The 57,671-nt window shown below is 69.6% G+C and carries 45 protein-coding genes, 1 pseudogene and 1 riboswitch; of the genes and pseudogenes, 23 read left to right on the top strand and 23 right to left on the bottom strand.

Annotation, left to right across the window (positions count from 1 at the left end; translation table 11 throughout):
• Positions 1-76: 76 nt before the first annotated feature.
• The gene (locus ABH928_RS11885; protein WP_370065124.1) at positions 77-463 is read right to left on the bottom strand and encodes a hypothetical protein; all 387 of its coding nucleotides are present in this window, start codon (positions 461-463) and stop codon (positions 77-79) included.
• A gap of 330 nt (positions 464-793) precedes the next feature.
• Between ABH928_RS11885 and ABH928_RS11880 the strand changes: the two genes are divergently transcribed.
• Entirely contained in the window at positions 794-1,546 is a 753-nt protein-coding gene (locus ABH928_RS11880; RefSeq protein ID WP_370065123.1) for a hypothetical protein, read from the top strand.
• Between the two features lie 85 nt (positions 1,547-1,631).
• Here ABH928_RS11880 and ABH928_RS11875 read toward each other — a convergent pair whose 3' ends face one another.
• The 3 genes from ABH928_RS11875 to thiC form a co-directional block, all read right to left on the bottom strand.
• Complete coding sequence (locus tag ABH928_RS11875; protein ID WP_370065121.1) at positions 1,632-4,931, bottom strand: N-acetylmuramoyl-L-alanine amidase; 3,300 nt, start codon at positions 4,929-4,931, stop codon at positions 1,632-1,634.
• A 338-nt stretch (positions 4,932-5,269) separates the two neighbouring features.
• The gene (locus ABH928_RS11870) at positions 5,270-8,305 is read right to left on the bottom strand and encodes a protease pro-enzyme activation domain-containing protein (protein ID WP_370065119.1); all 3,036 of its coding nucleotides are present in this window, start codon (positions 8,303-8,305) and stop codon (positions 5,270-5,272) included.
• Between the two features lie 364 nt (positions 8,306-8,669).
• The gene (gene thiC, locus ABH928_RS11865) at positions 8,670-10,493 is read right to left on the bottom strand and encodes a phosphomethylpyrimidine synthase ThiC (protein ID WP_370065117.1); all 1,824 of its coding nucleotides are present in this window, start codon (positions 10,491-10,493) and stop codon (positions 8,670-8,672) included.
• Positions 10,489-10,626: riboswitch (TPP riboswitch) on the bottom strand. (Overlaps the previous gene by 5 nt.)
• 80 nt (positions 10,627-10,706) lie before the next feature.
• On the opposite strand from thiC, the gene ABH928_RS11860 reads away from it, so the two are divergent.
• From ABH928_RS11860 to ABH928_RS11845, 4 genes are all read left to right on the top strand, one after another.
• Positions 10,707-12,029 carry a YibE/F family protein gene (locus tag ABH928_RS11860; RefSeq protein ID WP_370065115.1) on the top strand — a complete coding sequence of 441 codons (1,323 nt, stop codon included), beginning with the start codon at positions 10,707-10,709 and terminating at the stop codon, positions 12,027-12,029.
• 280 nt (positions 12,030-12,309) lie between these two features.
• A complete protein-coding gene (locus tag ABH928_RS11855) occupies positions 12,310-13,860 on the top strand; it encodes a hypothetical protein (protein ID WP_370065113.1) in 1,551 nt (516 codons plus the stop codon).
• Positions 13,861-13,897: 37 nt separating this feature from the next.
• Positions 13,898-14,119: a hypothetical protein gene (locus tag ABH928_RS11850; protein WP_370065527.1), complete on the top strand. Its 222-nt coding sequence runs from the start codon at positions 13,898-13,900 to the stop codon at positions 14,117-14,119.
• Positions 14,120-14,310: 191 nt separating this feature from the next.
• On the top strand, positions 14,311-15,759 hold the full coding sequence (locus ABH928_RS11845) for a flotillin family protein (RefSeq protein ID WP_370065111.1): 1,449 nt from the start codon (positions 14,311-14,313) through the stop codon (positions 15,757-15,759).
• A 126-nt stretch (positions 15,760-15,885) separates the two neighbouring features.
• On the opposite strand, the gene ABH928_RS11840 is transcribed toward ABH928_RS11845, so the two are convergent.
• Positions 15,886-16,086, bottom strand: coding sequence for a DUF5326 family protein (locus ABH928_RS11840; RefSeq protein ID WP_196193289.1), 201 nt, complete (start codon positions 16,084-16,086; stop codon positions 15,886-15,888).
• A gap of 145 nt (positions 16,087-16,231) precedes the next feature.
• The gene (locus ABH928_RS11835) at positions 16,232-16,549 is read right to left on the bottom strand and encodes a cupin domain-containing protein (protein WP_370065109.1); all 318 of its coding nucleotides are present in this window, start codon (positions 16,547-16,549) and stop codon (positions 16,232-16,234) included.
• Between the two features lie 142 nt (positions 16,550-16,691).
• Here ABH928_RS11835 and ABH928_RS11830 point away from each other — a divergent pair, with 142 nt between their 5' ends.
• On the top strand, positions 16,692-17,069 hold the full coding sequence (locus tag ABH928_RS11830) for a phage holin family protein (RefSeq protein ID WP_370065107.1): 378 nt from the start codon (positions 16,692-16,694) through the stop codon (positions 17,067-17,069).
• Between the two features lie 92 nt (positions 17,070-17,161).
• Here the strand turns inward: ABH928_RS11830 and ABH928_RS11825 are convergent, their stop codons facing one another.
• Both ABH928_RS11825 and ABH928_RS11820 read right to left on the bottom strand, forming a co-directional pair.
• Positions 17,162-17,581, bottom strand: coding sequence for an SsgA family sporulation/cell division regulator (locus tag ABH928_RS11825; protein WP_370065526.1), 420 nt, complete (start codon positions 17,579-17,581; stop codon positions 17,162-17,164).
• 96 nt (positions 17,582-17,677) lie between these two features.
• Entirely contained in the window at positions 17,678-18,436 is a 759-nt protein-coding gene (locus ABH928_RS11820) for an IclR family transcriptional regulator (protein ID WP_370065105.1), read from the bottom strand.
• Between the two features lie 372 nt (positions 18,437-18,808).
• Between ABH928_RS11820 and ABH928_RS11815 the strand changes: the two genes are divergently transcribed.
• Positions 18,809-19,312 carry an NUDIX domain-containing protein gene (locus ABH928_RS11815; RefSeq protein WP_370065103.1) on the top strand — a complete coding sequence of 168 codons (504 nt, stop codon included), beginning with the start codon at positions 18,809-18,811 and terminating at the stop codon, positions 19,310-19,312.
• Positions 19,313-19,367: 55 nt separating this feature from the next.
• On the opposite strand, the gene ABH928_RS11810 is transcribed toward ABH928_RS11815, so the two are convergent.
• The 6 genes from ABH928_RS11810 to ABH928_RS11785 form a co-directional block, all read right to left on the bottom strand.
• On the bottom strand, positions 19,368-21,242 hold the full coding sequence (locus ABH928_RS11810; protein WP_370065101.1) for a globin domain-containing protein: 1,875 nt from the start codon (positions 21,240-21,242) through the stop codon (positions 19,368-19,370).
• Positions 21,243-21,414: 172 nt separating this feature from the next.
• Complete coding sequence (trxA, locus tag ABH928_RS11805) at positions 21,415-21,771, bottom strand: thioredoxin (RefSeq protein ID WP_370065100.1); 357 nt, start codon at positions 21,769-21,771, stop codon at positions 21,415-21,417.
• Between the two features lie 60 nt (positions 21,772-21,831).
• Complete coding sequence (locus ABH928_RS11800) at positions 21,832-22,233, bottom strand: MerR family transcriptional regulator (protein WP_370065098.1); 402 nt, start codon at positions 22,231-22,233, stop codon at positions 21,832-21,834.
• A gap of 112 nt (positions 22,234-22,345) precedes the next feature.
• A complete protein-coding gene (locus tag ABH928_RS11795) occupies positions 22,346-23,245 on the bottom strand; it encodes an MBL fold metallo-hydrolase (RefSeq protein WP_370065096.1) in 900 nt (299 codons plus the stop codon).
• Positions 23,246-23,365: 120 nt separating this feature from the next.
• Positions 23,366-24,823, bottom strand: coding sequence for a serine hydrolase domain-containing protein (locus ABH928_RS11790; RefSeq protein ID WP_370065094.1), 1,458 nt, complete (start codon positions 24,821-24,823; stop codon positions 23,366-23,368).
• A 131-nt stretch (positions 24,824-24,954) separates the two neighbouring features.
• On the bottom strand, positions 24,955-25,341 hold the full coding sequence (locus ABH928_RS11785; RefSeq protein WP_370065092.1) for a hypothetical protein: 387 nt from the start codon (positions 25,339-25,341) through the stop codon (positions 24,955-24,957).
• 362 nt (positions 25,342-25,703) lie between these two features.
• Here ABH928_RS11785 and ABH928_RS11780 point away from each other — a divergent pair, with 362 nt between their 5' ends.
• Complete coding sequence (locus ABH928_RS11780) at positions 25,704-26,270, top strand: dihydrofolate reductase family protein (protein WP_370065090.1); 567 nt, start codon at positions 25,704-25,706, stop codon at positions 26,268-26,270.
• A gap of 13 nt (positions 26,271-26,283) precedes the next feature.
• Here ABH928_RS11780 and dnaB read toward each other — a convergent pair whose 3' ends face one another.
• Positions 26,284-27,870 (bottom strand): replicative DNA helicase, encoded by a 1,587-nt coding sequence (gene dnaB, locus ABH928_RS11775; protein WP_370065088.1) that lies wholly within the window; start codon positions 27,868-27,870, stop codon positions 26,284-26,286.
• A gap of 420 nt (positions 27,871-28,290) precedes the next feature.
• On the opposite strand from dnaB, the gene ABH928_RS11770 reads away from it, so the two are divergent.
• Positions 28,291-29,598 carry an MATE family efflux transporter gene (locus tag ABH928_RS11770; RefSeq protein WP_370065086.1) on the top strand — a complete coding sequence of 436 codons (1,308 nt, stop codon included), beginning with the start codon at positions 28,291-28,293 and terminating at the stop codon, positions 29,596-29,598.
• Between the two features lie 94 nt (positions 29,599-29,692).
• Here the strand turns inward: ABH928_RS11770 and rplI are convergent, their stop codons facing one another.
• The 4 genes from rplI to rpsF form a co-directional block, all read right to left on the bottom strand.
• Complete coding sequence (gene rplI / locus ABH928_RS11765) at positions 29,693-30,139, bottom strand: 50S ribosomal protein L9 (protein ID WP_370065084.1); 447 nt, start codon at positions 30,137-30,139, stop codon at positions 29,693-29,695.
• 19 nt (positions 30,140-30,158) lie between these two features.
• Positions 30,159-30,395, bottom strand: a complete 237-nt coding sequence (rpsR, locus tag ABH928_RS11760) for a 30S ribosomal protein S18 (RefSeq protein WP_030254746.1) — start codon at positions 30,393-30,395, stop codon at positions 30,159-30,161.
• A 77-nt stretch (positions 30,396-30,472) separates the two neighbouring features.
• Complete coding sequence (locus tag ABH928_RS11755; protein ID WP_370065082.1) at positions 30,473-31,078, bottom strand: single-stranded DNA-binding protein; 606 nt, start codon at positions 31,076-31,078, stop codon at positions 30,473-30,475.
• A 99-nt stretch (positions 31,079-31,177) separates the two neighbouring features.
• Positions 31,178-31,468 carry a 30S ribosomal protein S6 gene (gene rpsF, locus ABH928_RS11750; protein WP_370065080.1) on the bottom strand — a complete coding sequence of 97 codons (291 nt, stop codon included), beginning with the start codon at positions 31,466-31,468 and terminating at the stop codon, positions 31,178-31,180.
• 307 nt (positions 31,469-31,775) lie between these two features.
• Between rpsF and ABH928_RS11745 the strand changes: the two genes are divergently transcribed.
• The 3 genes from ABH928_RS11745 to ABH928_RS11735 all read left to right on the top strand — a co-directional run bounded on the left by ABH928_RS11745 (position 31,776) and on the right by ABH928_RS11735 (position 34,464).
• On the top strand, positions 31,776-32,096 hold the full coding sequence (locus ABH928_RS11745; RefSeq protein ID WP_370065078.1) for a hypothetical protein: 321 nt from the start codon (positions 31,776-31,778) through the stop codon (positions 32,094-32,096).
• A gap of 163 nt (positions 32,097-32,259) precedes the next feature.
• Complete coding sequence (locus ABH928_RS11740; RefSeq protein ID WP_370065076.1) at positions 32,260-33,378, top strand: lipid II:glycine glycyltransferase FemX; 1,119 nt, start codon at positions 32,260-32,262, stop codon at positions 33,376-33,378.
• Between the two features lie 51 nt (positions 33,379-33,429).
• The gene (locus ABH928_RS11735; RefSeq protein WP_370065074.1) at positions 33,430-34,464 is read left to right on the top strand and encodes an alanine racemase; all 1,035 of its coding nucleotides are present in this window, start codon (positions 33,430-33,432) and stop codon (positions 34,462-34,464) included.
• 148 nt (positions 34,465-34,612) lie between these two features.
• On the opposite strand, the gene ABH928_RS11730 is transcribed toward ABH928_RS11735, so the two are convergent.
• Both ABH928_RS11730 and ABH928_RS11725 read right to left on the bottom strand, forming a co-directional pair.
• Complete coding sequence (locus ABH928_RS11730) at positions 34,613-36,274, bottom strand: glycosyltransferase family 87 protein (protein ID WP_370065072.1); 1,662 nt, start codon at positions 36,272-36,274, stop codon at positions 34,613-34,615.
• A 152-nt stretch (positions 36,275-36,426) separates the two neighbouring features.
• Positions 36,427-39,066 (bottom strand): transglycosylase domain-containing protein, encoded by a 2,640-nt coding sequence (locus ABH928_RS11725; protein ID WP_370065070.1) that lies wholly within the window; start codon positions 39,064-39,066, stop codon positions 36,427-36,429.
• 480 nt (positions 39,067-39,546) lie between these two features.
• On the opposite strand from ABH928_RS11725, the gene ABH928_RS11720 reads away from it, so the two are divergent.
• The 3 genes from ABH928_RS11720 to ABH928_RS11710 all read left to right on the top strand — a co-directional run bounded on the left by ABH928_RS11720 (position 39,547) and on the right by ABH928_RS11710 (position 43,022).
• Positions 39,547-40,215, top strand: a complete 669-nt coding sequence (locus ABH928_RS11720) for a helix-turn-helix transcriptional regulator (protein WP_370065068.1) — start codon at positions 39,547-39,549, stop codon at positions 40,213-40,215.
• 209 nt (positions 40,216-40,424) lie between these two features.
• Entirely contained in the window at positions 40,425-41,507 is a 1,083-nt protein-coding gene (locus ABH928_RS11715; protein ID WP_370065066.1) for an inositol-3-phosphate synthase, read from the top strand.
• 165 nt (positions 41,508-41,672) lie between these two features.
• Positions 41,673-43,022, top strand: coding sequence for an MFS transporter (locus ABH928_RS11710; protein WP_370065064.1), 1,350 nt, complete (start codon positions 41,673-41,675; stop codon positions 43,020-43,022).
• Here ABH928_RS11710 and ABH928_RS11705 read toward each other — a convergent pair.
• Positions 42,991-44,454, bottom strand: a complete 1,464-nt coding sequence (locus tag ABH928_RS11705; protein WP_370065524.1) for a CCA tRNA nucleotidyltransferase — start codon at positions 44,452-44,454, stop codon at positions 42,991-42,993. The two genes, ABH928_RS11710 and ABH928_RS11705, sit on opposite strands and share 32 nt — an antisense overlap.
• Before the next feature lie 284 nt (positions 44,455-44,738).
• Between ABH928_RS11705 and ABH928_RS11700 the strand changes: the two genes are divergently transcribed.
• The 8 genes and pseudogenes from ABH928_RS11700 (at position 44,739) to ABH928_RS11665 (ending at position 56,709) form a co-directional block, all read left to right on the top strand.
• On the top strand, positions 44,739-47,060 hold the full coding sequence (locus tag ABH928_RS11700) for a DUF6049 family protein (RefSeq protein ID WP_370065062.1): 2,322 nt from the start codon (positions 44,739-44,741) through the stop codon (positions 47,058-47,060).
• A gap of 88 nt (positions 47,061-47,148) precedes the next feature.
• Complete coding sequence (murJ, locus tag ABH928_RS11695; protein WP_370065060.1) at positions 47,149-49,614, top strand: murein biosynthesis integral membrane protein MurJ; 2,466 nt, start codon at positions 47,149-47,151, stop codon at positions 49,612-49,614.
• A 137-nt stretch (positions 49,615-49,751) separates the two neighbouring features.
• On the top strand, positions 49,752-51,929 hold the full coding sequence (locus tag ABH928_RS11690; protein WP_370065058.1) for a serine/threonine protein kinase: 2,178 nt from the start codon (positions 49,752-49,754) through the stop codon (positions 51,927-51,929).
• A 59-nt stretch (positions 51,930-51,988) separates the two neighbouring features.
• Positions 51,989-52,642: pseudogene (gene sigM, locus ABH928_RS11685) on the top strand (RNA polymerase sigma factor SigM); the annotation flags it as partial.
• A gap of 182 nt (positions 52,643-52,824) precedes the next feature.
• The gene (locus ABH928_RS11680; RefSeq protein ID WP_370065057.1) at positions 52,825-53,916 is read left to right on the top strand and encodes a zf-HC2 domain-containing protein; all 1,092 of its coding nucleotides are present in this window, start codon (positions 52,825-52,827) and stop codon (positions 53,914-53,916) included.
• 99 nt (positions 53,917-54,015) lie between these two features.
• Positions 54,016-54,981: a thioredoxin-disulfide reductase gene (trxB, locus tag ABH928_RS11675; RefSeq protein WP_370065055.1), complete on the top strand. Its 966-nt coding sequence runs from the start codon at positions 54,016-54,018 to the stop codon at positions 54,979-54,981.
• A gap of 105 nt (positions 54,982-55,086) precedes the next feature.
• Positions 55,087-55,416: a thioredoxin gene (trxA, locus tag ABH928_RS11670; protein ID WP_370065053.1), complete on the top strand. Its 330-nt coding sequence runs from the start codon at positions 55,087-55,089 to the stop codon at positions 55,414-55,416.
• Between the two features lie 114 nt (positions 55,417-55,530).
• Positions 55,531-56,709 carry an N-acetylmuramoyl-L-alanine amidase gene (locus tag ABH928_RS11665; protein WP_370065051.1) on the top strand — a complete coding sequence of 393 codons (1,179 nt, stop codon included), beginning with the start codon at positions 55,531-55,533 and terminating at the stop codon, positions 56,707-56,709.
• A 100-nt stretch (positions 56,710-56,809) separates the two neighbouring features.
• Here the strand turns inward: ABH928_RS11665 and ABH928_RS11660 are convergent, their stop codons facing one another.
• Entirely contained in the window at positions 56,810-57,427 is a 618-nt protein-coding gene (locus tag ABH928_RS11660; RefSeq protein ID WP_370065049.1) for a GNAT family N-acetyltransferase, read from the bottom strand.
• Between the last annotated feature and the right edge of the window lie 244 nt (positions 57,428-57,671).

Here is a 57,671-nt window from a genome sequence, read left to right as displayed (position 1 = left end):
TCTATGTCCGACAACACGCTCGACCATGCCCCTCTCGTGCGCAAGCAACACCGCTGAGCGAGGGGCTGGGCCGCTGCTACGCGTGCCCGCGCTTCAGGTGCAGCGCCAGCGTCAGCAGCAGAACCGGCAGCCCGACCGCGTGAAAGGTCACGTCCACGGCCGTCCCGGACCGCACGGTGAACGCCATCCCCACGACGAACCCCGCGACGGCGAACGCGAGCGCGCCGAGCATGAGTCCCCAACTCCGCTCGGGTGAGCGCCACATCCGGTAGCCGGCGGCCAGCAGCACCACCCCGATGACCGCCTCGGCGACCCCTGCCGACTCCGGGTCGTAGGGCGGCCCTCCGCCCGAGATCACATGCGTCAGGTGCAGCGCCGCCATGACCAACAACGACACCCCGGCTCCACCCGCCAGCGCCACCACCCGCGCACCCGGCGCGAGTTCGCTCCGATTCATCGCCATGCCCCCAGCCTCCGCCTCCCGCCCCACCCGGGCATCGCACCGGGGAAGGCAGTCCCGCTACCCCCGAGGGAGTACACGGACGCCGAGCAGACCATCGGACAAGTACGACAGAAGGCGTAACCGGGAGGCATACGAATCGTTGGCCAGGGTGCGCGTAGGCAAACCAGGGCGAGACGACTCGAAACTTCTGTGAATCTGTGAGCAGTCCGGGTAGGACCCGGCGGGATGAATCCGTGGCCGTATGCGACCTACGCCCCTAGCCGCTGGGTGGTGCGGTGCAGGACCTCTGTCCATTGCTCACATACGGATTCACGAAGGGACGGCACACCCATGCCACCCGAACTCGCTCTCGTCGAGTCGCGCACCCTGCGCGCGAGCCTCAACCACCGGGTCGAGGCGCTCGACAAGGTCAAGACCCTGATCATGCTGCCCGACGGCACCTACGTCACGACCCGCATGGTCGCCAGCTACTTCGAGGTCCCCGAGAGCACCATCAAGAACCTCACCCAGCGCCACCGAACCGAACTCGAGGCCAACGGCTTCCGCATCCTCAAGGGTGTGGATATGTCAGGCTTCGTAGGACGCAATATGAGTCCTACGCAGGTCAGCGGGCGCGGAGTCGCAATCTACGACCGCCGCGCCGTCCTCAACGTGGCCATGCTGCTGCGCGACAGCACGGTCGCACGGCGGGTGCGCAGCCACCTCCTCGACGTCGAGGAGCAGGTTGTCCACAAGGCCGCCGACGTTCCACAGCCCCGCGCGTACCGGCCGTCGCCGGGCGCCCGGCTCGGTCCCGGGCCGCACTGTGACGAGTACGAAAAGACCTCCAGTAACCCCGAGTTGGAGGCCTGGCGACGGGTCATCGACGGCGATGTCGTCGATGACCCGTCCGGCGGTGAGGACACCGAGGACGGTCTGCCACCGGACTGGCCCGAGAGCGTCGACCGTCGCCTTGACGCGATGGGCCGCGTGACCGGCGCCATGAGCCACAAGCTCGACGGCGTCGGCCAGGACGTCCGCCGGATGCGCAAGGACGTCAACGCCCTGCGCAGCGATATCCACAGGGCCAACCACCGCCGTTGAGCGGCCTGTGGACAACCCACTGAAGTGAAAGGCTCGGGCCCGGCGATCAGTTGACCGCCGGGCCCGAGTCGTTGTGCAGCCAGGATCAGGGTGTGTAGAAGCCGAGCACGTCCGCGAGGACCTGGACCGAGCCCGCGTGGTTGTAGAAGTCGATCTTCCCATCGACCACCGGGACGACGACCATGTTGCTGATCGACTGCCCGGTCGAGAAGTCGAGGCCGGTGGAGGCACCGGTCTTGGCGCTGTCCGGGTAGACGCTCACGTAGCTGTTGGCCGTCGGGCTGACCACCGTCACGTTCAGCACCACGCCCGTGGCGTTCGTCGGGACCGCGCCCACTCCCGTCACCGGGAGGGTGAGCGTCGCGCCCGCGCCGATCGCGCCGCTGGCGCCGAGGCCGTAGCGGGTGTCGAGCAGGTGCCGGGTGGTGATCGGCACGTAGCTCGCTCCGCTGGTGCTGGAGCTGTAGTAGCCCGTCACGTCGGCGGTGGCATCCAGCGAGCCGGAGTGGTTGTAGAACTTGACCGTGCCGGTCGAGTCCACCGGGACGATCATCGTGTTGGCGACGATCTGGCCGGGCGCGAAGCTCATGCTGGTCGAGGACGTGGCCGGCGAGCCGCCCGGGTAGAGGGCCAGGTAGCTGTTGGCCGTGCCGCTGATGGCGGTGACGTCCAGAGCCACGGCCGTGACCGTGCCGTCGCTCGGCACGCCGCTCGTGCCGCCGGTGACCTTGACCGTGTCGACCCCGCCGGGACCGAGCTTGCCGGCCGCGGTGAGGCCGGTGCCGTTGCGGGTGTCGAGCAGGTGCGCCGCGGCGATGCCGGTGAAGGTCCCGCCGCCGGTCAGCGAGGAGCTGTAGTAGCCGGTGATCACCACGGAGACGTCCACCGTCCCGGTGCGGTTGTAGAAGTCGACCACGCCGTTCACGACCGGGACCGTGACCAGGTTGGAGACGATCTGCTTGGGCCCGAACATCAACGTCACGGACCCTGGGGCGTCCTGGTCACCGTAGACGCTGACGTAGCCGGACGCCGTCGGGTTCACCGCAGTCACGTTGAGCACGACCGCGCTGACGCCGGTGGCCGGAATCGAGATGCCCCCGCTGCTGAGCCCGGCGACCTTGAGCGAGACCGCGCTGTTGGCGCCGATCGGCGCCTTGGCGACGCCGCCGGTGCCGTCACGGGTGTCCAGGACCCGGGTCGGCGTGACCGGGAAGAAGGTGCTCTTCGCCGGGGTGGCCGCGGAGGTGAGCTGCACGTCCGTGGTCCGGACGAAGACCAGCCGGTGGTTGAACGAGATCGGGTAGTACTGCAGCGAGCCGGTGTAGTACTTGCAACCGCCGCCCGTGACACAGCTGTTGTAGTCCGGGTAGTAGGTGTTCGAGTCGTAGTAGTCCCCCAGCGTCGCCGGGCCGGCGAGCGGATAGCTCTGTCCCGCCGGAAGCGTGTAGCTCAGCGGGACGAGCGGCTGCGCGACGCTCTCGTTCGAGGTGTAGGCCGAGGCGTCCGGATACGCCCGTCCCCAGATCTGCACCGCCGTGGACCCGGTGGGAGTGACCAGCTGCGCCGACGGGTCGGAGTCCGCGTACGCGTACGTGCCACCGGGGTTGTAGAACCACGCCTTCTGCCCGCCGTACCAGATCGCGGTCCAGTCGCCCTGGACGGCGGCCACGACGAAGGTCTCGCCGTAGGTGGCCCGGTCGGTCCAGTCCCAGGCCGTCTGGTTGCCGGTCGGCTGCTTGTTGGCCGTGAAGATCGGGTCGGTGATCAGCGCGGACGAGCTGCTCGGCTGCTGGTAGAGGTAGACGAAGTTGACCGGGTGCGCCGGGCAGGCGGTGGTGCTGTTGCCGCAGCCCAACACGGTCGGCTCGTAGGACGTCGCGTACGGCGGGGCGATGGTCACCGTGCCGCCGACGACGGCGTCGCCGTCACCGTGCAGCGGGGCGCCCAGCAGCGACATGTAGTAGTTCCAGTTCCAGTACGGCCCCGGGTCCCAGTGCTGGGTGAGGAGGTACGAGTCCTCGATACCGGGCACCTCGTCGTGGCCGATGATGTGCTGCCGGTCCAGCGGGATGTTGAACCGGGCGGCCAGGTACTTCACCAGCGTCGCGGACGACTGGTACTCGGACGGCGTGTACCAGGAACTGGTGGTGACCGCCCAGCCCTCGTGCTCGATGCCGACCGAGTGGGTGTTGAAGGTCTTGTTGTCGGAGTGCCAGGCCATGTCGGCCGTCGGCACCATCTGCGTGACCGAGCCGTCCTGGCCGATGACGTAGTGGGCGCTGACGAACGAGGTCGGGTCCTGGAACCCGTTGACCGCCGCCGCCTTCGTGCTCTCCGTGTCGTGGATGACGATGTAGCGGATGCTGCCGTCGGTGGTGCTGCGGTTGGCCAGGGCGTAGTTGCCGTAGTCGGTGTTGTCGGTGGTCGAGTCCAGCGAGTAGTCCGCCGGGACGAAGTCGCAGCTCAGGCCAGTCGGGCACTCGGGCGCAGGCGTGGCCGCGGTCGCGGTCGCCGCAGTCGTGGCCGTCGTGGTTGCAGCGTGCGTCGTCGTCGTGCTCGTCGTCGTGCTCGTCGACGGCGTGGCGGTCGAGCCGAGCGTGGCCGCCGCCTCGACCTTGGGGGCGATGCCCTTGGCGGCGAGGGTGCCGCTGGACATGCTGTCGGTGACCACCAACTGCGGGTCGGCGGTCAGCGTGACCACCTGGCCCTCGTCGGTCGTCGCCCGCAGGCCGGTCCGGACGCTCTGGAACACCCGGTCCGCGAACTGCTTCGCCGTCGCCGCGTCGTCCGCGTGCGCGTACTCGGCGACCGCCGGGTACCAGCCGCCCGGATCGCCGGGGAGCGAGCCGGTCAGCTTCTGCTCGTAGGAGGCGAGCAGCGCCGCCCCGCCACGGATGCTCTGCGCCGAGTCCGTCCTGAGCGCGCCCGTCGGCTGACCGATCAGCTTGGCCGCGGCGTCCAGCGTGTGCAGCGCGGGGGAGTTGGTGTTCACCGCGAGCGCGGCTGCTGCCACCCGTGGCGCGGCGGCGTGCGAGGCCGACCGCTTGTGGCCGTCACCCGCGCCGTTGCTCTCCGGGCTGGCGGAGTTGCCCGTGGGTGTCGCGAGGTCAGCCGGGTCGACCTTGGTCAGACCCATCACGTTGTAGTTCCCTGTGGTGCTGGGCGAGCCCTGGTGGGTGTCCCACAGGGACTCCTCGTAACCGAGCGCCATCAACACCTGCTGCGGCACGTGGAACTCCGTTGCCGCCGCCGCGAAATCACTCTGCAGTGCAGTCACCGGCAGGCTGGGCGTCGCTGCTGCCGCGGTCGACCCACCCCCGGTCGACGCCTCGGCCACTGCTCCGGCCACCAGTGCGGCGGCGATCAACGCCCCGGTGGCACCCATCCATCTTCGTGACCGTCTTCGGCCGCGTCTACCACTCACCTGTCCACCCCTGTGGGTCCGGTTGTGCCGTGGTGCGATCCACGCGCCGCGCACTGTGCGTCACCTGCGTGGGGCAGGAGACGCAAGGGGCACATGTTCGCAATCCGGTGAGGCTAGCAACACCGCTCTCACGGGCCGCGGCATCTGACGCATACGTCCGATTCGGGAGAGGAAGCGTTACGCCATCTTGACTGATCCGTTCGGACCACCGACCGAACGCGGCAGGGCCCCGCCGGTGAAAGTCACCGACGGGGCCCTGCACAGGAGTTGACGCTATTGAGCGCTACTCAGGCCACGACTCACGGGGCGTAGTAGCCGAGAACGTCGGCTGCCACGTTGACCGCACCCGCGTGGTTGTAGATGGCGATCTTGCCGTCGACCACCGGAACGATGACCAGGCTGGAGATCGTCTGCTCGGCCGAGAAATCGATGCTGGTGGACGCCGAGTGGCCCAGCGAGTCCGGGTAGATGCTCAGGTAGCTGCCGGCCGTGCCGCCGATGGCGGTCACGTTCAGCACCACGGCGTTGGCGTTGGTCGCCACGCCGCCGACGCCGGTCACCGGGAAGGACAGGGTCCCGCCGGAGCCGAGAGCCTTGACCGGGCTCGCAGCGTTACGGGTGTCCAGCAGGTGCGACGGGACGACCGCGCTGAAGCCGGAGCCCGTGGTCGCGGTGGTGTAGTAACCCGTCACGTCCGCGGTCACGTTGACGCTTCCGGAGTGGTTGTAGAACTTGACGGTGCCGTCCGTGCCGACCGGGACGATCACCGAGTTGGCGATGATCTGGCCGGGCGCGAAGCTGATGCTGCTCGCCGTGCTCGGACCCGAGGTGCCCGGGTACACGCCGATGAAGCTGTTGGCAGTACCGGCGATCGCGGTGACGTCCAGCGCCACGGCCGTGACCGTGCCGTCGTTCGGGACCCCGGCCTGGCCGGTGGTCGGGACGGTGATGGTCGCGTTGGCGCCCAGCGGCGCGATCGTGCCGCCGGTGCCGGTGCCGCTACGGGTGTCCAGCAGGTGAGCCGGCGAGATGCCGACGAAGGTGCTGCCGCCGGTCGTCGCCGTGCCGTAGTAACCCGACACGACCGCAACGACGTTGACGCTGCCGCTGTGGTTGTAGAAGTCGACCTTGCCGTCCTTGACCGGAACGACCACCGAGTTCGGCACGATCTGACCCGGCGTGTAGGCGAGCGTGGTGCTGCCGTGGCCGGTGCCGTCGCCGTAGACGCTCAGGAAGCTGCTGGCGGTCGGGCCGACAGCGGTGACGCTCAGCATGACCGCGGTGACCGAGCCGTCGTTCGGCACGCCCGCGACGCCCGCGACCTGCAGGACATCGGTGGCGTTGGCGCCGAGCGGCGTCTTGAAGCCGCCGGTGCCGTCACGGGTGTCCAGGACGCGCTGCGGCGTCACCGGGAAGAAGTCGCCGTGCGCGGTACCGGTCTTGGTGCCGCAGAGCTGACCGAGCAGGCCCGGGAACTTCGGCGTGCCGAGGCCGGAGGCCAGGTCGTAGCCGGCGCCGGCCGCGTAGAGACCGCCCTTGTAACCGGAGGCCGCCCAGTCGTTGTTACCGGTGGTGATGTCGGTGAACGACGAGCTGTAGCTGCTCCGCGCGGCGGCGTAGACCACCGGGTTGAGCTGGCCCACCGAACCGTTGGCCTGGCAGCCCGACGAGGCGTCGGCCTGCACCAGCATGGCGGCCCAGGTCGGCGCGGCACCGCTGGTGCCACCGACGACGCCCCAAACGTTGCCGCCGTTGTGGTCCAGGGAGACCAGGTAGCCGGAGCTCTGGTCGGCCAGGGCCGAGACGTCCGGAACCTGACGGCAGGTCTCACCGGACGCCGCATTGCAGGCGTTGCTGTAGCCGGGGCCGGTGAAGCCGCTCTGGTAGAGGAAGGAACCGTTGGCGCTGCTGCTGCCGCTGTTCCACTCGGCGGAGACACCGCCGCCGCCCGCGCCGTCCGCGTAGGCGGTCCCGTTGTAGTTCCAGACGGCCTGCTTGAGCGTGGAGCCCAAGCCGTTCATCCAGGTGCCACCGACGCCGGTGACGTCCGGGTCGCTCGCCGGGTAGTCGACGGCCAGGGCGTTGGAGTCGCCCGACTGGCGGTAGCAGTCGGTCGAGCCACCGTCACCGGCAGCCGCCACGACGCTCTGGCCCTGGGCCGCCGCCTCGGCGAACACGTTGTGCGAGCTGGCGAAGAAGCCCGGGTCGGAGCTGATCACCGCAGGCTCGCAGACGCCCCAGCTGGTCGAGATGACCTTAACCTGGTCGTCCGTCACCATCTTCTGGTACACGTCCAGGACGTTCTGGTCCGTCGCGTTGACGGCGTCGGGACCCTGGTAGTCGATGATCGACGCGCCGGGCACCAGGCCGATCAGGTCGTCGATGTCGAGCGCGGACTCGACGCCGTCACCATTGTTGTCAGCGTTCGCCGCCGCCGTCGGGCCGCCGTCCACCGGGACGTAGCTGACTGACGTGTGGGTGCCGAGGCACGACTGGTAGTCGGCGATGTCCGACGTGTTGACGTTCTCCAGCTCGAAGACGCCGACCTTGACCCCGGAGCCCGCCGTGAAGCTCTTGTTCAGTCCGTAGGCCGAGGCCAGCGAACTGGGGCTGTAGTACTGCTTGGTGTCGTACAGGCCGCCGTTGTTCAGGTTGGTCGTGAGACCGGAGCAGACGGTGGGGCTGGTGACCGCGGCCGCGTGCGAAGCCACTCCGGTGGAACCGGAGGTCGGCGCGCTGCCGACCAGACGCGGCTTGGTGTAGTGGCTGGTCACGGCGCTGACGTCGGTCAGACCGCTGATGCTCGACACCTGCGTGGCCACGCCGCTCGGCAGAACCGGCGCGGCGGTGTTCAGGTACGCCGTGGTGCCGTCCGCCAGCTTCACGTTGGTGAAGCTCGTGCTCAGCGCCTTGGAAGCCGTGGCGATCGACGTGGTGACGGGGATGGAGAGCCCGTCCTGCGTGACCGTGCCGGGCGTCAGACCCTGGCTGCGCAGGGCCTGCTCGACGCTGTCGATCGTGCTCTGCGTCGGGCCGAAGGTCTGCGCGAACTGACCGGTGCCGAGGTAGTGGTGGTACAGCGGCGAGCTCTTGTCCGAGACCGCGGACACGAACGCGCTCAGCGCGGCGGGGTCGCGCGGCTGGAGGTTGACCGCCAGGTGCAGCGTCGTGCTGCTCGACGGGGTGGTGCCGGTGCGCACCGCTCCGGCGGGGACCCGCGGGGTCGCGCCGATCCGGGCGGGCTGCTTCTGGGCAGCGGTGGCGGCGGTCGCGGTCGCGGCATCGGCGGTCCCGGCAAGCGCGGTGACGACGCCGAAGGCGGTCACCACAGCCACGCCTGCGACGCGTGCCCGGGAACCCGCGAATCGACCGTTCTGCCCCGAGACAACCGAATCGGTTGTTATTCGGGCACGGCCGACCTTTCTGGCCATACAGTGCTCCTTCAACTGACAGGGCGCCAGAAAATCGCACGCGTGGCACAGTCGGCCGCGCAGCGGAAAGTCAGCCCCCAGGCAGAATTGACGAAAAGTCCCAAATGTCGTGCAGTGCGCGATCAATCAATCGAATATCTGCGCACTGATCGCCAATTTCTACCAGGCCGCACTGACATCTCACAGACCCGGGTCCGCTTGGGCCAGTACGACGCGGACCGGCCGCACGCCCTTCGTAGGCGCACAGGCCGGTCCCCGTAAGTAACGGTCAGTCGACCACCGGCAGGTACACCTTCGCGCCCTGGGCCTTGAACTCCTCGGACTTGGCCCGCATCCCGGCCACGACCGTGTCGTCGCCGCCGTTTGCGGCGCCGTCACCGCCGTACATGTCCATGACGGCGCGACTGATCTTCATCGAACAGAACTTCGGCCCGCACATGGAGCAGAAGTGCGCCGTCTTGGCCGGCTCGGCCGGGAGCGTCTCGTCATGGAACTCACGGGCCGTCTCCGGGTCGAGGGCCAGGTTGAACTGGTCCTCCCAGCGGAACTCGAACCGGGCGTCCGACAGGGCGTCGTCCCAGGCCTGGGCGGACGGGTGGCCCTTGGCCACGTCGGCCGCGTGGGCGGCGATCTTGTAGGTGATCACGCCCGTCTTGACGTCGTCGCGGTTGGGCAGGCCCAGGTGCTCCTTGGGCGTGACGTAGCAGAGCATCGCCGTGCCCCACCAGGCGATCATCGCCGCGCCGATGCCCGAGGTGATGTGGTCGTAGCCGGGTGCGACGTCCGTGGTCAGCGGGCCGAGGGTGTAGAACGGCGCCTCGTCGCAGATCTCCTTCTGGAGATCCATGTTCTCCTTGATCTTGTGCATCGGGACGTGGCCCGGGCCCTCGATCATCACCTGGACGTCGTGCGAGCGCGCGATCCGGCCGAGCTCGCCCAGCGTCTGCAACTCGGCGAACTGCGCCTCGTCGTTGGCGTCCGCGATGGAGCCCGGACGCAGCCCGTCACCCAGCGAGTAGGTGACGTCGTAGGCGCGCAGGATCTCGCACAGCTCGTCGAAGTGCGTGTAGAGGAAGTTCTCCTGGTGGTGCGCCAGACACCACGCCGCCATGATCGAGCCGCCGCGCGAGACGATGCCAGTCTTGCGCCGGGCCGTCATCGGCACGTAGCGCAGCAGCACTCCCGCGTGGACGGTCATGTAGTCGACGCCCTGCTCGCACTGCTCGATCACGGTGTCGCGGTAGACGTCCCAGCTCAGCTCCTCGGCCTTGCCGTCGACCTTCTCCAGCGCCTGGTAGAGCGGCACCGTGCCGATCGGGACGGGCGAGTTGCGCAGGATCCACTCACGGGTGGTGTGGATGTTGCGTCCGGTGGAGAGGTCCATCACGGTGTCCGCACCCCAGCGGGTGGCCCAGGACATCTTCTCGACCTCCTCCTCAATCGAGGAGGTGACCGCCGAGTTGCCGATATTGGCGTTGATCTTCACCAGGAACTTCGAGCCGATCAGCATCGGCTCCGACTCCGGGTGGTTGACGTTGGCCGGCAGCACCGCGCGGCCCGCCGCGAGCTCCTCGCGGACGGTCTCGGGCGACATGCCCTCGCGCAGCGCCGCGAACTCCATCTCCTCGGTGATGATCCCCCGTCGCGCGTACGCGAGTTGGGTCACCGCGGCGCCGTCCCGCCCGCGCCGAGGACGGCGGGGACGGCCGGGGAAGACCGCGTCGAGGTTGGCCAGCCCTGCCCCACCGCGCGGCGAGGTGTGCTTAAGGCCGTCGTCCTCGGGACGCGACTCACGGCCGTGGTACTCGTCGACGTCCCCGCGCTGGCTGATCCAGGCGTCGCGCAGCGGCGGCAGGCCGCGTCGGACGTCCGGCTCGTAGGCGGGATCGGTGTACGGACCGGAGGTGTCGTACAGCGGCACGGTCGCGCCGTTGCTCAACAGCACCTCGCGGAACGGGACGCGCAGATCGGGGCGGGTGCCCTGGTGGTACGCCTTGCGCCAGGCCGGCGTCGGGTAACCGCCCGCCGTGCTGGAGGCCGTGACGGCCTGCTCGGAGACAGACTGCTGCTGTGCGTCGTCGTGCGTGGTCATCAGACCCACTACTCCCTACGCCGGCATTACCCGGTCAGGTTCCTGCGGTCGGCGCAAGCATTCGACGTCCCCATGTCGGGACGGCGGTCAGCGCCCTCTCAGCCCGGTGCTCCGAGCTCCCGCGTCTACAGATGAGATGGGCACACAGTATCGACGGGTGTCGTCTTTGGCGAGGGCGCGTCCGAGGACCGGTCACCGCGATAGCTTCGCGAAGTGGCAGCGCCGCACCTCTCCCGATCCCACGCGCACGAGCACCAACACCCGCGCGGGGACGACCACGCGGGCAGCCACGGCCACTCGCACGACCACGGTCCGGCCAGCCCCGCGTCCGCGCGGCTGCGCGTGCTGCTGGCGGCTGTACTGGTGCCGTTCGCGCTGGCGGTGCTGTGCGGGCTGTGGTTCCTCTGGCCCGCACCGATCCCGCCGCACGCGGTGACCGGTGTCGGCTTCGACCAACTGACGGTCACCGGCACGGTGACAGCCACCCGCACCGTCTCCTGCGGTGCTGCCGCCACCCCCGGTTCCGGAGCCGTCGGCAACTGCACCGCCATCACCGTCCGCCTGACCAGCGGCAAGGACGCGGGCCGCTCGGTCGGCCAGAACCTGACGCCCGACCAGACCGCCGTCTACGTCACGGGCGAGCAGGTCATGATGGACTACTCGCCTTCTGCCCCGGCCTCGCTCCAGTACACCGTCGAGGACGCCGACCGCAGCGCGCCCGTCGCCCTGCTGGCCGCGCTCTTCGCCGTCGCCGTCGTCCTGGTCGGCCGGCTGCGCGGGCTCGCCTCGCTCGGCGCGCTGGCGATCAGCTTCCTGGTGCTGGCCCTCTTCGTCCTCCCGGCGATCCTGGGCGGCGAGAACCCGCTGGCCGTGGCGGTTGTCGGGGGCGGGCTGATCATGCTGCTGGCGCTCTACCTCTGCCACGGCGTCTCCGCCCGGACCTCGGTGGCCGTGCTGGGGACGGTCGTCTCGCTCGCGTTGATCGGCGGGCTCGGCGAGCTGTTCATCGGGCTGACCCGGCTCACCGGCAACACCTCGGACGAGACCGCCTTCGTTCACTCTCTCTTCCCTGGCATCCAGCTGCCGGGCCTGCTCCTGGCCGGTGTCGTGATCGGCTCGCTCGGCGTGCTCAACGACGTGACGGTCACCCAGGCCAGCTCGGTCTGGGAACTCCACGCCGCCGACCCGCAGATGAGTGCCCGCGCGCTCTACCGCTCGGGCATCCGGATCGGCCGCGACCACATCGCCTCCACGGTCAACACCCTGGTCATGGCCTACGCAGGCGCAGCCCTACCGCTGATGCTGCTCTTCGCCCTCTCCCACCGCGGCATCTGGCAGGTGGCGACCAGTGAGATCGTCGCCGAGGAGGTCGTCCGCACCCTCGTCGGCAGCCTCGGCCTGATCGCCTCCGTCCCGCTGACCACGGCGCTCGCGGCGTTCATCGCCAGCCGGGATGTGGATGAACCAGGACAACTCCCGCAACAATGCCCGTCGGTGCGGGGCCGAGCACACGCCTCGCACCGGCGACGTCGGTGACCTTACAACTCTTACGCATCTCCAGTGCTCGGATGGCACACCAACCGCTAAAGTCCTGACGCTGATCATCATCGGGTGATCCCTTTGCTCTGCTTCCACGAGGAGCCCCGTGCGCATATCCCGCCGGCGCCTCAGATCCATGGCCATGCTCGTCGGCACGGCCATGTGCGCCACTTTGCCCGCCATCTCGGCGGCCCACGCAGTGAACTCAGCTCCGACGGTCACAGTGACGGTCAACGGCCAGACCCCGGGCTCGACAGCACTCACAGCTTCGGGCGTCGTGAACATTTCCGCGACGATCACCCCGGTTGCCGGTAACCCGGTTCAGAGCGTCACCTACGCCCTCGGCGCTGTCAGCGGATCGATTCCCGTTCCGTCCGGACAGTGCGCCACCACATGCACCCTTCAGGCGTCCATCGACTCAGCTGCTGTCCGGCCCTTCGCTTCCGGCGGTACCGAGATCCCGGCCGTTCCCGACGGCCGGGCCCTTCTCTCCGTCGACGTGTACAGCGCGGCTCCGCCCAGCACCACCTACATCGGCCTCGTGGTCAACAACCACCGCCCGGTTGCAGGTCAGCCGCTTTCGCCGTCGACGGCGAACGTCACCGCCACCAAGCAACTGAGCTGGACGATCCAGCCGAGCGTCTCACCCACCGCACCCAGCGGGACCACCGTCACGGACGTGGAACTGGAGGCTCCCGACGTCCCCGGTCTGCCCGTCACACACTTCACAAAGAACGCCGACGGAAGCTGGACGGTGACCGCCGACACCAGTTCACTGACCGGCGGCGAATACTGGATCGCGGCAGTCGCCACAGACAGCAACGGCGTGGTCAGCAATCCGCAGGTCGTGGATCTCCTGGTGGACAGCGGTTTCGCGCTGTCCGCTCCCGCCGCCACATCGTTGACCCCGGGCTGGGGGAGCCTTCAGCTCGCCTACACGTACAAGGGCAACTGGCACACCTGCGGGGTCACCAACGGCGACGTCACCCTCGGCCCCACCGACGTGGAGCTGGAGGTCGACGGTCAGGTTTGGCAGGACTCGCCGGCTACTCCGACAGGGCTTGCGGTCAACGCTCAAGGGCAGTGCCTGCTGCCCGCCCTCGGCAGCGCTACGGGCACATCGGCCAAGCCTCTGCCGTACGGAAGGCACACACTCACCTGGGTCGTGACCGACGGCCAGGGCATCAAGGAGAGCGTGAACGAGTCCGTCGACGTGGGCCTGCCATTGACCTCATCCTGGCCGACCGAATCGCAGACCGTGCTTGCGGGCAGCACCATCCACCTTGCTCCGACGATCTCCTCGCCCGATGGCAGCAGCACTCTTCAGGACTGGAGCATCACGAACCAGAACGGCACTGTCCTCGCTTCGGGCTCCGGCACCACGCGGCCTTCGCTCAGCCTGTTCACTCCCGCCAACCAACCGACGTACGGCGCACTCACCCTGCACCTGGTCTCCAGCGCGGGGCTCACCACCACTCAGAGCTTCGCCTACCAGACCGTCTGGCAGACTGCCGCGTTCGCACACCTCTCAGCAGCATCGGTCGTCAGCGGAACGTGGGTCAAGATCTCTGCGGACCTGTGGGCCAAGGTGGCGGGCAAATGGATCCAGCCTGCCGGGCAGGCCACCGTCCAGTACCAGTGGGCCTACCCCGGCAGTGGAGTCTGGCACAACGGCTCCTACTACCAATTCGTGCCAGCCGGCGCCACTCTCACGCCCACGTGGGTGCGTGCCTCCAGCAGCGCCTGCTTCCGCGTCGTGAGCCAGGTGAACGGCGTCGACTACGCCCCCTCCACCAGCGCGCCGGTCTGCCTGACCGTCAAGCCCTGAGCTGGCTATCGTCCTCACCATGACTGCCAACGCACGCATGGTCGGCCTCCAGGGCCGGGTGACCGGAACTGTCGGGCCGGGCCTGGTCGGTGAGGTGATGGTGCACGTGCCGGCGCGCGGCGGGACGGAGGCCTTTCTGGCCCATCCCGCCGTGCCCGGCGAGCGGTTGCCCGTCGGGACGCCGGTGGTGGTGCAGGAGTACCAGCCGCCGCGCACCGTCTACGTCGCCGCGCTGCTGGCGCCGACCACGACGGGGTGACCACGGCGGGTTGACCACGGCGGATCAGGGCGAAGTGACCATCAAATTCGCGTCAAGAGACGCTCCCGCGCGTTAGCGCCGCGGCCGGAGGGTGCACACTCTCCTCCGGCCGCCATAAAAAGCCCGCGTTCCTCCTGCGCCACCAGTTCGACGCAGCCACGGGCCGGCGGCGCAGAAGGGGGCATGCGCCGATGTTCATCGGTGTTATCGCGGGGGGCATTGTTGTCGCCCTGCTGATCGTGATCGTGCTGTTCAAGCTCATGTGGCGGGTCGCGGAACCCAACGAGGCGCTGATCATCTCGGGTTCCAAGCACCGGACCGAGGGCCTCGACGAGGGGCTCGGCTTCCGGATCGTCACCGGGCGCGGGACCCTGGTCACCCCGGGCATCCAGGTGGTCCGCAAGCTCTTCCTCGACCTCAACGAGGCCGACCTCGACGTCGAGTGCGTCACCAGCCAGGGCATCCCGGTCCGGGTCAAGGGCGTGGTGATCTTCAAGGTCGGCGACGACCACGTCTCCATCGCCAACGCGGCCCGCCGGTTCCTGGACCGCCAGGACCACATGGGCGATCGGGTGCACAACGTCTTCGCCGGTCATCTGCGGTCCATCGTCGGCGGGTTGACCGTCGAGGAGATGATCCGCGACCGCGAGCGGCTCACCGGCGAGACGCGCTCCGCGTCCGGTTCGGAGATGGAGAAGCTCGGCCTGATCATCGACTCGCTGCAGATCCAGGAGATCGACGACCCGACCGGCTACATCAAGAACCTGGCCGCCCCGCACGCCGCCGCGGTCCACCGCGACGCGCGCATCGCCCAGGCGGAGGCGGACCGCGCGGCCACCCAGGCCGAGCAGGAGGCCGCCGCCCGCAAGGCCGAGTCCACCCGCAACAGCGAGATCCTGCAGGCCGGTTACCGCGCGGAGATGGAGAAGGCCGCCGCCACCGCGCGCCAGGCCGGTCCGCTGTCCGAGGCCGCCGCCAAGCAGGAGGTCGTGGTCCAGGAGACCAGGGTGGCCGAGCTGGAAGCGCAACGCCGCGAGCAGCAGCTGCAGATCGACGTGCGCAAGCCCGCCGACGCCGCCGCCTACCAGACCCGCACCGTCGCCGAGGCCGAGCGCGACGCCCGGATCTCCTCGGCGCAGGCGCAGGCCAAGGAGACCGAGCTCCGTGCCGCGGCCGAGGCGACCCGGCTCAAGACGGCTGCCGGAGCCGAGGCCGAGGCCACTCGGGTCCGCGGTGAGGCGGACGCGTCCGCGACCCGCGCCCGCGGTCTCGCGCAGGCCGAGGCGGTGCAGGCCAAGGGTCTGGCGGACGCCGAGTCGGCCCGCGCCCTCGGTCTGGCCGAGGCCGAGGCCATCAAGGCCCGTGCCGCGGCCCTGGCCGAGAACCAGGAGGCGGTCGTCGCCCAGCAGTTGGCCGAGAAGTGGCCCGAGATCGTGCAGGCCGGCGCGTCCGCCTTCGGCAACGTCGAGCACATGGTGCTGCTGAACGGCGCCGAGGGCATGGGCGAGATGTTCGCCAAGGCGCTCACCATGGGCGGCACCGGCCTGGGCCTGGCCCGCCAGCTGCTGGCCCAGATGAAGGGCGACGGCGAGGGCGGCAGCGAACCGCCGACCGTGCCGCAGCAGATCACCGTCGAGTAGCAGCTGACACGCCAGGCCGAAGGGCCGACCCGATCAGGGTCGGCCCTTCGTCACGTTCTCTGTCGCGTTCTCTGATGCATCCTCTGATGCATCACCATCGCTGTTGCGTCATGTCCTGAACGGACGTCAGCTCTTGGATGCCTTCTTCACCAGGATCACGACCACCGCCGCCAGCGCCACCACCAGCAGCGCCTTGATGACGAAGGTCATCAGTCCGAAGACGAGGCCCACGATGGCGGAGAGCACCCACCAGGCCACGATGATCGCCAGAATCGGGACCACGATGTTGCGCACCCAGCTGGGGAGTGCCTTCCACAGTTCCGTCATGATGTCCGTCCTCCCCCTCGGGTGTCCTCGTTACGTCTTCGATCGTACGGGCCGATCGCCCGCCCCCGAAGAGTTCCTGCCCCTGAGAAGACCCGGATAAGACCCTGATCAGGCCTCCCTGAGCACCAGGGTCAGGACTAGGGGATCAGGCCTCCGGCGGGGAGAAGACCACCAGGACCCGCAGGTCCTCGCTGATGTGGTGGAAGCGGTGCGGCACCCCGGCCGGAACGTAGACGACGCTGCCCCGCCCCACCGTCGTGGTCTCGTCACCCACCGTGATCGCCCCGCGCCCGCTGACCACCACGTAGAGCTCGTCCTCGCGGTGCGGATTCTGGGTGTCCAGCTGGCCGGCCTCCAGGGCGTAGAGCCCGGCCGACATATTGCGTTCGCGCAGGAACTGCAGGTAGGCGCCCTCGTTGGCGGCACGCTCGGCGTCGAGCTCGTCCATCCGGAAGACCTTCATGGAGCCATGATGGCAGTCCGGAGATCGCCCGGTGTCGACACGTGCCAACATGTGCCGACGCGTGCCGAGACGTATCAAGCTGTGACACTGACATGACCGTCCGGGACTACCGTCTCCCCGCACGGACTGCAACGATCACCGCATGATGAAGTTCGCTCTCAAGACCCTGATCAACGCGGCAGCCATCTGGGTGGCCGCCGCGCTCGTCCAAGGCATTCACCTGACCGCGGCCGACTGGCAGCACCAGGCCTTGACCGTGGTCCTCGTGGCCCTCGTCTTCGGCGTGGTGAACTTCTTCATCAAGCCGCTGGTCAAGCTCTTCTCACTGCCGCTGTTCCTGCTCACTCTCGGCCTGATCACCTTCGTGATCAACGCGCTGATGCTCTGGCTGACCTCCTGGACCTCGGGCAAGCTCAGCCTCGACTTCCACGTCGACGGCTTCGTCCCGGCCCTGCTCGGCTCGCTGATCATCAGCATCGTCGCCTGGGCACTGCACCTGGTCGTCCGCGACGACGACTGAGGTCCGGCGAATCCGGCAACTGGAGCACGGCTGCAGTCCGACCGGGGCTCCGGCCGGAGCCCCGACCGCATTGCGCTCGCCGGCCCGTCCGCTCAGGACTGCTGGCGGATCAGCTCCAGCTGACGGTCCAGGTCCGCGGCCGTGTGCTCCTGGCCCATCGGGAGCACACGGTCGGTGCGGCCGAGGAACGCGATCAGCGGGATCGCGGCGGAAAGCAGCACCGCCATGCCGTCGGGGGAGTGCAGTTCGATGCGGACGTCCATGAAGTCCTCGTCCTCCCCCGGCACCGGAAGCACCCGGACGTCGCCCTCGCCGGTCGGGCGGGTGATCCCGTCCAGCAGCAGCTCGCGGCCGAAGACCCAGGTCACCGGCGGGTCGCCGGGAAGGTGGAACGTGAGCCGGACCGCGAAGGGGTCGGCGGGGTCGTAGGCGAGCTCGACATGGGTGTCGAAGGCAAGGTCCTCCGACACCAGCAGACTCATCACCAACTGGCCTTTGACCAGGCTCTGCATCTTCATTGCGGTACCTCTCGATCCCCGACGTCCGTACGGTACTGCGTATGGGAACCATGCTCTCTTCGTCCCCATTCGCTACCAAGGGCGAAGTTTTCAGATGGTGAACGACAGCCGGTCCATCACCGCCCCGACCCGCACGGCGAGCCGGTCGGCAGCTGCGGAGAGCCGATGCGCCTGAGCGACCGGCAGTGACAGACCGATGGTGCAGAGCGCGGCGCCGACCATGATCGGTACGGCCGCGCAGACCACTCCTGGCAGGTACTCCTGCTGCTCCAGCACCGGACGGGCCGGGTGGCGGGCGTCCAGTCTGCGCAGCAGGACGGTCGAATCGGTCACCGTGCGCCGGGTCAGCGACTGCGGACGGTGACGTGAGAGGTAGTCAAGGCGTCCCTCTCGGTCGAGTTGGCCGAGAAGGCACTGTCCGACGGCGTGGGCGTTGCCGGTGACGCGGAAGTCGGCCCACTCCTCGACGGCCGGAACGCCCGGCCCCTCGGAGACGTCGACGACCTCGATCGCGCCGTCGCGGTAGGTGGCGAAGTAGGTGGCCGCGCCGAGTTCGTCGCGCAGCCGGTCCAGGGCGGTGGCGATGGCGTCCCGTCCCTGGCAGGCCTGGTGGTCGCGGCCGAGCGAGCCGACCGCCTCGCCGAGGACGTACTCGCCGTCGACTCGGCGCAGATAGCCCTCGTGGGTGAGCGTCCTGAGCAGGTGGTACGTGGTGGCGAGGGGGAGCCCCGCCTGACGGGCGAGCTGTTTGGCGGTCGCGCCGTCGCCCTGGAGAGCCACGGCCTCCAGTAGACGGAGCGCGCGCTGGACCGACCCGATCAAGGTCGGCGCGGCCTTCTCCGTCGCCATCGCTACCCCTCCAACCGCCGGACATATGCCATTTGGACGCAACTCCTCCACATAATGCCCTTCAGATCACAGTAATGTCTCGCACCCCAGACGGAGCAGCACCCCCGCCAAACGGCGGGGGTGGAAATTTGACCTGGACTTAACCTGCGCACTACGGAAGCAGGTTCGGGTTTCGCTGGATGTCACCTGCGGCACACTCCAGTCGTGGTGGCACAGCACGCTGCAGGAGCAACGCGACACGCGGTACGACACGCCGAGCGACGCGGGGACGCGCCCGCGGATCCGCCCATGGGGCCGCGCTCGGCCCCGCCCTCCGACCCACTCCGACCGCCTCGCGCCGTCCGCTCGCCCGCCCGGCACGGGGTCCGCCCGGTGGTCAAGCGCACCGCCCGCGCGATCCTGCTGGACCAGGGGCCCGACGGCCTGGAACTGGTCATGATCAAACGGACCAAGCCCGGCAAGCCGCCCTACTGGATCACCCCGGGCGGCGGGATGGAGCCGACCGACGCCTCCGTGGTGGCCGCCCTCCACCGGGAGCTCTCCGAGGAACTGGGCGGCAGTGCGCGCGACATCGTCCCCGCCTTCGTCGACACCGTCTCCCACACGCACCACGAGGACGGCAGCGAGCTGCACCCGCGCGGGGTGAAGATCCAGCACTTCTTCGTCTGCCGCCTCGCCTCGATGGACCCCTCCCGCCGCCACGGGCCCGAGGTCGACGAGCCCAACGGCGAGTACGAGATCGTCCGGCTGCCCTTCACCCGCGAGGGCGTCACGGCTGTCAACGTGGTGCCGCCGTCGCTGCGGGCCTACCTCGCCGCCAACATCGAAGGCGTGACCGCCCTCCTCGCAGACGACCTCGGCGACCTCGGCACCTGAGCACCTGAGCACCTGAGCGCCTGACGGGCGCTCAGGTATCCAGCTCGGCGCGGACTCAACCGCCGGACGGGTCGAGGTCGTCGTGGATCCGCTCGGCCGGGACACCTGCGCTCAGCAGCATCGCGCGCACCCGGCGGATCATCGCCGACGGTCCGCTGACGCATGCCTCGTACCCCTCCCACGGGCCGAACCGGGCCAACACCTCGGGCACCATGCCGCGTTCCCTCTCCGTGGCCGGCTCCGCAGCGTGGGCCTCGGTGTCGGCGTCGGTCTCGGCGATGTCGGCGTTGTCCTCCATGCCTTCCATGCCTTCCATGCCTTCCGTGGCCGCCGTGGCCGCCGGAAGCGCCTGCAGTGCGGCGGCCGACGTCGACGAGGGCCCGAGGAAGTCGGTCGCCTCCGACAACGACGTCCGCACCGTCAACCACGGCAGCGCCCGGTCCAACTCGCGCAGCGCGGCCTCCGCGTAGCAGTCCTCGGCGCGGCGCGCGCCGTAGAAGACCTCGACGCTGCGGCGCGTCCCCGCCTTGGCCAACTCCTCGACGATGGCGATGATCGGGCCGATCCCGGTACCGCCGCCGACCAGCAGCAGCGGCTCGGGCGCAGCGGGATCGACCACCATCGAGCCCGTCGGCGGCCCCAGCCGCACCACGTCGCCCGGCTGCGCCCGCTGCACCAACGCGTTGCTGACCCAGCCCGCCGGGACGGCCTTGACGTGGAACCGCAGCAACCCCTGCTCGCCCTCGGGAGCGGACGCCATCGAGAACCGCCGCCACACCCGCGGCCACCAGGGCACCTCGATGTCCGCGTACTGCCCGGCCCGGTACGGATAGGGCTGGTCGGTGCTGAGCGTCACCACGGCCACGTCGCGGCCGACCTGCTCGACGGAACGCACCTCCCCCTGCCACCAGGCCGGTGAGGTCTGCGCGTCCCGCGCCGCCGCGGCCATCATCACCTGGGTGACCACCCCGAACACCTTGGTCCAGGCCCGACCGGTCTCCGCGGTCCACTCCCGTCCGCAGTAACGTTCCAGCGCCGCGAGCAGTGCGGCGCAGACCGGCGCGTAGTGCTCGTCCCGCACCCCGTACTTGCGGTGGCTGCGGGCCAGCCGCTCCAGGTACTCGACCAGCTGCGGCGGATCGTCCGCCGCCCGCCCGGCCGCCAGCAGCGCGCGGAACAGCCGGTCCCGGTGCACGTCCATCGCGGCCGGGAAGAGCGCCCGCAGCTCCGGACGCTGCAGGAAGAGCACGGCGTAGAAGTGCGCCGTGGCCCGGTCGGCGATCGGCTCGATCTGACTGAGGCTCCGTCGGATCAGCACGATGTCCTGCGGCGTCGGCCCGACCGCACCCCCCGGACCACCTCCGGGGCCGCCCGCCGGACGGGCGGGAGTACTGATGCCGGACGCGACCGCCTCGGCCCCGCGCGCCAGGGCGGCCCGCCGCTGACGGGACGCCAGCGGCACCACCGCAACCACTGATCCCGGCAGCGGAGGCGGAGGCGGAGGCAGCGGAGCCGTCGAGATCCCGGACGGGACGGGCAGCGGGGCGGGAACGATCGGCACCGGCGGCACCGGCTGCACCGGAGCCGCGGGCACCGCCCACGCCCGGCTCCACGCATCGTCAGGCCCGGCGGCCCAGTTCAGCGCGGGCGCATCGGTGATCATCGGGCTGTAGTCCGGCCGCAGCGCCAACTCCTGCCCCGGTCCGGGCATCCCCGCGTCCTGCGACTCGGCTGCCTCGAGCCCGGGCTCGAACCCCGGCTGGGGCTCGAGCTCAGGCCCTGCCGTCGTCCCGGCCTGCGGGCCCGACTCCGCCTCCTGTTCCAGGAACACGGGCTCCCGGAACAGGAGTTCCGAGACGTCCGCCGTCGGCGGGCGGGACAGCTCCAGAGCCGCCTTGGACGGCCCGGGAGTGACCTTGACCTCGTCCACCCGCCTGTCCGCCCGGAGCTGTCGGCGAGGACGACCGTTTCGATTGAGAGCGCTTCCGATCGACACCTGGGGGTTCTCCCGTCGGATCCGTGCTGCTCTCCGGAGAGTGGCATGGCTGCACAGCTGATCCGACTAATAGCGGCAAGAAGGGGGCGCATCCGCCCCCTGCGCGCTACGCTGCCGCGCGCGCCCGCTCCAACGCCTCCGTCACCTCCTGTCCCAGGCGCCGCTTGGCCCGCGCACCCACGGCGGTCCAGACGGGTTCGCCCTGCTGAAAGAGCATCATGGTCGGCATCGACAGAACCCCGTAGGCGGACTGCGTGCCACCGTTGGCATCGACGTCGATCGTCACCACCCGAAGCTCCTCACGTCGCTCCGCGGCGAGCTCGGCCAGCACCGGCGCCATCATCCGGCACGGCGGGCACCACGCCGCCGTGAACTCCACCAGCACCGGCTTCGCGCTCCCCAGCACCTCGGCCGCGAAGTCCGCGTCGGTCACCTCGGTGACCAGCTCACTCGTCCCCGCCATCAGTCCACTCCCTCTCGCTCGTCCTCGTCATGTGCCTTGCGCTGCTCACTGTCCTCGGCCTCACTCCGCGGCGAGCTCGCACCGGGCCGGCGACGGCTGCTCCGCCGTCACCGCGACCTCGGCGCGGGCCAGCTCGGCTCCCACCTGGTCCCGCACCTCGCGCAGGCGGTCGATGCACGCGTCCAGCTCGGCCAGCTTGCGGCGGTAGACGTCGAGCGAGGCCGGGCAGGAGTCACCGCTCGGGTGCCCGGCGCGCAGGCACTCGACGAAGGGCCGGGTCTCCTCCAGCTCGAAACCGAAGTCCTGGAGCAGCCGGATCTGCCGCAGCAGCCGCAGGTCGTCCTCGTCGTAGCTGCGGTAGCCGTTGCCGCCGCGACGCGCGGTCAGCAGACCGCGCGTTTCGTAGTACCGCAGCGTCCGGGTCGTCGTCCCGGCCCGCCGTGCCAGCTCACCGATGCGCATGTCCCCGACGGTAGACCTTGCCCCTGACGTCAACGCCAGCACACGGTTCCGAACGCGGGCGCGGGCGTGCGGGCGGGCGGGCGGTTCCGACGGCGCGGGCGCGCGGGTCGGCTCAGCTCAGGCGCGAGGTGTTCGCCCGTGCGCTCTGCTGCAGGATCGCCGGGAGGGTCAGCTCCGCATACGTCGCGTTCATCGCCGCGACCAAGGCGTCGGCGTCGTCCGGGTGGGCAGCCAACTGCGCGTCGAACTCCCGGAGGTAGTCGCCGGTGAAGGCGAGCACCCGCCGCGCGTCGTCGTCCTGGCCGGGCGCGCGGTGACCGGCAATCAGCCGCTCCGGGCCGAGGCCGCGCACGGTCTCGAGCCCGGCGAGCCAGTCGGAGCGCTCCTCGGGCGTGGTCTCGGCGGTCCAGACATGGGTGCCGTTGAAGACCACGTCACCCGCGATCACCGTCTTCGCCCCCGGAACGTGGACGACGGTGGACGCCTCGCAGTCGCCCTGACCGATGGCCAGCACGTGCACTTCCGCGCCGTCGACCCGCAGCGTGTCCGCAGGCAGCGGGCCGGGGACGATCGGCGCGGAGGTCACGTCGTCCCCGAAGACCTGCCGCCACTGAGCCACCTTCGCCAGCCCGGTCCGGGTGATCGCGTCGATCACCTCCGGGTCCGCGTAGACGGGCGTGCCCGGGAAGAGGCGGAGCACCTCCTCGGTGCCGAAGTAGTGCTCCGCGTGCGGATGGGTGATCACGATCGCGCTGAGCGTTCGCGCCCTTCCGGCGATCCATTCGGCAAGCTCACGGCCGGCACTCCGGGTGAGCTGGGTGTCCACCAGCACGGCATGCTCCGGACCGAGGACCAGCGACGAGGTGGCGAAGTACGCTCCCTCGGGCCCGGTGAACACGTCGACCTCGACGTCGGCCTCAGCCTTCACGTAGGCCTCGGCCACGTCCTTGTCCGGGTCCTTGTCCGCGTCCTTGTCCGGAGTGCCCTCGGTGTCCGGGGTGTCCTTCGCCATCGCCCAGCCTCTTCCAGCTCGTCCCAGCCGCCAGCTCGCCCCAGATCACAGCCGTTCGGCAGCCAACGCGGACACAGGTCCATCGGCATCATGGCAAATTCCGCCCGTTTACCAGGGATTTCACCACTTCTCGGCGCGCCAGCCCGCCGAGTCGACCGCACCGGGAGTGGGCCCGTCGAGCGGGTACGGCTCGCGGGTCAGCACAAAGGTGCCCATGTCCAGGTGGCTGATCGCGGCTTCCCCTCCGGCCCCGGCTGCCGACTCGGCGCCGCGCACCACGCGCATCGTCTCGCCGTGCCAGTAACCACCGGTCACCGTCCAGGTGTCGCCGTCCCAGGTCTGCCCGTCGGCCGGACGCAGCAGCGAGACCCGCTCGCGCGGCGCGGCCAGCTGAACCAGCTCCAGCTCGTTCTCGCCGACCAGGCGCAGTCCGCACGCGGTCGGCCCCCAGTACCAGGGACCGGTCAGCGCCAGCACCGCCGGATCGTAGGAGGTCAGCGGACGCCACGGCTCGGGGAAGTCCGGCTCCCGCTCGGCGACGATGCCGACCAGGTCGGCGGCGAGCTCGCTGACACTGAAGTTGGGGGCCGAGGTGGTGTTGGTCAGCACCACCGCGCCCAGCCGCTCCGCCGGGGCAATCCACAGCGCGGCGAGGAACCCGGGCATGGACCCGGTGTGCCCGGCCAACGCCACCCCGCCGGCGTGATCCAGCGCCAGGCCGAGGCCGTAACCGCCCTCGCCCGGGGCCTGGGGCTCACGCATCTCGGCGAGCGTGGCCGCCGACAACACCCGGTCGTCCCCCGCCGAGAGGAAGGCGGCCCAGCGGAGCAGGTCGTCCACGGTGGACCAGAGCTGTCCGGCCGGAGCCATCCGCCCGGTCTGCGGCAACGGCTCGGCCAGGATCACGTCTGCCCACGGATGCACGGCCCAGCCACCCGCATGCGGCGCCTCCGGTACGGCCGTGGTCCGCCGCATGCCGAGGGGGTTGAGCACCTCGCGGTGGAGCACGGTGTACCAGTCGTCGCCGCGCAACCGCTCCACCAGCGCGCCCAGCAGGCCGAATCCGACATTGGAGTAGTGGAACACCCGCCCGGGCTCGTGCCGGAGCGGCGGCTCCTGCAGCAGGTCCGCCAGCTCGGGACGCAACGACCCATCGGTCCGCTCCCACCATGGCCCCGGCGGCTCCGCCGCCAGTCCCGAGGTATGCGCGAGCAACTGGCGGACGGTCAGCTCCCCGGCCCCCGGACCGACGTCCGGCAGGTGCTCACCGAGCCGGTCCGACAGGCGCAGCAGGCCCTCGTCACGCAGGCGCAGCACCAGCACCGCCACAAAGGTCTTGGTGATCGAGCCGATCCGGAACTGCACGTCCGTGGTGGGCGCACGCCCGTCGACCATGCTGCGCACCCCCCACCAGAGGCGCTCCCCGCTACGCAGCACGCCTGCGACGACGCCGGGCAACCGCCCATCGCGCTGGGCCAGGGCGATCCGGTGGGCAAGAGCACGCCGGGTCTCCGGCAACAGGTCGGTGAAGTCGTCGTCACCGACGACATGACGAGAGTGAGTCTTCGACGTGGGCATGCGCCGACGCTAACGCCCTGGGGGCGGCCTCCGGAAACGAATTGCCGCGATGCCGTTCAAGATCGTCAACTGTCACACGTGTGACAGTTGACGATCTTGGTCGGCGCCCTCGACCCCACTCACCACCTGGTTCAATCCGCAAACGCCACCAGCACGTTGAGTTCCACCCGCAACCGCTCGGCCTGCTCATCACGCCCGGCCCGCTCGCACGCCGCCACGGCGGCCTCCCGCTCGGCAACCTCCGCCCGCACGATCGCGCGGACATCCGCCTCCGTCAGCACCCGCCGAGCAACCTCCGCCACTCCGACCCCGGCCGGAGTCGCCTCGATCGCCGACGACTCCCGCGGTCCGCCCTCCACCAGTTCCGCTCCGGGCCGCTCGACCGCCTCCGCGTTCTCGATCGCCCCCAACGTCGCCCGCACCACGGATGCGGCCACCCGGTCCCGGCCCTTGATCGCCACCGTCAGAGCGTCACGCAGCCGCTGCCGAACCGGCACCACGGTCTCGTTCGTCGTCATCCCGGGACGCTACCGCGTAGCCGGGACCGCGAGCAGCGCATTTTCCTCCGCCACACCCAGGGCCACGTTCAGGCACGGCTGCATGACCACCTGCGTACCCTGACTGTGCGACGACGCATGGTCCGACTTCGCCAACGACCGGGCGGAGCAACGCCAGTGGACCTCTGCTGCATCATGTCGGTGAGCGACCGCACCAAGGCACTGCCGTGGTTCGAGGCGTTCTTCGGACGCCCCGCAGACAAGGTCATCGGCGAGACGCACTGTGGCAGGTCGGCCAGAACGTGAGGATCGATCGCGCACCGATGGGATTCCCGCGCCGCGCTGGTCTATACGCCGGACACCCACGAACGGAAGGCTAGGCCATGCGGAAGCTGATCTACGGCATGAACCTGACCCTGGACGGCTACATCGCCGCGGCCGGCGACGACATCGGCTGGAGCGGACCGCCGAGCAACGAGCTGTTCCAGTGGTGGCTCGACTTCGAGCAGGCGAGTGGCCTGTCGCTGTACGGACGCAAGCTATGGGAGACGATGAGCTCCTACTGGCCGACGGGCGACCAGCAGCCCAACGCCACCCCGGCGGAGATCGAGTTCGCGCGGAACTGGCGGGACACGCCGAAGGTGGTGTTCTCCTCGACGATCGGCAAGGTCGACTGGAACACCCGCCTGGTCACCGGCGACGCGATCGCCGAGATCACCCGGCTCAAGGCCGAGGACGGCGCCCCAATGAGCATCGGCGGCGCAACGCTCGCCGGGGCGGCCATGCGCGCCGGGCTGATCGACGAATACGCGATCGCCGCCCATCCGGTCCTGGTGGGCAGTGGTACGCCGTTCTTCACCGCGCTGGACAGCTGGGTGAACCTGAACCTGGTGGAGACCCGGACGCTTCCCGGCGGCGTGGTCCTGACCAGGTACGAGACGAGGCGCTGAGCAGCTGCGCGTCTCAGCTCTGCGCCATGTCCACGAACCGCGAGTAGTGACCCTGGAACGCCACCGTGATCGTCGCCGTGGGACCGTTACGGTGCTTGGCCACGATCAGGTCCGCCTCACCGGCGCGCGGGGACTCCTTCTCGTACGCGTCCTCGCGGTGCAACAGGATGACCATGTCCGCGTCCTGCTCGATAGAGCCGGACTCACGCAGGTCGGAGACCATCGGCCGCTTGTCGGTGCGCTGCTCCGGACCACGGTTCAGCTGTGACAGCGCGATGACCGGCAGCTCCAACTCCTTGGCCAGCAGCTTGAGGTTTCGGGACATCTCCGAGACCTCCTGCTGCCGACTCTCGGCCCGCCGGGAGCCGCCGTTCTGCATCAGCTGGAGGTAGTCGATGACCACCAGCCTCAGGTCGTTGCGCTGCTTGAGCCGACGGCACTTGGCCCGGATCTCCATCATCGACAGGTTCGGCGAGTCGTCGATGTAGAGCGGCGAATCGTTCAGGTCCTGCATCCGCCGCGCCAGACGGGTCCAGTCCTCGTCTGTCATCGCGCCCGTACGCATGTGGTGCAGCGCGACTCGCGCCTCCGCCGAGAGGAGACGCATGGCGATCTCGTTGCGCCCCATCTCCAGGGAGAAGAAGACGCTCGGGATCTTGTGACTGATCGAAGCAGAACGGGCGAAGTCGAGCGCCAAAGTCGACTTTCCCATGGCGGGTCGTGCCGCGACCACGATCATCTGGCCCGGGTGGAGCCCGTTGGTCAGCGAGTCGAGGTCGGCGAAGCCCGTTGGGACGCCGGACATCTGGCCGCTGCGGGAGCCGATGGACTCGATCTCGTCGAGCGCGCCCTCCATGATGTCGCCGAGGGGGGCGTAGTCCTCGTTGGTGCGCTGCTCGGTGACCGCGTAGATCTCCGACTGGGCGCGGTTGACGATCTCGTCGACGTCGCCCTCCGCCGCGTAGCCCATGCCGGCGATGCGGGTGCCGGCCTCTACCAGGCGGCGGAGCACCGCGCGCTCGTGGACGATCTCGGCGTAGTACTCGGCGTTGGCAGCTGTCGGGACCGAGTTGACCAGGGTGTGCAGGTAGGACGGGCCGCCGACGCGGGTGATCTCGCCGCGCTTGACCAGCTCGCTGGCGACCGTGATCGGGTCGGCCGGCTCACCGCGAGCGTAGAGGTCAAGGATGGCGCCATGGATCAGCTCGTGCGCCGGGCGGTAGTAGTCGCCGGGCTTGAGGACCTCGACGACGTCCGCGATGGCGTCCTTGGAGAGCAGCATGCCGCCCAGGACGGACTGCTCGGCGGCGATGTCCTGCGGCGGAACGCGCTCGTAGGCGGCCTCCTCCGCGCTCCTGCCGGCGCCGGAACCAGAACCGGAGCCGAAGGACGAGCCGCCGTCACGGCCACCCCGCCTGTCGCGGTCGCGGTCGCCGCCACCGCCGCCGGACCCGCCGTCGGGCCGACGCGAGAACGGCAGCCGGTCACCCGCACCGCCGGAACCCGACGCGGAGGCCCCGGAAGGGGACGGGGACCAGTCGTCGTCCGGCGGCGGAGGGACGTCGTCAAAGCCACCGTCGTCGTACGGTGCCCCGCTCATCGGTGCCGCCCTCCCGTGCCTGAACTGCCGTGCCCGAACCCTGCCGTGTCGGCACCTGCCGACACGGCTCCGGCCGCCGTGGAGGCAGCCGTAGCGCTCCATTCAACGGCACCGGTCTGACAATGGCCAAGACGGTTATCCACAGGGCATGTGGATGAAGGCGCATCAACTGTGGACAACTGCCCGGATCCTGTGCACGACGCGGGGGACAACCTGTGGACAACCCTGCGAACATCTGTCGCCACCGGCACTGACCTGCAATGATTGCCCCCATCGCCTGTGCAGGAGAAAAACTTCACAACACGCCCGAAGATCATGACAAACGGTGTACAGGCGACTGCACGGCGCAGCGGAGCCCCGCTCCCCGTAATGAGCAAAAGCACATTGAACCTATTACCTGTGGATGACTACGGTAGGACCATGCGACTGCGCCCCCATGACCGGGAGATTCTCACCCTCGCCGTCCCGGCCTTCGGCGCACTCATCGCCGAACCGCTCTTCCTGATGGCCGACTCCGCCATCGTCGGCCACCTGGGCACGGCGCAACTGGCCGGTCTCGGCGTCTCCGCGGCGCTGCTGGCGACGCTGGTCAACGTCTTCGTCTTCCTCGCCTACGCCACCACCTCTGCCGTGGCCCGCCGGATCGGCTCAGGCGACCGTCGGGCCGCCGTCCAGCAGGGCATCGACGGGGTCTGGCTGGCGCTGCTGATCTCCGTCGTGGTGGTCGCCGCGGCCGTGCCGCTCGCGCGCCCGATCGTCGACCTGTTCGGCGCCTCATCCAGCGCCGCGCCCTACGCCGTCGACTACCTGCGGATCAGCAGCTTCGGCATCCCGGCCATGCTGATCGTCCTGGCCGCCACAGGAGTGCTGCGCGGCCTGCAGGACACCCGCACCCCGCTGGTCGTGGCCGTGGCCGGCTTCTCCGCCAACCTGCTGCTCAACCTGGGCCTGGTCTACGGCGCGGGCCTGGGCATCGAGGGCTCGGCGCTCGGCACGGTCGTCGCCCAGTGGGGCATGGCGGCTGCCTACCTGACGGTGGTCCTGCGCGGCGCCCGCCGCACCGGCGCGAGCCTGACCCCGGACCTGGCCGGGATACGTGCCAGTGCCACCGCCGGAGCCCCACTGCTGGTACGGACGTTGAGCCTGCGCGCGATCCTGCTGATCGCCACTGCGGTCGCCGCCCGGCTCGGCAACACCGCCATCGCCTCGCACCAGATCGCCATGTCGCTGTGGAGCTTCCTCGCCTTCGCCCTGGACGCGATCGCCATCGCCGGACAGGCCCTGATCGGCCGTTGCCTGGGCGCTGCCGACGCGGCGGGCGCACGGGTGGCCACCCGGCGGATGGTGCAGTGGGGCGTCGGCACCGGCGTGGTGCTGGGCAGCCTGCTGATCGTCGCTCAGCCGCTCTACCTGCCGCTGTTCACGGCCGATCCGGCGGTCCAGCGCCAGCTGCTGCCGGTGCTGGTGGTGGCGGGGGTGATGCAGCCGGTCTGCGGCGTGGTCTTCGTGCTGGACGGCGTGCTGATGGGTGCGGGCGACGGACCTTACCTGGCCTGGGCGATGCTGGCGACGCTGGCCCTGTACGCGCCGGTGGCGCTCGCTTACGGCACGCGGGGGCTGGTCGGCCTCTGGGCGGCGATCGGCTTCGCCATGGTGGTCCGGATGGTCTCCATGGCCCTCCGCGCCCGCACCGGCGTCTGGCTGGTCACCGGCGCGGTCCGGGCTTGAGGCAGGACAACGTCCCCAAGGCAGGCATGCAAAAGGGGCGCGGGGTGGAAACCCCGCGCCCCTCTCGTTTGAGCTTCGCTCAATTGAGCAATCGTCAGGCGGCGACGACGTTGACGCTGATAGCAGCGGCAACCTCGGGGTGCAGCTTGACGGTGACCTGGTGGGCACCGGTGGTCTTGATCGGCGAGCCGATCTCGACGCGGCGCTTGTCGACCAGCGGGCCGTCGACGGCCTTGATGGCCTCGACGACGTCGCCCGGGGTCACCGAGCCGAACAGACGACCGGCGTCGCCCGCACGGACGGCCAGCTTGACGCTGAGCGCCTCGAGCTTGGCCTTGACCTCGTTGGCCTGGTCCAGAGTCTGGATCTCGTGGATCTTGCGGGCGCGACGGATCGCGTCCACGTCCTTCTGGCCACCCTTGGTCCAGCGGATGGCGAAGCCACGCGGGACCAGGTAGTTGCGGGCGTACCCGTCCTTGACCTCGACGATGTCGCCGGCGTTGCCGAGACCCGAGACCTCGTTGGTGAGGATGATCTTCATGATTCGGTCACCCTCCTATTCAGCGAGCGGTCGAGGTGTAGGGCAGCAGAGCGACCTCGCGGCTGTTCTTCACAGCCGTGGCCACGTCGCGCTGGTGCTGGGTGCAGTTGCCGGTGACCCGGCGGGCGCGGATCTTCCCACGGTCGGAGATGAACTTGCGAAGCAAGTTCGTGTCCTTGTAGTCGACGTAGGTGATCTTGTCCTTGCAGAAGACGCAAACCTTCTTCTTGGGCTTGCGCACGGGCGGCTTCGCCATCGTGTACTCCAGTGTTCGTGATCAAGTCGTGGTGCAGCGCGCCCGAAGAATCGGGGCGCCGCGGTACTGAGCGCTGCTTAGAAAGGAGGCTCGTCCGAGTAGCCACCGCCGCCGCCGGCCGGGGCACCCCAGCCGCCGCCGCTTTGCTGACCGCCGCCCTGCTGACCGCCGCCCGCCGGGGCGCTGGACGCCCAGGGGTCGTCGGCCGGGCCGGACTGCGGGGCGCCTCCGCCCCAACCGCCGCCGCCCTGCTGGCCGCCGCCGCCGTAACCACCGCCCTGCTGACCGCCGAAGCCGCCACCACCGCCGCCACCGGAGCGCTGGGCCCGGGTGACCTTCGCGGTGGCCGAGCGCAGGCTCGGACCGACCTCGTCGACCTCGACCTCGAAGACGGTCCGCTTCTCGCCTTCCTTGGTCTCGTACGAGCGCTGGCGCAGACGGCCCTGCACGATGACGCGCATGCCGCGCTGCAGCGACTCGGCCACGTTCTCCGCGGGCTGCCGCCAGACGTTGCACGTGAGGAAGAGGCTCTCGCCGTCCTTCCACTCGTTGGTCTGGCGGTCGAAGGTGCGGGGGGTCGACGCGATGCGGAACTTCGCGACGGCCGCACCCGACGGGGTGAACCGCAGCTCAGGGTCGTCGACAAGGTTGCCGACAAGGGTGATGACGGTCTCGCCTGCCATGTTCGACCTCTCGGAGAAGACGTGCGCGGGATTACGGGTGGTGCGGTGCTACCAGGACGTGCCTCCCGGGCCTTGCGGGCCCGTGGAAAGCAGCGATGCTCAGTGGGTGTCCGGGCGCAGGACCTTGGTGCGCAGCACCTGCTCGCTCAGGTTGAGCTGACGGTCCAGCTCCTTGACGACAGCAGGCTCAGCCTTGATGTCGAGCACGGAGTAGATGCCCTCGGACTGCTTCTTGATCTCGTACGCCAGGCGACGGCGTCCCCAGGTGTCGACCTTCTCCACCGAGCCGCCGCCGGTGCGGACGACGTTGGCGAAGGTATCGATCAGCGGGGAGACAGCGCGCTCTTCGACCGACGGGTCGAGGATCACCATGACTTCGTAGTGACGCATTGTGGAACCCACCTCCTCTGGACTTATGCGGCCACGGTCTTTCCGTGGCAGGAGGGTCTTCAATACACGTCAGCAACAGTAGTGGCCGCCACTGACAACGCCGTCCCGTGACGGCGACAAAAACCGTGCCAGGGATGACAATGCCGGATACGACCACACCGGTGCAGACGGTCCAGCCTACAGGCACCCGATCGGGGGCTTGTAATCCACCCCCGTATCGCCGCAATCTGTACACATCGGGTATGGACCGCACTACTGTGCGTAGTCAAACGGCTCCCGAGCATGACCTCCCGAAGGAGGCTGTCCCATGGCTCAGTCAACAGGCCAGCAGCAGCTCGCCCACCGGAACCCGCTGGCAGCCCTGCTGAACACCGACGGCAAAGCGCATCCCCTGGAGAACACGCTCACCGCGGTGACCGCCGTCCTCGGCATCATCGCCATCGCCACCTGCGCCTTCCGCGGCCTGCACGTACTGGCGTCCTGGGCCGGGCTGGTCGGTGTGATCACCGCGGGTGTCGCGCAGTACAAGTCGGCGACCACCGCCGAGCGGTTCATCATCGTGGTCTTCGGCGGCGCGGCAGCGGTCGGCCTCGGCATCGGCCTGGCCCATGGCGGCCTCATCCCCTAGCCAACCCCGGCCAGGCCACTGACCGGCGGTTACCCGTCGGTCACGGAAACCGCCTGGGCCGACGGCGGGACACCACCCGCACCGCCCGTCGGCTCTATGGGGTGCTCCTGCTGGGCAGTAGGCTGCGCACTTGACGCGATCCATGCCCGAGGAGCACCCCCACATGAGCCTGCGCCTGAGGACCATCAGCCGCGAGGAGCACCTGGCCTTCATCCGTAGCCTGCCCTCCGCGAGTCACATGCAGGTGCCCTCGTGGGCAGACGTCAAGGCGGAGTGGCGCAACGAGAGCATCGGCTGGTTCGACGACCGCGGCCAGATCGTCGGCGCGGGCCTGGTGCTCTACCGGCAGCTGCCCAAGGTCAAGCGGTACCTCGCCTACCTGCCCGAGGGCCCGGTCATCGACTGGTTCGACCCGAACCTCGAGGGCTGGCTGCGCCCGATGCTGGACCACCTGAAGGGCAAGGGCGCCTTCACGGTGAAGATGGGCCCGCCGGTGATCATCCGCCGCTGGCAGGCGGAGACCATCAAGAACGCCATCGCCGCGGGCGAGGCCAAGCGGCTGCGCGACATCGAGGCGGACTGGTACGAGCCGCGCGCCATCGACACCGCGGACCGGCTGCGCCGGATGGGCTGGCAGCAGGGCGAGGACGGCGGGGCCGGCTTCGGTGACGTCCAGCCGCGCTACGTGTTCCAGGTGCCGCTGGCCAACCGCTCGCTGGACGACGTACTGAAGGGCTTCAACCAGCTCTGGCGGCGCAACATCAAGAAGGCGGACAAGTCCGGCGTCGAGATCGTCCAGGGCGGCTACGACGACCTGCCGGTCTTCCACCAGCTCTACCTGGAGACGGCCGAGCGCGACCAGTTCATCCCGCGCCCGCTGTCCTACTTCCAGCGCCAGTGGACCGCGTTGGCCGCTGAGGACCCCAACCGGATGCGCCTGTACCTGGCGTACCACGACGGGGACGCGCTGGCCGGGACCACGATGATCACGGTCGGGCAGCACGTCTGGTACTCCTACGGCGCCTCCACGGTGCACAAGCGCGAGGTGCAGCCGAACAACGCGATCCAGTGGCGGATGATGCGCGACGCGTACGCGCTCGGTGCGACGGTCTACGATCTGCGCGGCATCAGCGACACGCTCGACGAGTCGGACCACCTCTTCGGTCTGATCCGGTTCAAGGTGGGGACCGGCGGCCAGGCGGCGGAGTACCTGGGCGAGTGGGACTTCCCGCTCAACAAGCTGCTGCACAAGGCGCTCGACATGTACATGCAGCGTCGCTGACGCCGACGCCAACCCCACGCTCGCTCGCAACGATCCCGGAAGGCCCCTCCCATGGCGCTCAGTCTCTACGTGGACACCCCTCGCTGGCGTGACCACCAGCGCAAGGTGCTGGGGGCCTTCCCCGGCCTGGTTCCGGTCGCCAAGGGCAACGGCTACGGCTTCCGCAACACGCGTCTGGCGGAGGAGGCCACCCGCCTGGGCGCCGACATGCTGGCCGTCGGCACCGCCTACGAGGCGGCCGAGCTCAAGGACATGTTCGGCCGCGACCTGATCGTGCTGACCCCGTACCGGATCGGCGAGGACCCGGTCCCGCTGCCGCACCGGGTGATCCGCACGGTCGGCACGGTCGAGGGCGTCCGCGCCCTGGTCGGCGGCCGGGTGATCGTGGAGTGCATGACCGGCATGCGCCGCCACGGCGTCGCGCCCGAGGACCTGGCCAAGCTCCGGATGGCCGTCGACGACGTGCGCCTCGAGGGATTCGCGGTGCACCTGCCGATGGACCGGCCTGACGGCGTCGACCCGCTGGCCGAGACCGCGCGCTGGGTGGACCAGCTGCGCACCGCCGGGCTGCCGCTGCGGACCTTGTTCGTCAGCCACCTCAGCGCGTCGGAGATGGAGCAGCTCCAGGGTTGGTACCCGGAGGTCAGGTTCCGGGCGCGGATCGGCACCCAGCTCTGGCTGGGCGACCACGGCGCGATCGACTCCCGCGGCACGGTCATGGAGGTTCACCGTCTCGCCAAGGGCGAGCGCTTCGGCTATCGCCAGCACCGGGCCTCCGGCGACGGCCACCTGCTGGTGGTCGCGGGCGGCACCGCACACGGCGTGGGCCTGGAGGCCCCGAAGAACATGAGCGGCCTCACCCCGCGCGCCAAGAACCTGGCTCGCGCTGGCCTGGCCACGCTGGGCCGCAACACCTCGCCATTCAGCTGGAACGGCAGCAAGCTCGCCTTCGCCGAGCCCCCGCACATGCAGGTCTCGCTGCTATGGGTCCCGGGCGAGGTCGCCCCGCCCGCGGTGGGCGAGGAGCTGAAGGCCACGCTGCGGCACACCACCACGCTCTTCGACCGGGTCGTCGACCAGCACTGAGCCCAGGTAGCGGCTGCTGCGAGCAACGGCAGTTCAGTTCAGTTCACCAGGCACGACAAAAACGGACCAAGATCATCAAATGTCACGCGTGTGACACTTTCCGATCTTGGTCCGTTCGGCGTTCACCAGGCCATGCCGGGCGAAGGCCCTACGCGCCGGGGTCGACAGCCGTCCCGGTGGCGAAACTGGTCGGCCCGGCCGGGCCGGCCGACTGCCGCGCGGCGGCGGGCTGCACCTTGACGCCGCTCAGCGTGAAGACGTCACCCGCGCCGTCCAGCACGCCACCTGACGGGTCATCACTGCCGTCCACGCGCACCGGATCCCAGGACGGCAGCAGGATGTCGCGGATGATCATCACCGACATGAAGAGTGTCCCCATGATGTGGACGGCCACGGCAGCGTGGTACCAGTCCATCGGCAGACCCTTCTGGGCCGTGCTGGAGGTGTAGGCGAGGTAGTACCAGATCCCGAGGAAGTAGAGCACCTCGCAGGTCTGCCAGATCAGGAAGTCGCGCCACCGCGGCCGGGCCAGCACCGCCAGCGGCACCAGCCAGAGCACGTACTGCGGCGAGTAGACCTTGTTGGTCAGCACGAACGCCGCCACCACCAGGAAGGCCAGCTGTGCGAAGCGCGGACGCCGGTGTGCTCCCAGCGCCAGCCAGGCGATGCCCAGGCAGCAGAGCCCCAGCAGCACGGCCGTCAGCGCGTTGACCGTGCCCGTCGAGACGTTGAGCCAGCCGTTCTGCGACAGGATCAGCCAGAACGAGCCGAAGTCCACGCCACGGCTCTCACTGAACGTGTAGAAGGTGGCCCAGCCGCTGAAGTTGGCCACCATGAACGGGATGTCGACCACCAGCCAGGCCACCGCCGCGCCCACGAAGGCCTGCCAGAACTCGCGCATCCGGCCCGCCCGCAGGCAGAGCAGCAGCAGCGGGCCCAGCAGGAAGACCGGGTAGAGCTTGGCCGCCGTCGCCAGGCCCAGCAGCACACCCGCCCAGACGGGGAAGCGACGCGACCAGAGCGCCATGCCCACCGCGGTCAGCGCCACGGCCAGCAGGTCCCAGTTGATCGTCGAGTCCAGCGCCAGCACCGGCGCCAGCGCGAAGAGCAGCGCGTCCCAGGGACGCCGACGGTGCGTCCGCGAGACGGCGACCACCGCGACGACCGCGCAGATCATCAGCATGCCCGCGTTGACCAGCCAGAACATCTGCTCGCGGTACATCTCCGCGCCCGTGCCCGGAGTCAACGCAGCTGCGGCCCACATGAAGACGCCCGTCAGGACCGGGTACTCCAGGTACTGCATGCTGGGGTCGGTCGAGCCGGGGATCTTGTCGACGTAGGGGATGTTGCCGGGCAGGTTGAAGCCGCGCAGCGAGAAGAGGTGCGGGACGTCGCTGTAGCAGGCGTGGTCGTACTGCGCGGTGGCGCCGAAGAACCAGCCGCTGTCATAGCAGGGCACCTTCTGGATCATGCCGAGCGCGAAGATCACGATCGTGAGCACGGCCAGCATCCGCGCCGCCGACCACCAGCCGACGCCCAGCAGGGCGCGGCGTCCCGGCGGCCCGCCGAACAGCTCGCTGCCCACCGCCGCGACCGGGTCCTCGTCGGCGGGCACCACCACGGTGTCCTCCGGCGGCGGGACCGGCAGACGGGGCTGCGGCCGCCGGTGCGCGGCAGCGTCGTCGTCCGCCGTCACCTCCGAGCCGTGCGACGGGCCCTCGGGCGCGGGCGAGCCGACTCCAGCATCCCCGTCGGGGGAATCCCCATCAGGAACGTCGGCCTCGTCGGCCTGGTGGTCACTCGACGTCATACCGCTCATCCTGCCGCACGATCCTTTCCTCAGGTTGTGGACAACGCGCTGCGGCCCCGACCCGTAGGGGGTCGGGGCCGCAGCGTACCTGCCTCAGCTGGGTCCGGGGGACGGCTCAGCCGTCCCGGCCGGAACCGGCCGGATCAGCTCCGTCAGCCGCCCGGAACGCTGTTGGTTCCTGCTGTCGCCGGACCGGAGGGGTTACCGCCGTGGTGGCGACCCGTCGGTGACGGGTTGCCCCCCGAGGACGACGGGCCACCGCTCGGGCTGCTGGTGTTGCAGGTGCCCGCGAAGATGTCCGCCAGCGAGCACGTCGAGCTGCTCGAGGAGGGCGACGAGGTGTCGCTCGGCTGGCCGGACGGGTTGGCGGTCGCGGTGTTGCTCGGCGACGCGGTCACCGTGGCCGTCGGAGTGGGCTGCGCGGTTGGGCTGGGCGCGGGCATGCCCGGCTCGTTGGAACCCGGCTGCGTGAAGGGCTGAGGCGTCGGGAACTGCGCGTCCGGCTGACCGTTCAGCGCAGCCGACATGTAGTCGGTCCACACCTGCGTCGGCATGTCGGCGCCGAAGACCTTCGGGTAGCCACCGACGCCGGCCATCGACTCCAGCTGGCCCTTCACCGGGTCTTCCTTATACAGCATCACCGAGGTGGAGAGCTGCGGCGTGTAGCCGATGAACCAGGCCGACTTGTAGTCGTCGGTGGTACCGGTCTTACCGGCCGCGTTACGACCCAGCGCCAGCGCGTTGGTACCCGTGCCCTTCTTGACCACGTCCTGGAGGACATTGGTGACGGTGTTGGCAACCTGCTGGGTCATGGCGAACTTCGCCGATTCGGCGGGAACCCAGGTCTGCGCGACTCCTTCGTACGTCACCGACCGAACCGAGACCGGTTCGTGCTGCATGCCCTGGTCAGCGAAGGTGGCGTAGGCGTCGGCCATGCGGATCGCGCTCGGCGTCGAGGTGCCGATGTAGAAGCCCGCCGTGTCGGTCTGCAGCGAGGACTCGGTCAGCCCGACATTCATCGCCATCTTCTCGACGTTGTCGTACCCGACGTCCTCGCCCAATTGCACATACGGCGTGTTGATGGAGTTCTCCATCGCATACCGGAGCGTCTGGTAGCCCGGCATGTCAGTGCTGTCGTTGGCCTGGTGCAGCAGGCCGTCCGGCTCGGGACAGGCCGAGGTGCCGGAGTTGTCCGTCAGCCAGGTGCCGTCCTGCTTGTGGATCTTCAGACAGTCGTCGGCGTTGTACTTGCTGTCCGGCGTGATCGGCATCCGCGGACCGTTGGGCGTCTGGACCGCTTGGTCCGTCATCGCCGCAGCGAGGTCGATCGGCTTGAAGGTCGAACCGACCGGAACACCAAGAGTGTTGGCATTGTCGACGTAGTAGCCCTTGTCCATGCCCACGCCGCCGTAGATCGCCTTGATCTCACCGTTGGTCGGGTCAACGGAGGCGGCGCCCACCTGGACGTTCTGGTCGGCAGAACGCTCCTTCGGGTTGATGTGCTGCGACTCCATCTTCTGCACGGAAGTCGAGAGCGCGTTGACATCGTTCTTGTTGAAGGTGGTGTAGATCTTGTAGCCACCCTGCGCCAACAGGGCGTCGGTCAGCTGACCGTTCGAGTGCGTCTCGGCGTAGTTGGTCGCCAGGTCGACCAGGTAACCCACCTGACCGGTCAGACCGGGGTTGTGCTTCCAGATCTGTGGCATGGGGAAGCCCTTGGCCAGGTCCGCCTGCTCGTCGGCCTGGGTCATCCAGTTGTTGACGACCATGCGGCTGAGCACGTACTGCCAACGTCCGGTCGCAATGGAGAGCGCCGTCTTGTCCGTGTCCACGTTCTGGAAGGTGGACGGCTGGTTGACCGTCGCGGCGATGAAGGCGCCCTGACTGAGGGTCAGCTGATTGGCGTGGACGCCGTAGTAGGCCTCCGCCGCAGCCTCGATGCCGTAGGCGCCGCGTCCGTAGTAGTTGGTGTTGAGATAGCCCTCGAGCACCTGGTCCTTGGACATCCCGCCGTTCCCGATCTTTATCGAGATCAGGATTTCCTTGAGCTTGCGGGAGGCGGTCTGCTGGCTGTTGAGGTAGACGTTCTTGACGTACTGCTGGGTGATCGTCGAACCCGACTGGACGCTGCCACCGGTCGCCATGTTGCGCACGGCGCGCAGGATGGACATCGGGTCGACACCGCTGTTGGTCTCGAAGGTCTCGTCCTCGGCGGCCATGAAGTCGTGCTGGATGTCCTGCGGGACGTCGGCCAGCGACACGTTCTGCCGGTTGTAACCGGTGGTCGCCATGACGTCTTTGTTGTCCCAGTAGAAGACGTTGCCCTGCAGCTTGCTGGCCGCGTTGGCGTCGGGAATGCTCACCGTCGCGTACGCGTAGCCGACCACGCCGGTCAGACCGCCGAAGATCACCAGGAAGGTGCTGAGCACCAGCTTCCACGAGGGCAGCCAGCGGCGGACGCCACTCTTGCCCCAGCGCGGATAGTCGATGAGCCGCTTCGGCCTTGGCCCGCTCGGCGGCTGCTTTCCGGCACCGCGGGAGCCGCGACCGGGCCCTCCGTTGCCTCCGGCTCCGCCGCCGCCCTTGCCCTGCGCGGCACGGCGCATCTCGGCGCGGGTCATCCGCGGCTGGGCCGCGGTCTGCCCGGGCGAGCCACCCGGCTGCGGGCGGGCCGTGGTCCGGCGCGGCGGCAGGCCGCCACTGGAGTTGGACCCGACCGAGCCGCGACCGGCAGACGTGGGACCGTCGGGGCGGCGACCGTTCTGCGGTGGTTTGCGCCGATGTTCGCTCATGCTGCTTCCAGCTGCTCCTCGGACTGCAGGCTGTACTGCCTGAAGGCGGTGATCCTGATCCCCCAAGGCGCAAGCCGAAGAGACCAGACTGCGCCGTGGACGGGGACGCCGAAGGGGCATCCCTGGTTCCCGCAAATCCCGGCGGCTTTCTGCATAGCCGACAGAGTACGCAGCCCGGGAAGCCCTCTAACCGGGCGTCAGCTACCAATTCGGGCAAAACGGCAGCGGATCCTTATCAAAGGGCAGCCAAACTCCCGTTCGCACCGGGCTTTGGTCACATCGTCACCACGGGCCCCTTATGCACAACTGACAACTGTGAGCGTCGCCACCGAACCGCCTCTTGCCCGAGCCACGGCCGCGGCATATCGTTTCGATGTATCGGCTCGATACATCGCAATGGCATACTTGCGAGTGTCGGACCGCACGGACGTTACAACAGACAACGCGGACCACGCGGAGCGAAGGGAGGCGGGCCCGTCCATGAGCAGACGCTCAGGAATCCTGGAGTTCGCCGTCCTCGGCCTGCTGCACGATTCACCGATGCACGGCTATGAGCTGCGCAAACGACTCAACGTGCTGCTGGGTTCCTTCCGCGCCTTCTCCTATGGCACCCTCTATCCCTGCCTCAAGGGCCTGGTGGCCCAGGGCTACCTGGTCGAGGACAACCCGGACGCCGAGTACATCCCGGCCACCGCGCTCAACGGCAAGCGGTCGAAGATCGTCTACCGGCTGACGCCCGAGGGCAAGCAGCGCTTCGAGGAGCTGCTGGCCGACTCCGGCCCGGACGCCTGGGAGGACGAGCACTTCGGCGTGCACTTCGCCTTCTTCGGCCAGACCGACAGAGCCGTGCGGATGCGCGTGCTGGAGGGTCGCCGGAACCGGCTGGAGGAGCGACTGGAGCGGATGCGGGCATCGCTCGCCCGCACCAGGGAGCGTCTGGACGCCTACACCCTCGAACTGCAGCGCCACGGCCTGGAGTCGGTCGAGCGCGAGGTCCGCTGGCTCAACGAGCTGATCGAGACCGAGCGCGCCAACCGCAACGGCCGTGGCCCCGGAGCCGCCCCACCGGGCGGCGAACCACTGATTTCGGACGGCCTCGGACCGGCAGGCAACGCCCCGCCCGGTCCCCCCGACCGCCCGGAGCGCTGACGCGCTGAAACCGCGCCTCTCCACCGAGGTGTTCCACACCGAGGTCTTGTACGACGCCGTGACGAAGCGGCGCCGACGCACCAGGAGACCGAAGGCGCATGCGGGTGGCAGGGGGACTGCCGGCATCACGAATTGACGTACCGCAGGGAATGAAGACAGAGAGCTTCGCGCTCCGGCGCGACTCTCACGATCAACAGGGAGCAACCGGAATGAGTTCGGTTCGCGTAGCCATCGTGGGTGTGGGCAACTGCGCCGCCTCGCTGGTGCAGGGTGTCGAGTACTACAAGGACGCCGACCCGAACAGCCGCGTGCCGGGCCTCATGCACGTGCAGTTCGGTGACTACCACGTCCGTGACGTCGAGTTCGTCGCCGCGTTCGACGTGGACGCGAAGAAGGTCGGCCTCGACCTCGCGGACGCGATCGGCGCGTCCGAGAACAACACCATCAAGATCTGCGACGTGCCCTCCACCGGCATCCAGGTGCAGCGCGGCCACACGCACGACGGCCTCGGCAAGTACTACCTGGAGACCATCGAGGAGTCCGACGAGGAGCCGGTCGACGTCGTCCAGATCCTCAAGGACCGCCAGGTCGACGTCCTGGTCTGCTACCTGCCCGTCGGTTCCGAGGTCGCGGCGAAGTTCTACGCCCAGTGCGCCATCGACGCCAAGGTCGCCTTCGTCAACGCCCTCCCGGTCTTCATCGCCGGCACCAAGGAGTGGGCGGACAAGTTCACCGAGGCCGGTGTCCCGATCGTCGGTGACGACATCAAGTCCCAGGTGGGCGCCACCATCACGCACCGCGTGATGGCGAAGCTCTTCGAGGACCGCGGTGTCATCCTCGAGCGCACCATGCAGCTGAATGTCGGCGGCAACATGGACTTCAAGAACATGCTCGAGCGCGAGCGCCTGGAGTCCAAGAAGATCTCCAAGACGCAGGCCGTCACCTCCCAGATCCGCGACCGTGACCTGGGTGCCAAGAACGTCCACATCGGCCCGTCCGACTACGTCGCGTGGCTCGACGACCGCAAGTGGGCCTACGTCCGCCTTGAGGGCCGCGCCTTCGGTGACGTTCCGCTGAACCTGGAGTACAAGCTCGAGGTCTGGGACTCCCCGAACTCGGCCGGTGTCATCATCGACGCCGTGCGCGCCGCGAAGATCGCCAAGGACCGCGGCATCGGTGGCCCGATCCTCTCCGCGTCCTCCTACTTCATGAAGTCCCCGCCGGTTCAGTACTTCGACGACGAGGCCAAGGAGAACGTCGAGAAGTTCATCCGCGGCGACGTCGAGCGCTGAGCACTGAGCTTTGAGCGCTGACTGACGCATGACGGAAGCGTCCAGCAGGCCGTACTGGCCTGCTGGGCGCTTTTTCATGATCGCCAACTGTCACGCGTGTGACATTTCGCGATCTTGGTCGCGTTTTCACGTGAATCCTCCGCCTTACCGTGCCACGCTTGGCCGGTGGCGACGACCGCGAGCAAACCCCCCCTGCGTGAGCTGCTCACGCTCCGCGGCTTCCGCCGACTGCTGGCCACGCGACTGCTCTCCCAGCTCTCCGACGGTGTCTTCCAGGCCGCGTTGGCGGCCTTTGTCGTCTTCTCGCCGGAGCGGCAGCCGACGCCGGCCGCCATCGCCTCCGCCTTCGCCGTCCTGCTGATGCCGTTCTGCCTGGTCGGACCGTTCGCCGGGGTACTGCTCGACCGGTGGCGGCGCCGCCAGGTGCTCGTCCACGGCAACCTGCTGCGTCTGGTCTGCTGCCTCGCCACCGGCGCACTGGTCGCGATCCAGGCTCCGACCTGGGTCTTCTTCACCGCCGCCCTGGTGGTCACCGGGGTCAACCGCTTCGTACTGGCCGGCCTCTCCGCCGCGCTGCCGCATGTCGTCAGCGAGCAGCTGCTGATCGGCGCCAATGCGCTCGCGCCCACGGCCGGGACCCTGGCCGCCACCCTCGGTGGCGGCGCGGCCTTCGTGGTCCGGTTGGCCCTGCCGGCCAGCGCGATCAGCAACGCCCTGCTGGTCTGTCTGGCCGGGATCGGCTACGCCTCCTCCGCGCTGGTCGCCGCGACCATGGGCAAGGACTCGCTCGGCCCGGAACGCTCCGATCTGGAGCACGCCCACGAGACCACCGTCCGGACTGCCGTCGCCGACACCGCCCGCGGACTGCTCGACGGCTTCCACCACCTGGTCCACGAGGGCAAGCCCGCCGCCCGCGCCCTCGGCGCGATCACCGTCTGCCGGTTCTGCTACGGGCTGCTGCTCGTGCTCCTGCTGATGCTCTGCCGCAACACCTTCGCCGCGCCCAGCGACCAGACCGCGGGCCTGCGTTGGCTGGGCCTGGCGCTGGGCGCCTCGGCCGGTGGCTACTTCTCCGCGGCCGCCCTGACGCCCTGGGCCGGGCAACGGCTGACCGTGCCGGGCTGGCTGACCACCTGCTGCGCCCTGGGGGCGGTGGTGACGGCAGCTCTGGGCCTCTTCTTCACCCCGTGGCCGACCATGGTCGCCGCCTACGCGCTCGGCCTGCTCACCCAGGCCGCGAAGATCAGCACCGACACCCTCGTCCAGAGCAACGTCGACGACGCCTACCGAGGACGCGTCTTCGCGCTCTACGACGTCCTCTTCAACGGGGCTCTGGTGGCCGCCGCCGCGCTCTGCGTGGCGCTGCTGCCGACCTCCGGGCGCTCGGTGACCGTGGTGCTGACGGCGGCGGCGCTCTACGGCGTCGCCGCCGTCGGCTACGGCAGCACCCGCCCCTGGCGGACGGGCGCCACGCCGGTCCCGCCTAAGCCGACCGCTCCGTCCACCACTGCCTGAGCGCGGCCGTCGCCGCCTCCTCGCCCAACGGGCCCTGCTCCAGCCGCAGTTCCAGCAGGAACTTGTACGCCTCGCCGACCTCGCGGCCCGGCTTGATGCCGAGCAGCGCCATGATCTGGTCGCCGTTGAGGTCCGGGCGGATGGCGTCGAGCTCCTCCCGGTCCTTCAGCTCGGCGATGCGCCGCTCCAGGCTGTCGTAGGTGCGGGAGAGCGACTGCGCCTTCTTCTTGTTGCGGGTGGTGCAGTCCGAGCGGGTCAGCTTGTGCAGCCGGTCCAGCAGCGGCCCGGCGTCGCGCACGTAGCGGCGCACCGCCGAGTCGGTCCACTCGCCGCTGCCGTAGCCGTGGAAGCGCAAGTGCAGCTCGACCAGCCGGGAGACGTCCGCGATCAGCTCGTTCGAGTACTTGAGCTCCCGTAGCCGCTTCTTGGTCATCTTCGCGCCGACCAGCTCGTGGTGGTGGAAGGAAACGCCCCCGCCCGGCTCGAAGCGGCGGGTGCGCGGCTTTCCGATGTCGTGCAGCAGCGCGGCCAGACGCAGCGTCAGGTCCGGCTTTCCGTCGCCCTCGCCGGTCCCCTCCAGCGCGATGGCCTGCTCCAGCACGGTCAGGCTGTGCTCGTAGACGTCCTTGTGGCGGTGGTGCTCGTCGCGCTCCAGGCGTAGTGCGGGCAGCTCCGGCAGGACTCGGTCGGCCAGACCGGTGTCGACCAGCAGGGTCAGGCCCGTGCGCGGGTGCTGCGACAGCACCAGCTTGTTGAGTTCGCCCTGGATCCGCTCGGCGGAGACGATCTCGATGCGGTCGGCCATCTCGGTCATCGCGGTGACCACCTCGGGCGCGACCTCGAACTCGAGCTGGGCGGCGAAACGGGCGGCGCGCAGCATCCGCAGCGGATCGTCGGAAAAGGACGCCTCCGGCGTGCCCGGGGTGCGCAGCACGCGCTCGGCCAGGTCGGACAGCCCGTGGTGCGGGTCGATGAACTCGACCTCCGGCAGCCGCACCGCCATCGCGTTGACCGTGAAGTCGCGGCGGACCAGGTCCTCCTCGATGGTGTCGCCGAAGGAGACCTCGGGCTTGCGCGAGTTCCGGTCGTAGAGCTCGGAGCGGTAGGTGGTGATCTCGATCTGCAGGTCGTGCTTGCGCACCCCGACGGTGCCGAAGGCGATGCCGACGTCCCAGACAGCCTCGCCCCAGCCCTTGACCAGCTTGAGGATCTGCTCGGGCCGGGCGTCCGTGGTGAAGTCCAGGTCGTTGCCGAGGCGACCCAGCAACGCGTCCCGCACCGAGCCGCCGACCAGCGCCAACGTGAATCCGGCCTGTTGGAACCGACGCCCGAGCTCCTCCGCCACCGGGTAGGCGCGCAGGATCTCGCGCACGCGCTCAGCCTGTTGCTCGCTCAGCGAGCCAGCGGGTGCAGCGGGTGCGGTTTCGGGCATGGGGAAGCCGGACGGCATAGCGTTGGACACGACAGACAAGGGTACGGGCCGACGGGCCCGCCGTGCTGCGAGTAACCCGCAGGACGCTCACGCGGTCCACAGATCCGATCTTCCCCCCATCCGGTCCTGCCCACCGGCACACCGAACGGCTCAGCGTCGTTACCATGCCAGGGCGCGGAACGCGCGGGGCAGCTGGGGTCAGCACATCAGGACGGCGAGGGCGCGTGGGCGAGGCGGCGACGGGGAGGTGGCGGGCGAGCGATGCGCCCAGGAACAGCCGGGTGGTGCGACGACGCTCACCACGACGGCAACGGCTCGCACGACTGAGTCGCCTCTCACTGGCCTCGGGTCTGGTGCTGCTGGCAGGCCCTACCCTGGCCCCGGCCGCACAGGCCGCGCCACGGGTCACTGTGGCCGGTGTACCCACCTTCACGCAGTCCGCCGCCCGCGCGCCGCAGGCGGCGGACGACGCACCGGCTGACGCGCACGCCTCGGTGCAGGTGACCCTGAACACCGTCAGCCCGGCCGCGCCCGCGCCCGACGGCGACGTGACGCTCAGCGGCGTCGTCACCAACCGCGCCGCGGGCGCCGTCAACGGCCTGCACGTCGGCGTCACCTACGGCAGGCAGATGTCCAGCCGTTCCGACATCGAGTCGATCGCCTCCGCGGGCGGCCCGCAGCAGAGCGACCCGAGCGAGATCGACGACCCGAGCCTGCAGGACCAGATCGGCACGCTGGCCCCCGGCGCGAGCGCCTCGTTCTCGCTCAAGGTCCCGATCAGCAAGCTCCAGCTCGGCTCCAGCCCCGACGGCGTCTACTCCGTCGGCGTGGACGCACAGAACGCGAACGGCGCCGCCCTCGGCACCCTGCCGCTGGGCATCACCCGCACCTTCCTGCCGGTCCACCCCTCCAGCGACACCGCCAAGCCCACCCAGGTCGCGACGCTCTGGCCGGTGACGGACGCGCCGACGATCCAGGCGCAGACCTACGTCGACAGCAACGGCGTCGAGCAGCCGGTCCTCACGAACGATCTGGCCACCTCGCTCGGCCCCGACGGCCGCCTGGGCCAGCTCGCCTCGATCGGCACGCAGAACGCGAACCTGCACCTGACCTGGGTGGTCAACCCGGACCTCATCGACACCGTCTACGCGATGACGAACGACTACCAGGTCCTCACCGGCGGCGACACGGGCGGCGCCAACGCCACCTGCAACTGCGTCCGGAAGGGCAGCGGCCAGGACGCCGCCAAGGCCTGGCTCACCGCCATGCAGCAGGCGCTCGCGGCCGGCAAGCCCGAGGTGGTCTCCCTGCCCTATGCCGACCCGGACCTGGCCTCCCTCGCGCACAGCAGCACCGGCCGCCAGCAGCTCAGCGCGCTGCTCCCGCTCGCCAACACGTCCCTGGGCCTGGACCGGCTGCAGGTGGACGCCGAGCACGACGTGGCCTGGCCCTACCAGGGTTATGTGGACACCTCCGTCGCCTCGCTGGCCAAGTCGATGGGCGCGGACAAGGTCATCGTCAACGGCGCGAGCATGCCGGACAGCGGCAACCTCAACTTCACGCCCAACGCGGCCCGCCCGATGGGCGACGGCATGACCGCGGTGGTCGCCGACAACCAGCTGACCGACATCTTCTCCGGCGACCTGTCCACGCAGAGCGAGCAGACCGCGGCCACCCAGCGGTTCCTCGCCGAGACGCTGGAGATCACCCTCGAGCGTCCGGACCAGCAGCGGGACGTGCTCGTCCAGCCGCCGCGGGAGATGTCCACGGCGACCGCGCAGACGCTGGTCAAGGCGCTGAGCGAGGCCCAGGGCGGCAAGTGGGTGCAGAGCGTCAACCTCGACGACGTCGTCAACGCCGGCGCCACCCCGGGTGCCAACACCTCGGTGCCGGCGCCGCACGCCTACCCGTCCTCGGCGCGCGGCAGCGAGCTCAGCGGCTCCACCATCAACGACCTCAGCACGTTCCAGGGGCAGCTTTCCCAGCTGCAGCAGATCCTGACCCGCCCGGACCGGCTCCGCGACCCGTTCAGCGCGGCGATGGTCCGCTCGGTCTCCACCGCCTGGCGCGACAATCCCGCCGCCGGTGACAGCTACCGGGCGAACATGGGCGGCTATCTGGGTACCCTGCAGGACTCGGTCCGGCTGATCCCCAAGATCACCGACGTGGTGGTGCCGGGCGACAACTCCTCCGCGACGGTCGCCGTCAGCGTGGAGAACGACCTGGAGCAGACGGTGAGCAAGATGCAGCTGCGCCTGATCGTCGAGCAGTCGCCGCGTCTGCGTATCGACTCGGACCCGGTGCAGGACGTCACCGTCGCCGGAGGCCGCACCAAGACCACCTACCGGTTCCGTGTCACCGCGCTCGCCAACGGGACCGTCGACATGAAGGCGGAGCTGTCCACCGCCCAGAATCCCGACGCGCCGTTCGACTTCATGACCTTCCAGGTCAATGTGACCTCGGTCTCCACCGGAGTGATCGCGGTCATCGCCAGCGGCGGGTTGCTGCTGGTACTCGCCGGTCTGCGGCTCTACTGGAAGCGGAAGAAGAACGCGGCACTCGCTGCCGCCTCGTCCGAGGGCCCGGAGCCGGAGAACGCCGAGTAGCGTCCCTCAGATGAGAGGCTAGGCATTCGGTAAAACGGTTGACGGGCCTTTTCGGGCCAACGGAACGTGACGATCCGGAGAGAGACTCATGAGCGCGCCGCGCGACGGCAGGACCCCGCAGGGCCCGGGCGGGCACGCGCCTGATCCGTACCTGGATCAGACCTATGCCCACGACCCATACGCGACGGACGCCTACGCGACCGACGGCTACACCGCCGAGGGTTACGTTCCGGAGGGCTACCCGGCGCAGGGTTACCCGGCGCAGGACGCTCAGGGCCACCCCGCGCAGGGCTACCCAGCCGCCGACGGGCACGCCGGTGCGGGCGGATACCCGCAGCAGGCGCCCTACCCGCAGGAGCCCGGATACGGCGACGCGCCGCAGGGCCAGCAGCTGTACCCCGGGCAGCCCCAGCCTGGGCAGCCGTATCCGGATCAGCAGTTCCAGGGCCAACAGTTCGAGGGCCAGCAGTTCCAAGGTCAGCAACCGTTCCAGGGCCAGCAGCCGTACCCCGGCCAGGCGCAGCCTCCCTACCCTGGCCAGCCCCCGTACCCGGGCCAACCTCACTACCAGGGCCAGCCCTACCCGCCGCAGGGCTTCAGCCAGGCCTACGTCGACCCGAACCAGCCGCAGCAGCAGCCACAGCAGCCGTACGTCGGCGTTGACGAGCTGATCAGCGGCGCGGGCAGACGCCAGCAGGCGCACGAGCAGGCCCAGCAGGAGCAGCAGCAACACCAGCAGCAGCGGCCGGACCAGAACTACGACTTCCTCTTCCGCGACAGCGGCCCGAGCCTCTACGGCGAGGCGGGCGGCGACGCCGTCGCGGAGACCACCAGCACCATCCCGCTGCTGATCCCCGCCGACCTCCCCGGCCGCGAGCGCGGCCAGGACGGTACCGGCGGCACGGACGAGCAGGCGGAGGACGGCGGCCAGGCCGCGCCCAAGGGCAAGGTCGCCAGCGTCCTCAGCTCCAGCGCGATCATGGCGGCCGGCACCCTGGTCTCCCGTGCCACCGGCTTCCTGCGGACGATGATCATCGCCGCGGCCATCGGCACCGCCGCTCTCGGCGACCGCTACAGCGTCGCCAACACGCTGCCGACCATGCTCTACATCCTCGTCGGCGGCGGCGCGCTCAACGCGGTCTTCGTGCCGCAGCTGGTCCGCAGCATGAAGAACGACGAGGACGAGGGCGAGTCCTATGCCAACCGGCTGCTGACGCTGATCATCGTCGGTCTCGGCTTCGTCGTCCTGATCGCCGTGCTGGCCGCGCCGCTGCTGGTGCGGATGGTCTCCAACACCGCGATGACCGACTCGGCGTCCTCTGCCAGCGTCACCGTGGCGCTGACCCGCTACTGCCTGCCCACCATCTTCTTCATGGGCGTGCACGTGGTGATGGGCCAGATCCTCAACGCGCGCGGCAAGTTCGGCCCGATGATGTGGACCCCGGTCCTCAACAACATCGTCATCATCTTCACCTTCGGCATGTTCCTCTGGGTCTACGGGCCCTGGTCCAGCACCCAGATGAACACCGACACCATCCCCTCCACGGGCGTCCGGCTGCTCGGCATCGGCACCCTCCTGGGCCTGGTGGTGCAGTCGCTGGCGATGCTGCCGTACCTGCGCAAGGCGGGTCTGCGGTTCCGTCCGCGCTTCGACTGGCGCGGTCACGGTCTGGGCCACGCCGCCAAGCTGGCCAAGTGGACCTTCCTCTTCGTGCTGGCCAACCAGGTCGGCTTCCTGGTCGTCACCCAGCTGGCCACCGCCGCCGGTGACGCCTCGCACGACGCGGGCAAGGGCCTGGTCGCCTACCAGAACGCGCTGCTGATCTGGCAGCTGCCGCAGGCAGTGATCACCGTCTCGATCATGAGCGCGGTGCTGCCGCGGATCTCCCGCGCCGCTGCCGACGGTGACGGCACCGCCGTCCGCGACGACATCTCCTACGGCCTGCGCACCTCCGCCGTGGCGATCGTCCCGGCCGCCTTCGCCTTCCTGGCCCTCGGCCCCGCGATCGGTGCGGTGATCTACGGCGAGGTCTCGATCGGGTACATGGTCTCGGCCTTTGCGCTCGGCCTGATTCCGTACTCCGCCCAGTACGTGCTGCTGCGCGGTTTCTACGCCTACGAGGACACCAGGACGCCGTTCTACAACACCGTCTGGGTGGCCGTCAGCCAGGCGCTGCTCTCCGCCATCTGCTACGTCGCCCTGCCCGCTGCCTGGGCGGTCACCGGCATGGCGTTCATCTACGGCGTCGCCTACGTGGTCGGGCTGCTGGTGGCCGTCCCCCGACTGCGCCGCCGCATCGGCGACCTGGACGGGGCCCGGATCAAGCGCACGTACGCCCGACTGGTCGGTGCGAGCATCGTGCCCGCCATCGCGGGCGCCGCGCTCTGTATGGCCGTCCTGCAGGCCCTGGGATCGGGCCGGGTCGGCGGCCTGGCCGCGGTCGCCGTGGGCGGCGTTGTCCAATTGGGACTTTTCGTGGTGATCGCGCAGCGGATGCGGATCGAGGAACTCAACTCGCTGCTCGGCATGGTTCGAGCGAAAATCGGACGTTGACGGGAGACCTGAAATCGACCCTGCCGGGCAACCAACAATCCCCTCCGGCGGTCGTACCTGGGCGGGCGAGTTGGCACAATTGACCGTGGGCCCGGAACCTCATCACGGGCCACGCGGTTTGGGGAGGCAGGACAACGGTGGCAGAGCGCAGCGAGACGGCCGTGGGCGCGACCACGGGCGGCCCTCGGGCGGACCGGGAGAAGTCGGAGCACGCGACGGAGTCGACTGCGCCGCTGTCCGCAGAAGCGCTGGCCGAGGAACTGGCCGCCATGGACAGCCCTGCTGACGCATCGACGGATTCGGCCCCTGAGGTCGAGCCGGGCGACCCTGCGTCGGACGTCGTCGACGTCGACGACACCGCCGAGTCCGACGACGCGGACCAGGCGGACCAGGCGGAAGACGCGGGCGAGGTCGCTGAATCCGACAGCACGGACCAGACCCACGAGGCCGACGCCGAAGAGCCTGACGAGGCGTCTGACGCCACGCCGGCTGTCGACCCGGCCGACAAGGACGCCGCTGCGGATTCCGAGGACCCCGCCGAGAAGGCGACCGAGGACGCCACTGAGGACGCGACCGGGGCGGCCGCGGAGGCGTCCACCGACGCGCCCGTCGCCGAGGTGCCCGCGCCTCCCGCGCCGGAGCGCCACAGTGGGGACCGGATCGCCTCCCGCTACCGCCTCGAGGAGTGCATCACCCACGCGGACGCCTTCAGCTCCTGGCGTGCGATGGACGAGAAGCTGCGCCGCGCCGTCGGGATCCACCTCCTCTCGACCCACCACCCGCGCGCCAAGGCCGTGCTCGTCGCCGCCCGCCAGGCCGCGCTGATGAGCGACCCGCGCTTCGTCCAGGTCCTGGACGCCGTCGAGGACGGCGACATCGTCTACATCGTCCGCGAGTGGCTGCCGGACGCGACCGGCCTGGACAAGCTGCTGCTGCCGGAGCCGCTGGAGCCCTACGAGGCGTACCAGCTGGTGCGTCAGCTCTCCGAGGCGCTCTCCGCCGCCCATCGCCGGGGGCTGTCACACCTGCGGCTCACGCCCGCCGCAGTGCTGCGCACCGACAGCGGCCAGTACCGGATCGACGGTCTCGCCGTGAACGCCGCGCTGCGCGGCATCAAGGCCGAGGACAAGGCCGACGCCGCCCGGCAGGACACCCGCGCCATCAGCGCGCTGCTCTTCGCCGCGCTCACCAACCGCTGGCCGTTCCCCGAGGGCCACCACGGGCTCCGTGGACTGCCGCGCAACGTCGGCATCGTGCCCGCCGAGCAGGTGCGGGCGGGCGTCAACCGGGGTCTGTCCGACCTGACCGCGCGGACGCTCTGCGCCACCCCGGGCGGCAAGCTGGAGCCCATCGCCACGCCTGACGAGCTCGTCAAGGCGGTCGTGGCCCTGCCCAAGGTCCGCCAGCCGGCTCCCGAGCCGCTGGTGCTGCCCGACTACCCGTCACGGCGGGCCACGACGGCCCCTGCGGGGGCCACCGGGCCGGGTACGCGCGCCGGGACCGCCGGTCCGGCTCAGGGCGCTGGTGCGGGTGGTGCGGCAACCCGCGGCAACGGGCCGGGCACCCAGACAGGTCAGCATGGGAACAGCGGTCGCGGGGGCCGTCCGGGTGCACCCGGCCGCGCCGGTTCTCCCGTGGCGCCCGTTCCGTCGAGCCGGTCGAGCAAGGCACTCAAGTGGGTCGTCTCGCTGGTGGTCCTGGGCGCGATCGGGCTGGGCAGCTGGGGCACGGCAGAGGCGCTGCTGTCGCACAACAACGCCGGCTCGACCAGCAGCCAGCTCGGGGCGGACCCCAGCACCCAGGCGGGCGGCAACCCGAACCACCGCGCCCTGAACAAGCTGAAGCTCTTCAGCGCGACCGAGTTCTCCCCGCTCGACCCGCAGCCGATAGCGGGTGACAAGGCCCCGCTGGCCATCGACGGCGACCCGAGCACCGCCTGGATCACCTCGACCTACAACGGCTACGCCAACTTCGGCAACCTGCCCCTCCGTAAGGACGGCAGCGGCATCGTGGTCGACCTGGGCAGCGTGCAGTCGGTCTCCGAGGTCAAACTGACCATCCCGATCACCGGCGGACAGACGATGGAGATCCTGGCGGCGCCGGCGGACGCCACCGCGATCCCGGCCGACACCAGCGGATTCACCCAGCGCATCAGCAACAGCACCGTCGTCTCCGGCACCAACCTGGACAGCGGCGTGCTGGCCCAACCGGTGCGCACCCGCTTCGTGTTGGTCCGGATCACCTCGCTGCCGCCCGACCCCACCCAGGCAGGCAACTACCGGGGCGGGATCTCGGAGATCACGGTCCTGGGCTGACGCGAACACCTCCGAGATGGCAGTCTTGTCCCGACTTTCCCGGGCATCGAGGGGGTGTAGTGCAGGTGACGACCGAACCGGTCGCCGATGACGCGGAGCTGCTGCGTCGCCATGTGGAGGGCGACCCGGACGCCTTCGGCGAGCTCGTGCGGCGCCACCGGGACCGCCTCTGGGCGGTGGCGCTGCGCACCCTCGGCGACCGCGAGGAGGCCGCGGACGCGCTCCAGGACGCGCTGGTCTCGGCCTTTCGGTCCGCGCACACGTTCCAGGGCCGCTCCGCCGTCACCACCTGGCTGCACCGGATCGTCGTCAACGCCTGCCTGGACCGCGCCCGCCGGGCGTCCACACGTCGCGCCCGGCTGGTCGACGACGAGACAGCCCTGGAGACGGCGGTGGGCCAGGACGAGGGCGCCGACGTCTCGGTCGAGCGGGGCGAACTCCGGCGCGAGCTCGCCTCCGCACTCGCCACGTTGCCCGGGGAGCAGCGGGCAGCCCTGGTCCTGGTGGATCTCCAGGGCTACGGGGTCGCCGAGGCCGCACAGATTCTTGGCGTACCGTCGGGCACGGTGAAGAGCCGCTGCGCCCGCGCGCGGGCCAAGCTGCTGCCGCGGCTGAGCCATCTGCGGGCCGGTGGTGCCCGTGACGCAGCCGGAGCCCGTGAAGACGGGGGACCCAGCGCAGCCAAAAGCGGGGGCACGAGCGGCGGAGGCGGCGGAAGCGGTAGCCGAGGAGCGGGCGATTCACCGCCGAGCGCTTCAAGATCGCTAACTGTCACACGTGTGGCAGTTAGCGATCTTGGTCCGGAAACCAAGCCCCCAGGGAACCCGGATCCGGCGCAGGACGTCCCATCGACAGCACCGGAAGCGCGCCAAGCCCGAGGAGGTGGACGGAGCGCATGAACGAGTCGACCGTTCACCCCGATCTGCCGTCACCCTCGGCCCATCCGGACGCCGATGCCCTGGCGGACCATGTCGAGGGCCTCCTCTCGCCCGAGCCGACCACTGAGCTCGAGGCGCACCTGGCGGGCTGCACCGACTGCCGGGAGACGTACGACGCGCTGCTGGAGATCCGTGAGCTGCTCCAGGCCGAGCGCTCCTCCGCGGACGACCCGATCCCGGGCGACGTCGCCGCCCGCATCGACGCCGCCCTGGCCGCCGCTGCGGCGACCCCAGCCGCGGACGTGACGGACGACGCAGGCACAGCCGAGCTTGCTGCCGAGCTGGCCGAGACCGACGAAGCCGCAGCCACCACTGAGTCCGCAGAGTCTGCAGAGTCCGCCGAGCCCGGATCGGCGCCCTCCCCGGGAGCCGGGCGGGGTCCGGCCGACAACCGCCCCGGGGCCCGTCCTGGCGCGCCCGCGCGCGGGCGGCGACGCCTGCGTCAGGCACTGGTGACGATGGCCGTGCTGGTGGCAGCCGGCGGCATCGGGGTCGCGGTCTCCAGCGGCGGCGACATCGACGCCGGGGCCGGCAGCGCCAGCCCCGCCATCGACGGTGCTCCCACCGCCCCGCGGACCAGCGCCACGCACGCCGACGCCGGCCAGCTCGTCTTCACCGACGCGGGCCTCGACGGGCAGGTCCAGGCGATCGTGCGCCAGGATGCCGCCGCAGGCCAGAACCACACCAAGGCCCCGATGGCCTCCCTCTCCCCGGGGACGGCGTCCGCCGCCGCGTCCGGCGCGCCCACCGCCGGGACACACGCCTCACCGAACGGGAACGGCTCCAGCACGGTGCTGCCGACACCGGGCGGGACGGGAGCGACCGCAGCGCCCTCCGCCTCGCCCAGCGCGGCCGCCTGCGTGCTGTCCGCTGCGAAGCAGCCCGGCGTCCCGGTCCACGAGGCGGTTGGCGAGTACCTCGGCGTCCAGGTCTTCGCGCTGGTCTACCCCGACACCGGTGACCCGGCGCATACCTGGGACGTCTTCCTGGTGCAGGACTCCTGCTCCTCACCGCTGGTCCTCCTCCAGCGCACCGTGCCGCGCACATGAAGCTCCGGGAATGCGAGACACTGGGGAACCGTTGAGCCGGGTGGAACACGCGGCCACCCGAGAGTCCGGCAACCCGGTGCGATGCATTCAGGAGATTCAGTGAGCGACGTCCGCAACGTGATCATCATCGGCTCAGGCCCGGCCGGCTACTCAGCCGCCCTGTACACGGCGCGTGCCTCGCTGAAGCCCCTGGTCTTCGAGGGCTCGGTGTCCTCGGGCGGTGCGCTGATGAACACCACCGAGGTCGAGAACTTCCCCGGCTTCCGTGACGGCATCATGGGCCCGGAGCTGATGGACAACATGCGGGCGCAGGCCGAGCGCTTCGGCGCCGAGCTCGTCCCGGACGACATCGTGGCCGTCGACCTCACCAGCGAGATCAAGACCGTCACCGACTCCGAGGGCACGGTCCACCGCGCCCATGCCGTGATCGTCGCCACCGGTTCGCAGCACCGCAAGCTCGGCCTGGAGCACGAGGACGAGCTGTCCGGCCGTGGCGTCTCCTGGTGTGCCACCTGTGACGGCTTCTTCTTCCGCAACCAGGACATCGCCGTGGTCGGCGGCGGCGACACCGCCATGGAGGAGGCGACCTTCCTGTCGCGCTTCGCCAAGTCGGTCACCGTGGTGCACCGCCGCGACTCGCTGCGCGCCAGCAAGACGATGCAGGAGCGGGCCTTCAACGACCCCAAGATCTCCTTCGCCTGGAACAGCGAGGTCGCTGACCTTCACAGCGAGGGCGGCAAGCTCAGCTCGGTGACGCTCAAGGACACCCAGACCCGCGAGGCCCGGGAGCTCGCGGTCACCGGCCTCTTCATCGCGGTGGGCCACGACCCGCGCACGGAGCTCTTCAAGGGCCAGCTGGAGCTGGACGACGAGGGCTACCTCCGCGTGGACGCGCCGTCCACGCGCACCAACGTGACCGGCGTCTTCGGCGCCGGTGACGTCGTCGACCACACCTACCGTCAGGCGATCACTGCTGCGGGCACCGGCTGCTCCGCCGCGCTGGACGCCGAGCGCTTCCTGGCCGCCCAGGCGCACGCCGACACGGCCGTCACCGCCGCGGTCTGACCACACTCGGGTCCGACCGTACTCGGGTCTAGCCACACCACGGCCTGACCGCCTGCTCGACCGCCCGTACTTCACCGACTCACCCGCAATCCCCAAGGAGATCCCGTGGCCGGCGCCACCATCACCGTCACCGACGCAACCTTCGATACCGAGGTCCTCAAGAGCGACAAGCCCGTGCTGGTCGACTTCTGGGCCGCCTGGTGCGGCCCGTGCCGCCAGGTCGCCCCGGCCCTGGAGGAGATCGCCGCCGAGTACGCCGACAAGCTCACCATCGCGAAGATCGACATCGACGCGAACCCGGCTGTCCCGGCCAAGTACGGCGTGCTCTCGATCCCGACGATGAACGTCTACCAGGGCGGCGAGGTCGTCAAGACCATCGTCGGCGCCAAGCCGAAGAGCGCCCTGCTGCGTGACCTGGCCGAGTTCATCGGCTGAGTCCACCGCTGAGCTGGTCGGCTGACCTGACAGCATGAGATCCGGATGGATCTTCACCACCGAGGCCCCCATGTTTCCCGTGAATCATGGGGGCCTCGGCGTACGATCTTGGCTATGTCCCAGCAGCGCCCTTCCCACGCGTACCACTGGAAGCTCGGGGACACCGGTCCCGCGGTCGCCGAGATCCGCTTCAAGCTCACTCTGCTCGGTCTGCTGCCGGAAACCCCGCCGACCCGCTCCGGGGGCCGCGCCATCCCCTCCGCCGAGGCGCTCTTCGACATGGAGGTCGACGCGGCGGTCCGTCACTTCCAGCAGCAGCGCGGCCTGACGACGGACGGCATCGTCGGGCCAGAGACCTACCGCCACCTCAACGAGGCCCGTTGGCGGCTCGGCGACCGGGTCCTCACCTACATCCCCAGCAACATGGTCGTCGGCGACGACGTCGCCCATCTGCAACAGCGACTGCTCGACATGGGCTTCACCCCCGGCCGGGTCGACGGCATCTACGGCGCCGTCACCGCCCAGGCGGTCGGCGAGTTCCAGCGCAACATGGGCCTGCATCCGGACGGCACGCTCGGACCGACCACCTTCGTCGTCCTGGAACGCCTTTCCCGGACCGTCGTCGGCGGCGCGCCACACGTGATGCGGGAGACCGAGATGCTGCGCCACTCCGGCCCTGCGCTCAGCGGCAAGGTCATCGTGATCGACCCGGGCCACGGCGCCGACGACCACGGCGTGCGGTCGGCCGACGGGCTCTCCGAGGCCGCACTGGTGTGGGACATCACCGGCCGCCTGGAGGGCCGACTCACCGCGCTGGGCGTCCGGACCTATCTGACCCGGACCGTGGACAGCGACCCCGACGAGGCCGAGCGGGCCCGCTTCGCCAACCAGACCGGCGCCGACCTGATGATCTCGCTCCATCTGGAGGGCCACGCCAACCCTGAAATCGGCGGCGTCGCCAGCTACTACTTCGGCGACGAGTCCCGGGGGCGCTGGTCCCACACGGGCAAGCAGTTCGCCGGCCTGGTCCAGCGCGAGCTGGTGGCCCGCTGCGGCCTCGGCGACCTCCGCAGCCATGCCCGCTCCTGGACCCTGCTGCGCTCGACCCGAATGCCCTGCGTGCGTCTGGAGCTCGGCTATCTGAGCAACGCCGAGGACGCGGCGCGACTGCGCTCCTCGGAGATCCGGGCACAGGCCGTCGAGGCGATCGCCGTGGCCGTCCAGCGGGTCTACCTGCCGCCGGAGGACGACTCCCCGACAGGCATGCTGCACCTGCCCCACGCCCTCGCCTGAAGAAGCACCGACCAAGATCGTTAACTGTCACACGTGTGACAGTTAACGATCTTGGTCGGTGCTTACGCCGGCGCGCCACCGCTTCTGTCCGGGCCTCGCATCAGAGCGGCCGGAGCGACGGCTCCTTCTGCACAGCACCGAGCAACCGCTCCAGGGCAACCTCCACCTCGCCCTTCCAGGAGATCGCCGACCGGACCTCCAGTCGCAGTCGCGGATAGCGGCGGTGTGGACGCACGGTCTTGAACCCGACGGACAGCAGATGGTCGGCGGGCAACACACAGCCCGGCCCGTCCCAGTGCGCGTCGCCGAAGGCCTCGATCGCCTTGAAGCCACGCCGGACCAGATCCTTGGCCACCGTCTGCACCAAGGTCCGTCCGATGCCCTGCCCCTGATACCCCGGCAGGACCCGCGCCGTCATCAGCTGCACCGCGTCCGGCGAGATCGGACTGGTCGGGAAGGCCAGCGCGCGGGGCACATAGGCGGGCGGCGCATAGAGCACGAAGCCGACCGGGACATCGTCCACATAGGCGATCCGCCCGCAGGAGCCCCACTCCAGCAGCACGGCGGAGATCCAGGACTCCTTCTCCTGCTCCGCCCGCCCGTCCTTGACGGCGGCTTCACCGCTGACGGGGTCCAACTCCCAGAAGACGCACGAGCGGCACGGCAGTGGGAGATCGGCGAGCGAGTCGAGCGTGAGCGGTACCAGCCTGCGTCCCATGACTCCACGATAGGCGCAGAGTCGACTCAGTGGCAGCATGATCACGGAGCAGCCCGGACACAAACCCTCCGAGGCCACCCATGCCGAACCCGAGGACTCCAAGGACACAGAGAGCGGTGGTGCGGCGTCGCCTGCCCATGCCCCGGAGCCTAGTGATCTGGTCTTGAGGTTGTTCGTCGCCTCGTGAGTTCTGTGGTGTACCGAGTTCTGCCAGGGGGCTTTCGGGTCCGGCTGGTTGGCGGTG

Source organism: Streptacidiphilus sp. MAP5-3 (genome assembly GCF_041262505.1).
Classification (GTDB): domain Bacteria; phylum Actinomycetota; class Actinomycetes; order Streptomycetales; family Streptomycetaceae; genus Streptacidiphilus.
This window is presented reverse-complemented; position numbering and strand designations above follow the sequence as displayed.

What these genes read in the sequence shown, in the direction of transcription:
- ABH928_RS11885 (WP_370065124.1), bottom strand. Translation starts at nt 463, where the DNA reads ATGGCGATGAATCGGAGCGAACTCGCGCCGGGTGCGCGGGTGGTGGCG.
- ABH928_RS11880 (WP_370065123.1), top strand. Translation starts at nt 794, where the DNA reads ATGCCACCCGAACTCGCTCTCGTCGAGTCGCGCACCCTGCGCGCGAGC.
- ABH928_RS11875 (WP_370065121.1), bottom strand. Translation starts at nt 4,931, where the DNA reads ATGGGTGCCACCGGGGCGTTGATCGCCGCCGCACTGGTGGCCGGAGCA.
- thiC (WP_370065117.1), bottom strand. Translation starts at nt 10,493, where the DNA reads ATGACCACGCACGACGACGCACAGCAGCAGTCTGTCTCCGAGCAGGCC.
- ABH928_RS11850 (WP_370065527.1), top strand. Translation starts at nt 13,898, where the DNA reads ATGGTCGGCCTCCAGGGCCGGGTGACCGGAACTGTCGGGCCGGGCCTG.
- ABH928_RS11845 (WP_370065111.1), top strand. Translation starts at nt 14,311, where the DNA reads ATGTTCATCGGTGTTATCGCGGGGGGCATTGTTGTCGCCCTGCTGATC.
- ABH928_RS11840 (WP_196193289.1), bottom strand. Translation starts at nt 16,086, where the DNA reads ATGACGGAACTGTGGAAGGCACTCCCCAGCTGGGTGCGCAACATCGTG.
- ABH928_RS11835 (WP_370065109.1), bottom strand. Translation starts at nt 16,549, where the DNA reads ATGAAGGTCTTCCGGATGGACGAGCTCGACGCCGAGCGTGCCGCCAAC.
- ABH928_RS11830 (WP_370065107.1), top strand. Translation starts at nt 16,692, where the DNA reads ATGATGAAGTTCGCTCTCAAGACCCTGATCAACGCGGCAGCCATCTGG.
- ABH928_RS11825 (WP_370065526.1), bottom strand. Translation starts at nt 17,581, where the DNA reads ATGCAGAGCCTGGTCAAAGGCCAGTTGGTGATGAGTCTGCTGGTGTCG.
- ABH928_RS11820 (WP_370065105.1), bottom strand. Translation starts at nt 18,436, where the DNA reads ATGGCGACGGAGAAGGCCGCGCCGACCTTGATCGGGTCGGTCCAGCGC.
- trxA (WP_370065100.1), bottom strand. Translation starts at nt 21,771, where the DNA reads ATGGCGGGGACGAGTGAGCTGGTCACCGAGGTGACCGACGCGGACTTC.
- ABH928_RS11800 (WP_370065098.1), bottom strand. Translation starts at nt 22,233, where the DNA reads ATGCGCATCGGTGAGCTGGCACGGCGGGCCGGGACGACGACCCGGACG.
- ABH928_RS11795 (WP_370065096.1), bottom strand. Translation starts at nt 23,245, where the DNA reads ATGGCGAAGGACACCCCGGACACCGAGGGCACTCCGGACAAGGACGCG.
- ABH928_RS11790 (WP_370065094.1), bottom strand. Translation starts at nt 24,823, where the DNA reads ATGCCCACGTCGAAGACTCACTCTCGTCATGTCGTCGGTGACGACGAC.
- ABH928_RS11785 (WP_370065092.1), bottom strand. Translation starts at nt 25,341, where the DNA reads ATGACGACGAACGAGACCGTGGTGCCGGTTCGGCAGCGGCTGCGTGAC.
- ABH928_RS11780 (WP_370065090.1), top strand. Translation starts at nt 25,704, where the DNA reads ATGCGGAAGCTGATCTACGGCATGAACCTGACCCTGGACGGCTACATC.
- dnaB (WP_370065088.1), bottom strand. Translation starts at nt 27,870, where the DNA reads ATGAGCGGGGCACCGTACGACGACGGTGGCTTTGACGACGTCCCTCCG.
- ABH928_RS11770 (WP_370065086.1), top strand. Translation starts at nt 28,291, where the DNA reads ATGCGACTGCGCCCCCATGACCGGGAGATTCTCACCCTCGCCGTCCCG.
- rplI (WP_370065084.1), bottom strand. Translation starts at nt 30,139, where the DNA reads ATGAAGATCATCCTCACCAACGAGGTCTCGGGTCTCGGCAACGCCGGC.
- rpsR (WP_030254746.1), bottom strand. Translation starts at nt 30,395, where the DNA reads ATGGCGAAGCCGCCCGTGCGCAAGCCCAAGAAGAAGGTTTGCGTCTTC.
- ABH928_RS11755 (WP_370065082.1), bottom strand. Translation starts at nt 31,078, where the DNA reads ATGGCAGGCGAGACCGTCATCACCCTTGTCGGCAACCTTGTCGACGAC.
- rpsF (WP_370065080.1), bottom strand. Translation starts at nt 31,468, where the DNA reads ATGCGTCACTACGAAGTCATGGTGATCCTCGACCCGTCGGTCGAAGAG.
- ABH928_RS11745 (WP_370065078.1), top strand. Translation starts at nt 31,776, where the DNA reads ATGGCTCAGTCAACAGGCCAGCAGCAGCTCGCCCACCGGAACCCGCTG.
- ABH928_RS11740 (WP_370065076.1), top strand. Translation starts at nt 32,260, where the DNA reads ATGAGCCTGCGCCTGAGGACCATCAGCCGCGAGGAGCACCTGGCCTTC.
- ABH928_RS11735 (WP_370065074.1), top strand. Translation starts at nt 33,430, where the DNA reads ATGGCGCTCAGTCTCTACGTGGACACCCCTCGCTGGCGTGACCACCAG.
- ABH928_RS11730 (WP_370065072.1), bottom strand. Translation starts at nt 36,274, where the DNA reads ATGACGTCGAGTGACCACCAGGCCGACGAGGCCGACGTTCCTGATGGG.
- ABH928_RS11725 (WP_370065070.1), bottom strand. Translation starts at nt 39,066, where the DNA reads ATGAGCGAACATCGGCGCAAACCACCGCAGAACGGTCGCCGCCCCGAC.
- ABH928_RS11720 (WP_370065068.1), top strand. Translation starts at nt 39,547, where the DNA reads ATGAGCAGACGCTCAGGAATCCTGGAGTTCGCCGTCCTCGGCCTGCTG.
- ABH928_RS11715 (WP_370065066.1), top strand. Translation starts at nt 40,425, where the DNA reads ATGAGTTCGGTTCGCGTAGCCATCGTGGGTGTGGGCAACTGCGCCGCC.
- ABH928_RS11705 (WP_370065524.1), bottom strand. Translation starts at nt 44,454, where the DNA reads ATGCCCGAAACCGCACCCGCTGCACCCGCTGGCTCGCTGAGCGAGCAA.
- murJ (WP_370065060.1), top strand. Translation starts at nt 47,149, where the DNA reads ATGAGCGCGCCGCGCGACGGCAGGACCCCGCAGGGCCCGGGCGGGCAC.
- ABH928_RS11680 (WP_370065057.1), top strand. Translation starts at nt 52,825, where the DNA reads ATGAACGAGTCGACCGTTCACCCCGATCTGCCGTCACCCTCGGCCCAT.
- ABH928_RS11665 (WP_370065051.1), top strand. Translation starts at nt 55,531, where the DNA reads ATGTCCCAGCAGCGCCCTTCCCACGCGTACCACTGGAAGCTCGGGGAC.
- ABH928_RS11660 (WP_370065049.1), bottom strand. Translation starts at nt 57,427, where the DNA reads ATGGGACGCAGGCTGGTACCGCTCACGCTCGACTCGCTCGCCGATCTC.